At 72.5% G+C, this 54293-nt stretch carries 52 protein-coding genes and 5 pseudogenes (1 of these 57 only partly in view); 34 read left to right on the forward strand and 23 right to left on the reverse strand.

What is annotated here, in order from left to right:
- The 8 genes from AB0I16_RS22810 to AB0I16_RS22845 form a co-directional block, all read left to right on the forward strand.
- Nucleotides 1-990 carry the 3' portion of a hemolysin family protein gene (locus AB0I16_RS22810; RefSeq protein ID WP_363251321.1) on the forward strand. It extends 372 nt beyond the left edge of the window, so the window shows 990 of its 1362 coding nt (coding positions 373-1362); the start codon falls outside the window, past its left edge; its stop codon occupies nucleotides 988-990.
- Nucleotides 987-2009, forward strand: coding sequence for a hemolysin family protein (locus AB0I16_RS22815; RefSeq protein ID WP_363251322.1), 1023 nt, complete (start codon nucleotides 987-989; stop codon nucleotides 2007-2009). The genes AB0I16_RS22810 and AB0I16_RS22815 overlap by 4 nt, the downstream gene beginning before the upstream one ends.
- A 320-nt stretch (nucleotides 2010-2329) precedes the next feature.
- The gene (locus AB0I16_RS22820) at nucleotides 2330-3496 is read left to right on the forward strand and encodes an acyltransferase family protein (RefSeq protein WP_363251323.1); all 1167 of its coding nucleotides are present in this window, start codon (nucleotides 2330-2332) and stop codon (nucleotides 3494-3496) included.
- Complete coding sequence (locus tag AB0I16_RS22825) at nucleotides 3493-3918, forward strand: GNAT family N-acetyltransferase (protein WP_363251324.1); 426 nt, start codon at nucleotides 3493-3495, stop codon at nucleotides 3916-3918. Before AB0I16_RS22820 ends, AB0I16_RS22825 begins: the two co-directional genes overlap by 4 nt.
- A gap of 115 nt (nucleotides 3919-4033) precedes the next feature.
- Nucleotides 4034-4660: a hypothetical protein gene (locus AB0I16_RS22830; RefSeq protein WP_363251379.1), complete on the forward strand. Its 627-nt coding sequence runs from the start codon at nucleotides 4034-4036 to the stop codon at nucleotides 4658-4660.
- A gap of 349 nt (nucleotides 4661-5009) precedes the next feature.
- Nucleotides 5010-6287 (forward strand): fused response regulator/phosphatase, encoded by a 1278-nt coding sequence (locus AB0I16_RS22835; RefSeq protein WP_363251325.1) that lies wholly within the window; start codon nucleotides 5010-5012, stop codon nucleotides 6285-6287.
- A 188-nt stretch (nucleotides 6288-6475) separates the two neighbouring features.
- Entirely contained in the window at nucleotides 6476-8017 is a 1542-nt protein-coding gene (locus AB0I16_RS22840) for a CHASE3 domain-containing protein (RefSeq protein ID WP_363251380.1), read from the forward strand.
- Nucleotides 8014-8463 (forward strand): response regulator, encoded by a 450-nt coding sequence (locus tag AB0I16_RS22845; RefSeq protein ID WP_363251326.1) that lies wholly within the window; start codon nucleotides 8014-8016, stop codon nucleotides 8461-8463. The genes AB0I16_RS22840 and AB0I16_RS22845 overlap by 4 nt, the downstream gene beginning before the upstream one ends.
- A 28-nt stretch (nucleotides 8464-8491) precedes the next feature.
- Here the strand turns inward: AB0I16_RS22845 and AB0I16_RS22850 are convergent, their stop codons facing one another.
- From AB0I16_RS22850 to AB0I16_RS22865, 4 genes are all read right to left on the reverse strand, one after another.
- Nucleotides 8492-10558 (reverse strand): iron ABC transporter permease, encoded by a 2067-nt coding sequence (locus AB0I16_RS22850; protein ID WP_363251327.1) that lies wholly within the window; start codon nucleotides 10556-10558, stop codon nucleotides 8492-8494.
- Nucleotides 10559-10590: 32 nt separating this feature from the next.
- On the reverse strand, nucleotides 10591-11574 hold the full coding sequence (locus AB0I16_RS22855; protein ID WP_363251329.1) for an iron-siderophore ABC transporter substrate-binding protein: 984 nt from the start codon (nucleotides 11572-11574) through the stop codon (nucleotides 10591-10593).
- Nucleotides 11571-12434 (reverse strand): ABC transporter ATP-binding protein, encoded by an 864-nt coding sequence (locus tag AB0I16_RS22860; RefSeq protein ID WP_363251330.1) that lies wholly within the window; start codon nucleotides 12432-12434, stop codon nucleotides 11571-11573. Before AB0I16_RS22860 ends, AB0I16_RS22855 begins: the two co-directional genes overlap by 4 nt.
- 81 nt (nucleotides 12435-12515) lie before the next feature.
- On the reverse strand, nucleotides 12516-14051 hold the full coding sequence (locus AB0I16_RS22865) for a monooxygenase (RefSeq protein ID WP_363251331.1): 1536 nt from the start codon (nucleotides 14049-14051) through the stop codon (nucleotides 12516-12518).
- A 131-nt stretch (nucleotides 14052-14182) separates the two neighbouring features.
- Here AB0I16_RS22865 and AB0I16_RS22870 point away from each other — a divergent pair, with 131 nt between their 5' ends.
- Nucleotides 14183-14845 carry a TetR/AcrR family transcriptional regulator gene (locus AB0I16_RS22870; protein ID WP_363251332.1) on the forward strand — a complete coding sequence of 221 codons (663 nt, stop codon included), beginning with the start codon at nucleotides 14183-14185 and terminating at the stop codon, nucleotides 14843-14845.
- Nucleotides 14846-14890: 45 nt separating this feature from the next.
- Here AB0I16_RS22870 and AB0I16_RS22875 read toward each other — a convergent pair whose 3' ends face one another.
- Entirely contained in the window at nucleotides 14891-15904 is a 1014-nt protein-coding gene (locus AB0I16_RS22875) for a YihY/virulence factor BrkB family protein (protein ID WP_363251333.1), read from the reverse strand.
- Between the two features lie 109 nt (nucleotides 15905-16013).
- Here AB0I16_RS22875 and AB0I16_RS22880 point away from each other — a divergent pair, with 109 nt between their 5' ends.
- Nucleotides 16014-16598: an XRE family transcriptional regulator gene (locus AB0I16_RS22880; protein ID WP_363251334.1), complete on the forward strand. Its 585-nt coding sequence runs from the start codon at nucleotides 16014-16016 to the stop codon at nucleotides 16596-16598.
- 130 nt (nucleotides 16599-16728) lie between these two features.
- The gene (locus tag AB0I16_RS22885) at nucleotides 16729-17646 is read left to right on the forward strand and encodes a class I SAM-dependent methyltransferase (protein WP_363251335.1); all 918 of its coding nucleotides are present in this window, start codon (nucleotides 16729-16731) and stop codon (nucleotides 17644-17646) included.
- Between the two features lie 10 nt (nucleotides 17647-17656).
- On the opposite strand, the gene AB0I16_RS22890 is transcribed toward AB0I16_RS22885, so the two are convergent.
- Both AB0I16_RS22890 and AB0I16_RS22895 read right to left on the reverse strand, forming a co-directional pair.
- Nucleotides 17657-18277, reverse strand: a complete 621-nt coding sequence (locus AB0I16_RS22890) for a class I SAM-dependent methyltransferase (RefSeq protein ID WP_363251336.1) — start codon at nucleotides 18275-18277, stop codon at nucleotides 17657-17659.
- A gap of 91 nt (nucleotides 18278-18368) precedes the next feature.
- A complete protein-coding gene (locus AB0I16_RS22895) occupies nucleotides 18369-18677 on the reverse strand; it encodes a hypothetical protein (RefSeq protein WP_363251337.1) in 309 nt (102 codons plus the stop codon).
- Nucleotides 18678-18965: 288 nt separating this feature from the next.
- On the opposite strand from AB0I16_RS22895, the gene AB0I16_RS22900 reads away from it, so the two are divergent.
- From AB0I16_RS22900 to helR, 4 genes are all read left to right on the forward strand, one after another.
- Nucleotides 18966-19121, forward strand: a complete 156-nt coding sequence (locus AB0I16_RS22900; protein ID WP_363251338.1) for a hypothetical protein — start codon at nucleotides 18966-18968, stop codon at nucleotides 19119-19121.
- Nucleotides 19122-19352: 231 nt separating this feature from the next.
- A complete protein-coding gene (locus AB0I16_RS22905; RefSeq protein WP_363251340.1) occupies nucleotides 19353-20621 on the forward strand; it encodes a cation:proton antiporter in 1269 nt (422 codons plus the stop codon).
- Between the two features lie 62 nt (nucleotides 20622-20683).
- The gene (locus AB0I16_RS22910; protein ID WP_363251341.1) at nucleotides 20684-21739 is read left to right on the forward strand and encodes a helix-turn-helix domain-containing protein; all 1056 of its coding nucleotides are present in this window, start codon (nucleotides 20684-20686) and stop codon (nucleotides 21737-21739) included.
- Nucleotides 21740-21906: 167 nt separating this feature from the next.
- Nucleotides 21907-24120: an RNA polymerase recycling motor ATPase HelR gene (gene helR, locus AB0I16_RS22915; RefSeq protein ID WP_363251342.1), complete on the forward strand. Its 2214-nt coding sequence runs from the start codon at nucleotides 21907-21909 to the stop codon at nucleotides 24118-24120.
- Between the two features lie 45 nt (nucleotides 24121-24165).
- Here helR and AB0I16_RS22920 read toward each other — a convergent pair whose 3' ends face one another.
- From AB0I16_RS22920 to AB0I16_RS22940, 5 genes and pseudogenes are all read right to left on the reverse strand, one after another.
- Nucleotides 24166-24780, reverse strand: coding sequence for a hypothetical protein (locus tag AB0I16_RS22920; protein WP_363251343.1), 615 nt, complete (start codon nucleotides 24778-24780; stop codon nucleotides 24166-24168).
- 424 nt (nucleotides 24781-25204) lie between these two features.
- Nucleotides 25205-26005 carry an SDR family NAD(P)-dependent oxidoreductase gene (locus AB0I16_RS22925; RefSeq protein ID WP_363251344.1) on the reverse strand — a complete coding sequence of 267 codons (801 nt, stop codon included), beginning with the start codon at nucleotides 26003-26005 and terminating at the stop codon, nucleotides 25205-25207.
- 66 nt (nucleotides 26006-26071) lie between these two features.
- Nucleotides 26072-26677, reverse strand: a complete 606-nt coding sequence (locus tag AB0I16_RS22930) for an NAD(P)H-dependent oxidoreductase (RefSeq protein ID WP_363251345.1) — start codon at nucleotides 26675-26677, stop codon at nucleotides 26072-26074.
- 217 nt (nucleotides 26678-26894) lie between these two features.
- Nucleotides 26895-27653 (reverse strand): annotated as a pseudogene (locus AB0I16_RS22935) (cytochrome c oxidase assembly protein); the annotation flags it as partial.
- Nucleotides 27650-28216 (reverse strand): DUF2243 domain-containing protein, encoded by a 567-nt coding sequence (locus AB0I16_RS22940; protein ID WP_363251346.1) that lies wholly within the window; start codon nucleotides 28214-28216, stop codon nucleotides 27650-27652. The gene AB0I16_RS22940 and the pseudogene AB0I16_RS22935, both read right to left, overlap by 4 nt.
- A 326-nt stretch (nucleotides 28217-28542) precedes the next feature.
- Between AB0I16_RS22940 and AB0I16_RS22945 the strand changes: the two genes are divergently transcribed.
- Both AB0I16_RS22945 and AB0I16_RS22950 read left to right on the forward strand, forming a co-directional pair.
- Nucleotides 28543-29430, forward strand: coding sequence for a metalloregulator ArsR/SmtB family transcription factor (locus tag AB0I16_RS22945; RefSeq protein WP_363251347.1), 888 nt, complete (start codon nucleotides 28543-28545; stop codon nucleotides 29428-29430).
- Nucleotides 29427-30029, forward strand: a complete 603-nt coding sequence (locus AB0I16_RS22950; protein ID WP_363251348.1) for a dihydrofolate reductase family protein — start codon at nucleotides 29427-29429, stop codon at nucleotides 30027-30029. The genes AB0I16_RS22945 and AB0I16_RS22950 overlap by 4 nt, the downstream gene beginning before the upstream one ends.
- Before the next feature lie 58 nt (nucleotides 30030-30087).
- Here the strand turns inward: AB0I16_RS22950 and AB0I16_RS22955 are convergent, their stop codons facing one another.
- Together AB0I16_RS22955 and AB0I16_RS22960 are read right to left on the reverse strand one after the other, a co-directional pair.
- Nucleotides 30088-31809, reverse strand: a complete 1722-nt coding sequence (locus tag AB0I16_RS22955; protein ID WP_363251349.1) for an ABC transporter ATP-binding protein — start codon at nucleotides 31807-31809, stop codon at nucleotides 30088-30090.
- Nucleotides 31806-33797 (reverse strand): ABC transporter ATP-binding protein, encoded by a 1992-nt coding sequence (locus AB0I16_RS22960; protein WP_363251350.1) that lies wholly within the window; start codon nucleotides 33795-33797, stop codon nucleotides 31806-31808. Before AB0I16_RS22960 ends, AB0I16_RS22955 begins: the two co-directional genes overlap by 4 nt.
- Before the next feature lie 210 nt (nucleotides 33798-34007).
- Here AB0I16_RS22960 and AB0I16_RS22965 point away from each other — a divergent pair, with 210 nt between their 5' ends.
- The gene (locus AB0I16_RS22965; RefSeq protein WP_363251351.1) at nucleotides 34008-34721 is read left to right on the forward strand and encodes a helix-turn-helix domain-containing protein; all 714 of its coding nucleotides are present in this window, start codon (nucleotides 34008-34010) and stop codon (nucleotides 34719-34721) included.
- Between the two features lie 30 nt (nucleotides 34722-34751).
- On the opposite strand, the gene AB0I16_RS22970 is transcribed toward AB0I16_RS22965, so the two are convergent.
- Nucleotides 34752-34952 (reverse strand): hypothetical protein, encoded by a 201-nt coding sequence (locus AB0I16_RS22970; protein ID WP_363251352.1) that lies wholly within the window; start codon nucleotides 34950-34952, stop codon nucleotides 34752-34754.
- A gap of 170 nt (nucleotides 34953-35122) precedes the next feature.
- Here AB0I16_RS22970 and AB0I16_RS22975 point away from each other — a divergent pair, with 170 nt between their 5' ends.
- Complete coding sequence (locus tag AB0I16_RS22975) at nucleotides 35123-35455, forward strand: DUF6233 domain-containing protein (protein WP_363251353.1); 333 nt, start codon at nucleotides 35123-35125, stop codon at nucleotides 35453-35455.
- A 146-nt stretch (nucleotides 35456-35601) separates the two neighbouring features.
- Here AB0I16_RS22975 and AB0I16_RS22980 read toward each other — a convergent pair whose 3' ends face one another.
- Both AB0I16_RS22980 and AB0I16_RS22985 read right to left on the reverse strand, forming a co-directional pair.
- The gene (locus AB0I16_RS22980; RefSeq protein WP_363251354.1) at nucleotides 35602-36549 is read right to left on the reverse strand and encodes a Ku protein; all 948 of its coding nucleotides are present in this window, start codon (nucleotides 36547-36549) and stop codon (nucleotides 35602-35604) included.
- A gap of 35 nt (nucleotides 36550-36584) precedes the next feature.
- Nucleotides 36585-37709, reverse strand: a complete 1125-nt coding sequence (locus AB0I16_RS22985; RefSeq protein ID WP_363251355.1) for an erythromycin esterase family protein — start codon at nucleotides 37707-37709, stop codon at nucleotides 36585-36587.
- A 69-nt stretch (nucleotides 37710-37778) separates the two neighbouring features.
- On the opposite strand from AB0I16_RS22985, the gene AB0I16_RS22990 reads away from it, so the two are divergent.
- The 4 genes from AB0I16_RS22990 (at nucleotide 37779) to thpR (ending at nucleotide 41346) form a co-directional block, all read left to right on the forward strand.
- Nucleotides 37779-38513: a TioE family transcriptional regulator gene (locus AB0I16_RS22990; protein ID WP_363251356.1), complete on the forward strand. Its 735-nt coding sequence runs from the start codon at nucleotides 37779-37781 to the stop codon at nucleotides 38511-38513.
- A 474-nt stretch (nucleotides 38514-38987) separates the two neighbouring features.
- A complete protein-coding gene (locus AB0I16_RS22995; RefSeq protein ID WP_363251357.1) occupies nucleotides 38988-39515 on the forward strand; it encodes a transglycosylase SLT domain-containing protein in 528 nt (175 codons plus the stop codon).
- Between the two features lie 77 nt (nucleotides 39516-39592).
- Nucleotides 39593-40720, forward strand: a complete 1128-nt coding sequence (locus AB0I16_RS23000; RefSeq protein WP_363251358.1) for an LCP family protein — start codon at nucleotides 39593-39595, stop codon at nucleotides 40718-40720.
- Nucleotides 40721-40728: 8 nt separating this feature from the next.
- On the forward strand, nucleotides 40729-41346 hold the full coding sequence (gene thpR, locus AB0I16_RS23005) for an RNA 2',3'-cyclic phosphodiesterase (RefSeq protein ID WP_363251359.1): 618 nt from the start codon (nucleotides 40729-40731) through the stop codon (nucleotides 41344-41346).
- 11 nt (nucleotides 41347-41357) lie between these two features.
- Here the strand turns inward: thpR and AB0I16_RS23010 are convergent, their stop codons facing one another.
- Nucleotides 41358-42320 (reverse strand): chlorophyllase, encoded by a 963-nt coding sequence (locus AB0I16_RS23010; RefSeq protein WP_363251360.1) that lies wholly within the window; start codon nucleotides 42318-42320, stop codon nucleotides 41358-41360.
- Nucleotides 42321-42562: 242 nt separating this feature from the next.
- Here AB0I16_RS23010 and AB0I16_RS23015 point away from each other — a divergent pair, with 242 nt between their 5' ends.
- Nucleotides 42563-43177, forward strand: a complete 615-nt coding sequence (locus AB0I16_RS23015; RefSeq protein WP_363251361.1) for a TetR/AcrR family transcriptional regulator — start codon at nucleotides 42563-42565, stop codon at nucleotides 43175-43177.
- A 136-nt stretch (nucleotides 43178-43313) separates the two neighbouring features.
- Nucleotides 43314-44273, forward strand: coding sequence for a GNAT family N-acetyltransferase (locus AB0I16_RS23020; protein WP_363251362.1), 960 nt, complete (start codon nucleotides 43314-43316; stop codon nucleotides 44271-44273).
- A gap of 410 nt (nucleotides 44274-44683) precedes the next feature.
- Here AB0I16_RS23020 and AB0I16_RS23025 read toward each other — a convergent pair.
- The 4 genes and pseudogenes from AB0I16_RS23025 to AB0I16_RS23040 all read right to left on the reverse strand — a co-directional run.
- A pseudogene (locus AB0I16_RS23025) lies at nucleotides 44684-44944 on the reverse strand (N-acetyltransferase); the annotation flags it as partial.
- Nucleotides 44945-44949: 5 nt separating this feature from the next.
- Nucleotides 44950-45366, reverse strand: a complete 417-nt coding sequence (locus tag AB0I16_RS23030; RefSeq protein ID WP_363251364.1) for an arsenate reductase ArsC — start codon at nucleotides 45364-45366, stop codon at nucleotides 44950-44952.
- A complete protein-coding gene (gene arsB / locus AB0I16_RS23035) occupies nucleotides 45359-46483 on the reverse strand; it encodes an ACR3 family arsenite efflux transporter (RefSeq protein ID WP_363251366.1) in 1125 nt (374 codons plus the stop codon). Before arsB ends, AB0I16_RS23030 begins: the two co-directional genes overlap by 8 nt.
- A complete protein-coding gene (locus AB0I16_RS23040) occupies nucleotides 46480-46881 on the reverse strand; it encodes a metalloregulator ArsR/SmtB family transcription factor (RefSeq protein ID WP_363251368.1) in 402 nt (133 codons plus the stop codon). The genes arsB and AB0I16_RS23040 overlap by 4 nt, the downstream gene beginning before the upstream one ends.
- Before the next feature lie 80 nt (nucleotides 46882-46961).
- Between AB0I16_RS23040 and AB0I16_RS23045 the strand changes: the two genes are divergently transcribed.
- On the forward strand, nucleotides 46962-47435 hold the full coding sequence (locus AB0I16_RS23045) for an ArsI/CadI family heavy metal resistance metalloenzyme (RefSeq protein ID WP_363251370.1): 474 nt from the start codon (nucleotides 46962-46964) through the stop codon (nucleotides 47433-47435).
- 97 nt (nucleotides 47436-47532) lie between these two features.
- Here AB0I16_RS23045 and AB0I16_RS23050 read toward each other — a convergent pair.
- Nucleotides 47533-47811 (reverse strand): annotated as a pseudogene (locus AB0I16_RS23050) (Tn3 family transposase); the annotation flags it as partial.
- Between the two features lie 327 nt (nucleotides 47812-48138).
- Between AB0I16_RS23050 and AB0I16_RS23055 the strand changes: the two are divergent.
- From AB0I16_RS23055 to AB0I16_RS23090, 8 genes and pseudogenes are all read left to right on the forward strand, one after another.
- Nucleotides 48139-49368 carry an acyl-CoA dehydrogenase family protein gene (locus AB0I16_RS23055; protein ID WP_363251371.1) on the forward strand — a complete coding sequence of 410 codons (1230 nt, stop codon included), beginning with the start codon at nucleotides 48139-48141 and terminating at the stop codon, nucleotides 49366-49368.
- Nucleotides 49350-49880, forward strand: a pseudogene (locus tag AB0I16_RS23060) (zinc-binding dehydrogenase); the annotation flags it as partial. The gene AB0I16_RS23055 and the pseudogene AB0I16_RS23060, both read left to right, overlap by 19 nt.
- Nucleotides 49881-50059: 179 nt before the next feature.
- Nucleotides 50060-50137 (forward strand): putative leader peptide, encoded by a 78-nt coding sequence (locus tag AB0I16_RS23065; RefSeq protein ID WP_363251381.1) that lies wholly within the window; start codon nucleotides 50060-50062, stop codon nucleotides 50135-50137.
- Nucleotides 50138-50234: 97 nt separating this feature from the next.
- Nucleotides 50235-51260 (forward strand): ABC transporter substrate-binding protein, encoded by a 1026-nt coding sequence (locus AB0I16_RS23070; RefSeq protein ID WP_363251372.1) that lies wholly within the window; start codon nucleotides 50235-50237, stop codon nucleotides 51258-51260.
- 3 nt (nucleotides 51261-51263) lie between these two features.
- Nucleotides 51264-52130 (forward strand): ABC transporter ATP-binding protein, encoded by an 867-nt coding sequence (locus tag AB0I16_RS23075; protein ID WP_363251373.1) that lies wholly within the window; start codon nucleotides 51264-51266, stop codon nucleotides 52128-52130.
- On the forward strand, nucleotides 52127-53125 hold the full coding sequence (locus AB0I16_RS23080) for an ABC transporter permease (protein ID WP_363251374.1): 999 nt from the start codon (nucleotides 52127-52129) through the stop codon (nucleotides 53123-53125). Before AB0I16_RS23075 ends, AB0I16_RS23080 begins: the two co-directional genes overlap by 4 nt.
- Nucleotides 53126-53223: 98 nt before the next feature.
- On the forward strand, nucleotides 53224-54126 hold the full coding sequence (locus AB0I16_RS23085) for a TauD/TfdA family dioxygenase (RefSeq protein WP_363251376.1): 903 nt from the start codon (nucleotides 53224-53226) through the stop codon (nucleotides 54124-54126).
- A gap of 54 nt (nucleotides 54127-54180) precedes the next feature.
- A pseudogene (locus AB0I16_RS23090) lies at nucleotides 54181-54293 on the forward strand (transcriptional regulator); the annotation flags it as partial.

The following is a 54293-nucleotide window of genomic DNA, read 5'->3' on the forward strand; positions in this document are numbered from 1 at the left end:
AACTGGGCGATATCGCGCCCGCTGGCCGTGGCGAAGGTGGTCGCGGGACCGCAGCGGGGCTTCACCGCCGTCTTCGCACCCCTCATCCGGCATCTGAACGGCACCGCGAACCGCGCCGTGCGCCGCTTCGGCCTGGAGCCCGCCGAGGAACTGGCCTCCGCGCGCGGCCCCGAGGAGCTCGTGGCGCTGGCCAGGCGGTCCGCCGCCGAGGGCGCCCTGGAGGCCGACTCCGCCGAACTCTTCGTACGCACGCTGCACCTGGGCGAGCTGACCGCGGAGAACGTGATGACGCCGCGCGTCGACGTGCGCGCGCTGGAGGCGCACGCCACGGCCGCCGACGCGGCCAACCTCACGCACGCCACGGGCCTGTCCCGCTTCCCCGTCTACCGCGACAGCCTGGACGAGGTCATCGGCACCGTCCACATCCGCGACGTCCTCGCCCTGGACCCCGGGAAGCGGGCCGGCACGCCGGTCACCGACCTGGTCACCGAGCCCCTCCTGGTCCCCGACAGCCTCACCGCCGACCGCCTCCTGGAGCGGCTGCGCGCCACCCGGACCATGGCGGTGATCATCGACGAGTACGGCGGCACCGCCGGTGTCGCCACCGTCGAGGACATCGTCGAGGAGGTCGTGGGCGAGGTCCGCGACGAGCACGACCCGGTGACCGCACCCGACCTGCTCCTCGCCGCCGTGCCCCGGCAGGGGCGCGCCACCTGGGAGGCGGACGGCGGCGTCCGCATCGACCAGCTCGACGGAATAGGCCTCCGGGCGCCCGAGGGGCCGTACGAAACGGTGGCGGGGCTGCTCGCCACCCGGCTGGCCCGCATACCCGTGCCGGGCGACACCGTCAGCCTCGACGACGGCTGGCGGCTTGAGGTCCTCGCGGTCGAGCACCACCGCGCGAGCCGGGTGCGCATCGCCGAACCGGCCGCGGCCGGCGTTCCGTCGGCCGAGCAGTCGACCGATCCGTTGATGGAGGGTTCCCGATGACCACCGTGCAGCTCGTCATCGGAGCGCTGACCCTGCTGACCAACGCCTTCTTCGTGGGCGCGGAGTTCGCGCTGATCTCCGTGCGCCGGAGCCAGGTCGAGCCGCGTGCCGCCGAGGGTGACCGCCGGGCCCGCACCACGCTCTGGGGCATCGAGCACATCTCCGCGATGATGGCCACCGCCCAACTCGGCATCACCGTCTCGTCGCTGGTGCTCGGCGCGGTAGCGGAGCCGGCCATCGCCCGTCTGATGGAACCCGCGTTCGAGGCCGCGCACGTGCCGCACGGGCTCGTCCACCCGATCGCGTTCGTCATCGCCCTGGCCGTGGCCACGTATCTGCACATGCTGATCGGCGAGATGATCCCCAAGAACGTCGCGCTCGCCGCGCCGGTCCGGACCGCGCTGCTGCTCGGCCCTCCCCTGGTGGCCCTCACCCGGGCCCTGCGGCCCCTGGTCTTCGGGATCAACGCCTTCGCCAACACCTTGCTGAAGCTGATGCGGGTGGAGCCGAAGGACGAGGTCGAGTCCGTCTTCACCGACGACCAGCTCGCCCGCATGGTGCTCGACTCCAGTGCGGCCGGGCTGCTCTCGGCCGCCGACGGGGAGCGGCTGCGCGACGCCCTGGAGCTGGGGACGCGGCCGGTCGGCGAGATACTGGTCCCCGCGGCGCGGATGCGCACCGTCGAGCACACCGTGACCCCGGCGGACCTGGAGCGGGCGGCGGCCGGAGCGGGCTTCTCGCGGTTCCCGGTGACCGGACCGCGGGGCACGCTCCTCGGCTATCTGCACATCAAGGACACCCTCGGGGTCGCCGACCGTGACGCGTCGTTCCCGCCCTCGGCGCTGCACGCCGTCACCCGGGTGCGCATCGACACCCCGCTGGACGACACGCTCACCGCGCTGCGGGCCATGGACAGCCACCTCGCGGCGGTCACCGGGGAGACGGGCACGGTGCTCGGCTTCGTGACCATGGAGGACGTGCTGTCGGAGCTGGTGGGTCCGGCGCCGGCCGCCGTGTAGCGGGCCACTCCCGCTCGGTCCGGCCGGCCCGGTCACGCGGACCGCCCTGCCCGCGCCGGCCACCGGGCGCCCCGCACTGCCGTACGCGGGGCGCCCATCGGCCCCGCACGCCCAACCCCCGCACGCCCAACCCCCGCACGCCCAACCCCCGCACGCCTGGTCCGCTCCCGCCGCGTCCCACCACACCCGTACGCACCACCAGTGAAGTTTTACGTGCGTGTAGAAGTATGGCTAGGGTGCCGGGACGCACTGCCAGGCGCGGAGTCCGCATTCAGGGGAAGACGTGCTTTCGGAGGTCCGGGTTCACTGCGGGAGGCATCTTGAGTGACGCGACACAGTCGACCGGCCGTCGCGCGGCGCCCCTGCCGCCCACGCGTGCGGCTTCCGGGCGCGTGCCGGCCCCGGGCGGCGAGGCCACCGCGAGCGGCCGGGCGGTGCCACCCGCCAAGGGGCGCGACGCCTATTTCGACAACGCCAAGTACCTGGCCATCGTGCTCGTCGCCATGGGCCACGCATGGGAACCGCTGAGGGGCGACAGCAGGGCGGCCGCCGCGCTGTACATCACCGTCTACACCTTCCACATGCCGGCGTTCATCGTCATCTCCGGCTACTTCTCCCGCGGTTTCGACGCGAGCTTCGACCGCGTCAAGCGCCTGGTGACCGGGGTCGCCGTGCCCTACGTGATCTTCGAGGTCGCGTACACGTACTTCAAGCGGTGGGCCGGCGACGACCCGACGTATCCGATCAGCCTGCTCGACCCCTGGTATCTGACCTGGTTCCTTGCCGCGCTGTTCATCTGGCGGCTGACGACCCCGCTGTGGAGGATCGTGCGGTGGCCGCTCCCCGTGGCGCTGGCCGTCGCGGTCCTCGCGTCCGTGTCCCCGGACATCGGGGACGATCTCGACCTGCAGCGCGTGCTGCAGTTCCTGCCCTTCTTCGTCCTCGGTCTCGTCCTGAGGCCCGCGCACTTCCAACTGGTGCGCCGCAGGGAAGTCCGCGTCCTGGCGCTGCCGGTCCTCGCTGCGGCTCTGGCTTTCGCGTACTGGGCCGCGCCGCGGATGAACGCGGCGTGGTTCTACCGGCGCGACAGCGCTCAGGAGCTGGCAGCGCCCGGGTGGACGGGCGGCGTGATGACCCTCGCGATGTTCGGCTGCTCGGTGGTCCTCGTCGTCTGCTTCCTGGCCTGGGTGCCGGGGCGGAAGCTCTGGTTCACGGCCCTCGGCGCGGGCACGCTCTACGGCTACCTGCTGCACGGCTTCCTCGCCAAGGGCTCCCGCTTCTGGGGCTGGTACGAGGCCGACTGGGTGCACCGGCCGCTGGGCGAGATCGCCGTCACGTCGGCCGCCGCCACGGTGATCACCCTTCTGTGTGCTCCCCCGGTCCGGCGCGCCTTCCGCTTCGCCGTGGAACCTGAGCTGAAGTGGGCCTTCAGACAGGACGCGACCGCCCTCGCCAAGGGCCGCGCACGGAATGGAGGCGCCGAGTGAGTGGACCGGCCAGGCCGCCCGACGTCCGCTTCGCGCTCGCAGCGGAGGCGCTGCCCGCGGGCCGGCAGACCCTCGTCATGCTCGACGCCTGCGGCCGGTGCGTCGGCAGCCTCGTCTTCCGGGTCTGCCACCCCTGCGGATACGGCTACATCGACAGTGTCGCCGTCGCCACGCACTGGCAGGGCCAGGGCCTCGGCCGTCATGCCCTGCACACGGCGCTCGACGCGGCCGTGGGCCACACCTGGGCGACGTCACGGCAGTCGGCGGAAGGACGGCGCTTCTTCGCCGCCATGGCGGACGAGACGGAGACCGCCTTCACGCCGGGCGGAGCGCTGTGCCCGCACATGACGCGCGACGCGGGACCACCGGGCCCGTTCGGCACCCGGGCAACGCTGTTACCAAAGGCGGACACAACTGGGTGAACGCGGCCCGCGCATCGGTCATCTGACGGGGTGCAACGAACAGAAGACGCGGATCCACCGCCCGCCGGGGCGGACGGGGACGCCACTGACCGAAGCCCATGGGGGATTACCGATGATGACCACTCGTCGCGCTCGCCGTTCCGTCCGTTCCGCCACTCTGGTGGCCGTCGCCGCCGCCGCGGTCCTCTCCATGACCGCCTGCCAGAGCGCGGGCGGCGACGCCGCCTCCGGCCAGGGGAAGGCGGGCTCCGTCTCCACCGCCCGCCTCGCGGACACGAGCGGCGACCGTTCCACGGCCGAGGTCCAGATCGCCTCGTCCAAGGCGGCCTCGCCCGTGCGCAAGCAGACCCTGGCGGACGGCAGCACGGCCGTGATCCGCAAGATCGGCACGCAGCACTACCGTGCCGAGATCGTCAGCAACGGTGACGTGCTGGCGACGCTGGAGGCGAACGGGAAGGACGCCGGGCTCGACGCCAACGACATGTTCGTCGTGCTGACCCTGGACGGCCAGGTCCACTCCTGGCTGGGCGGCGGGCACAGCGGGCCGGGCACGTTCGAGCTGGCGGGCGGCTGGAAGGCCAAGGTCACCCAGCTCGGTGACCTGCACTACCGCGCGGAGATCCTGGGCCTCGACGGCTCGGTGATGGGCACGCTGGAGGCGGACGAGCAGGACGCCGGCCTCGTCGCCAACGGCATCTACATCGTGCTCAGCGCGGGCGGCGTGATCAGCGCCCACGAGTAGACCGCGGTACGACGGCGCGCACGGCAGTGGCGGTGGAACACCTCCGGGCGGTTCCACCGCCACAGCCATGATCGCATCGCCACAGCCGTGCGGAGACGTACGCCTGTCGCGCCGTGGGCTCCGCCACAGCGGCCGCGGATTCCTGACGCCCCGGGGACAGGGACCGCCCGGACGATTCCCTTGGCATAAACCGGCGACATGTGCCTTACCGCCCCGCTTCTCCGGTATGCATCGTGCACATCCCGCGAAGATCCCGCGAACATCGGGCGGTCCGTGCAGGTAAGCTCACGCTGTTCCGAAGTCCCTGGTCGACCACCGGGGTGGGCTCCTTGACGGGAAAGGCGAGAGCATGGCGGCGGCGTCACAGCCATGGACTTCCGGCGTCCTCGCGGCCGCCGCGGGCGACGTCGCCGCGGGTGACATCGGTTCGGGCGCGCCCGTCACCGGTGACGCCGCCACGGCGGTCCAGCAGTGGCCGCAGCCGTCGGTGCTGCTCATCGAGGACGACGCGGGCGACGCGCTCCTCGTCGAGGAGCTGGTGGCCGACAGCGCGCTCAAGATGCGTCTGCAGTGGGTCCGCTCCATGGCCGAGGCGCGCGAGGCCCTGGCCTTCGAGACGCCCGACTGCGTGCTGCTCGACCTGCACCTGCCGGACGCCCAGGGCCTCGAAGCCGTGTCCATGGTCAAGTCGCGCGCCGACCGGGTCGCGGTCGTCGTCCTCACCGGCCTCGCCGAGGAGGAGACCGGCCTCGCCGCCGTCGCCGCGGGGGCGCAGGACTACCTGGTCAAGGGCCGCGTCGAGCCGGAGCTCTTCGGCCGTGCGGTGCGTTACGCGATCCAGCGCAAGCAGGCCGAGCAGGCCGCGGTGGCGCTGCAGGCCAGCCAGATGCAGGCCCAGGAGAACGCCCGCCTTGAGCGGGGCCTGCTCCCCCGCCCGCTGCTGAGCAGCGAGAACGTGGGCGTCGTGGCCCGCTACCGGCCCGGCCGCGCCCAGGCGCTGCTCGGCGGTGACTTCTACGACATCGTGCAGAGCGCCGACGGCAGCGTGCACGCGCTGATAGGCGACGTCTCCGGGCACGGCCCCGACGAGGCGGCCCTCGGCGTGGCGCTGCGCATCGCCTGGCGCACGCTGGTGCTCAGCGGCGTCACGGGCCCGGAGCAGATCGGACGGCTCGAAGAGATCATGCTGGCCGAGCGGGCCCAGCCGTACGTCTTCGCCACGCTGACCAGCCTCACCGTCCCCGTCGGGGCGCGGCACGTACGGCTGATCCGCGCGGGCCACCCCGGGCTGCTGCTCCGCACCGCGGACGGCAGGGTGGAGTGGGTGGAGACGGCGGGCGGTCCCGCCCTCGGCGTCGTGCCGGGGGTGCTCAACTGGCCGGTGGAGGAGTTTCCGCTGCCCACGGGGTCGGCGCTGGTGCTCTTCACCGACGGGCTCTTCGAGGGCCACGTCGGCAAGGGCCGGGCGCGGCTCGGCGAGGACGGGCTGCTCGGTCTCGCGCGCGAGATGGCCGGCCTCGCCCCCGAGATCTTCGTCGATACGCTGATCCAGCGGGCCGAGGACCTCGCGGAGAGCCAGGGCGGCCTGGCCGACGACGTGGCCGTCGTACACCTTCAGTGGGGGTGACGGCGGAAACGGGGAAGACGGCTGAGGCGGGCGTGGACCGGGGCCCGCGGCACCATCGGCGGGACTGGGGCACGAGAGCCGTGACGAGAGCAGCATCGGAGAAGCAAGGCGTGGGTGTGACGAAGGGCCGGGGGTGGATCGGCCGCCGGCTGACGGTGCAGGGCTGGTTCCATCTGGTCCTGGCGCTGATGGTGCTGCTGGTGGTGGTGGGTACGGTCATCGGCACACGGCTCCTCGGGCAGACCGCCGACGTGAGCGACCGGCTCGTCGGCCAGGTGCAGCCGGCCAGGACCGAGGCGTACCGGCTGCAGGCCGCCCTGGTGAACCAGGAGACCGGGGTGCGCGGCTACGCGATCGCCGCCGACCGCCAGTTCCTCGCCCCGTACACGCAGGGCAAGCGGGACGAGGCGCGTGCCGCGGCCCGGCTGCGGAAGCTCATCGGGGACCAGCCCCGGCTGGCCGCGGACCTCGAAGCGGTGCGGCGGCAGGCCGCGGCGTGGCGGCGCGCCTACGCCGAGCCGCTGGTCGCGGACGTCAGTCCCGGCGAGCCGCGCACCGTCGACGCGGCGACCGCCGCGCGCGGCAAGGAGGTCTTCGACCGCGTCCGCAAGGTGTGGGCGACGCAGAACGCGGACCTCGCCGAGGCCGTCGCCGACGGCAAGGACGAGCTGGCCCGTGCCCGTACGGTCCGTACGGTGGTGCTGAGCGGCATGGTGGCGGTCTTCCTGCTGGCGGGTGTCACCCTGGCGTTCCTGGTGCGGAGGCTGGTCGCCCGCCCCCTTGAGGCGCTGCGCGACTCCTCGCGCCGGGTGGCGCGCGGCGAGTTCGACCACGTGATCACGGTGGACGGGCCGACGGACCTCAGGGCGGTGGCCAAGGACGTCGAGGGCATGCGGCTGCGCATCGTGGACGAGCTCGGCGCCTCCCGCAGCCAGCGGGACGCCCTGACCCGGCAGACGGCGGACCTGGACGCCCAGGCGGTGGAGCTGCGCCGCTCCAACACCGAGCTGGAGCAGTTCGCCTACGTCGCGTCCCACGATCTGCAGGAGCCGCTGCGCAAGGTCGCCTCCTTCTGCCAGCTCCTGGAGAAGCGGTACGCCGACAAGCTGGACGACCGCGGCAAGCAGTACATCGACTTCGCCGTGGACGGCGCCAAGCGCATGCAGGTCCTCATCAACGACCTGCTGACCTTCTCGCGCGTGGGGCGTCACAACGACGCCCGCGTGCCCGTCGGCCTCGGCCAGGCCCTCGACAAGGCGCTGGCCAACCTGGACACCGCCGTACGGGACACGGACGCGCTCATCGAGCGTCCCGACACGCTGCCCGAGATCGTCGGGGACCCGACGCTGCTCACGATGCTCTGGCAGAACCTGGTGGGCAACGCCGTCAAGTTCCGCCATGCCGACCGCGCGCCGCGCATCCGGGTCTCCTGCGAGGAGGACGAGGCGGCGGGCGTGTGGAACCTGAGCGTGACCGACAACGGCATCGGCATCGCCGAGGAGTTCACGGAGAAGGTCTTCGTGATCTTCCAGCGGCTGCACGGCCGTGACTCCTACGGGGGCACCGGCATCGGTCTCGCGCTCTGCAAGAAGATCGTCGAGCACCACGGCGGCCGCATCTGGATCGACACCGGCTACACCGGGGGCACGCGTTTCTGCTTCACTCTGCCGTGCCGCGTCGACACCGCGGAGGACACCGCGTCCCGTACCGAGGAGAAGGCCCTGACATGACCACCCCTGATGCCACACCGGTCGACGTGCTCCTCGTGGAGGACGATCCGGGCGACGAACTGATGACGCGCGAGGCGTTCGAGGACAACAAGATCGGCAACACCCTGCACGTGGTCAGGGACGGCGAGGAGGCGCTCGACTTCCTCTACCGGCGCGGCGAGCACACCGACGCCCCGCGTCCCGACCTCATCCTGCTCGACCTCAACCTGCCCAAGTACGACGGCCGGCAGGTCCTGGAACAGATCAAGTCGGACGCGGAGCTGACCGACATCCCGGTGGTGGTGCTGACGACGTCGGCCGCGGAGGAGGACATCCTGCGGAGCTACAAGCTGCACGCGAACGCGTACGTCACCAAGCCGGTCGACCTGGACCAGTTCATCGCGGCGGTGCGCCAGATCGACGACTTCTTCGTCCAGGTCGTCCGGCTGCCGCGCCGCCTGGGCTGAGAGCCCCCGTCATGACCCCGGCGGCCGGCTAGCGGCGGCTGCGCACCAGCAGGTACAGGAAGTAGGGCGTGCCGATCACGGCCGTCATGAGCCCCGCGCCGAGCTGGGCCGGCGCGATCACGGTGCGGCCCACCAGGTCGGCCGTGCAGACGAGGACGGCGCCGAGGAGTACGGAGACCGGTACGACGCGCGTGTGCTGCCGGCCCACCAGGGCCCTCGCCGCGTGCGGTGCCACCAGGCCGACGAAGCCGATGGTGCCCGCGGCGGCCACCGCGGTGGCGCTCAGCAGGACGCTGAGGACGAGGAAGCCGAAGCGTCCGCGGCCGAGGTTGAGGCCGAGCAGCCGCGGGGTGTCCTCGTCGAGGGAGACCAGGTCGAGTTCGGTGCGCCGCGCGACCGCGACGACCAGACCCACGGCGAGGACGATCGCGAGGGGCACCACGTCGGGCAGGGTCCGCCCGTAGGTGGAGCCGGAGAGCCAGGTCAGGGCCTTGGTCGCGTTGAACGGGTCGGTGAGGATGATCAGCATGCTGACCAGGGCGGCGGCACCGGTCGCCACACCGAACCCGACGAGTACGAGCCGGTTCTGCCGGAAGCCGCCCCGCGCGGCCAGACCGAAGACGATGGCGGCGCTGACCGCGGCGCCCGCGAAGGCACCCGCCGCCACGCCCCACGTCCCGGCCAGCGGCACGGTCGTCACCATCAGGACGGCGCCCGCCGCGGCGCCGTTGGTCACGCCGAGGACACCGGGCTCGGCCAGGGGGTTGCGCGTGACGGCCTGGATGAGCGTCCCGGCGAGCGCGAGGGCCGCGCCCGCGAGCAGGGCGGCGAGGACGCGCGGTATCCGGGTGTCGAGCACGAAGGTGACGGTCTGCCCCGCCCGCCCCTGCGCCCAGTTGACGACGTCGCCGAGGAGCAGCTTGCTGTCGCCGACGAGGACGGCGGCGATGACCAGACCGACGAGGACGACGACGAGGACGGCCGTGGTGGCGAGGAAGACGGCACGGCTGCGGATGCGCAGCCGGTCGACGGCGACGGCTGTACCGGTGTCCTTGGCGCGCGCGGCCATGACGATCAGGAAGAGCGCGCCGACCAGGCTGGTGACGACGCCGGTCGGCACGGCGACCGCGGTGTCCGAGGGCACGACGGCACGGAGCAGTACGTCGGAGCCGAGCACCAGGCCCGCGCCGGTGAGCCCCGCGACCGGCAGGCTCGCCCGCGACTTGGTGAAGCCCCGGAACCTGCGGGCGAGTCCGCGGACGAGCGCGGGGGCGCACAGGCCGACGAAGCCGATGGGTCCCGCGAGGGTGACGGCGGCGGTGGAGAGCAGGGCGGCGAGGACGACGCCGATGACGCGGGTGGAGCGCACGGGTACGCCGACGCCGCGGGCGGCGTCGTCACCGAGCGCGAGGGCGTCGACCCGGCGGGCCAGGAGGAGCAGGCCGACGAGGGCGGCGACGCCGATCGGCGCCATCTGCAGGACGCCGTCGAAGCCGTTCTGCGCGATGCTGCCCTGGTTCCACTTGTAGAGGCCCTCCGTCTCCTCGGGGAACAGCAGGAGCATCCCCTCCGTGACGGCGGTGAGCCCGAGGGTGAGGGCACTGCCCGCGAGGACGAGCCTGACGGTGCCCGCGCCGAGGCCGGAGAGGCCGAGGACGACGGCCGCCGCCGCGAGGCCGCCGACGAACGCGACGCCGGACGAGAGGAACAGCGGCAGCGAGACGCCGGTGGCGGCCACCAGGGTGAGGGCGACGTAGGAGCCCGCGTTGACGGCGAGGGTGTCGGGCGAGGCGAGGACGTTGCGGCTGATGGCCTGGAGGGCGGCGCCCGCCATGCCGAGCACGGCGCCGATGAGCAGCCCCGCGGTCATTCTCGGCAGGCGCGAGGCGATGACGACGGAGGCGTCGGTCTGGTCGGCCCGCCCGGTGAGGGCCTTCCAGACCTCGGGGGCGCCGGCCGAGGCCGTGCCCTGGGTGATGTCGACGACCGCGAGGGCGGCGACGAGGAGGACCAGTGCGGCCGTCACCGCGGCCGCGCCCGTGCGGGAGACGGCTGTCGACGGACGGGGGGCGGTGGTGGTTGCGGTGACGGCCATGGCGTTATTCCCTCAGCGTCTTGCTCAGCGTCCTACTTCTTCAGTGCCTTGACGACGGAGTCGACGTACTGGCTCATCGACGCGGAGCCGCCGAACATCCAGATGCCGTCGGGCAGCCGGTGCACGTGGTCCTTCTTCACGAACGGCAGCGAGGTCCACACCTTGTCCTTGGCCAGGACGCCGGCGAACGGGTTGCTGCTCTTGTCGCCGTCGTTGCCGATGTAGGCGAACCGCACGTCCTCGTCGAGCTTGGTGAGGCCCTCGACGTCGGTGGAGCCGAGGCCGTAGCTCTTGTCGCCCTTGACCGACCAGTCGTTCTTCAGGCCCAGCTTCTCGTTGACCGCGCCGATCAGCGAACCGCTGGTGAAGGGCCGGATCGAGGTCTGGTTGCCGGTGACGTAGCCGTCGGCGAAGGCGTACTTGGCGCCGGCGAGACCGGCGGCGGCGAGCTTCTTCCTGCCCTCGGCGAGCTTCGCCTCGAAGTCCTTCTTGAGCTGCGTGGACTTCTCGGTGGTGCCGGTGGCCTCGGCGATGAGGTCGAGGTTCTCGGTCATCTGCCCGATGGGGTCGGAGGCGTCGGCGGGGCGCAGGTTCAGCACCGGCGCGATCTTCCGCATCTGCTTGACGGCGGCGGCCGGCAGGTCGGTCGTCGCGATGATGAGGTCGGGCTTCAGGGACGCGATGGTGTCCATGCTCGGCTCGCCGCGCGTGCCGACGTCCTTGGGGTCGTTCTTCAGCGGGGCTGCCGTGTCCCAGGTCTTGTAGCCCTTGACGTCGGCGACGCCCGTCGGCTCGACGCCGAGGGAGATGAGGCTCTCCACGGCGTTCCACTCGGTGCCGACGACCTTCTCGGCCGGGCCGTCGAGCTTCACCTTCGTGCCGGTGCCGTCGGTGAGAGTGATGGCCTTGCCGCCGGTCTTGGCGTCGTCGTCGGCGGCGGGCTCGGTGGTTCCGCATGCGGACAGGGTGAGGGCCGCGGCGGTGGCCGCCGCCGCGGTGATCAGGAGGCGTCTCATGAGGTGGTACTGAGCCTTTCGCTTCGCGAGTGGTGGCGGCCGATGGCGCGCGTGCGCAGCCGGCCGGTGAGTGGGTCGTTCTCGACCTCGATGCGGATTCCGTAGGTGTCGGTCAGCCGCTGGGGTGTCAGGACGTCTTCGGGGCCGCCGTGCGCGATGACGCGGCCCTTGTCGAGCAGGAAGATGCGGTCGGCTATGGCCGCGGCCTGGTCCAGGTCGTGCAGGACGGCGCCCACGGCGATGCCGTGATCGTCCGCCAGGTCCCGCATGAGGTCGAGGAGTTCGACCTGGTAGCGCAGGTCCAGGTAGGTCGTCGGCTCGTCGAGCAGGAGCACGCCCGTCTCCTGGGCGAGGCAGCTCGCGAGCCAGACGCGCTGGAGCTGTCCTCCGGAGAGGTGTTCGGCCCCGCGCTCGCCGAGTTCGGCGACGCCGGTCATGGCGAGCGCGCGGTCCACCGCGGCCCGCCCGTCCGGGTCGGACCTGCCCCATCGGCCCCGGTAGGGGTAGCGGCCGAATTCGACGACGTCGCGTACGGTCAGGCCGCCCGGTGTGGGGCGTGCCTGGGTGAGCAGGGCGACGTGGCGGGAGAAGTCACGGGGGCTCAGGGCGAGGCCGTCGGTGTCGCCGTCGATGACGAGTTCGGCGCTGCGGGGCCGCTGGAGCCGCGCGAGCGTGCGCAGCAGTGTCGACTTGCCACTGCCGTTCGGTCCCACGAGCACGGTCACTTCGCCCGGCCGCAGGGTCATGGAGGCGTCATGGACGACGTCGACGCCCTCATAGGCCACGGTGACGCCCGTGGCGAAGAGTTCATGACCCTGGGGGCGGCGCGCGGCCGCTGCGGTCTCTTCACCTTCTTGCACGAGGTGGAGGTTAGCCTAACCTTACCGAAGTGCGAAATAGGGCCTCCACTTCTCCACAAGGGGAAATCCGGCCAGGCTGCGTCAGGCGGGTTCTCCCGCCCAGGCCGTCAGCGCGGCGCACCGCTCCTCGCCGCGCGTGCGCGCGTCCGGATCGCGCGTGGCCCAGGCGACATGGCCGTCGGGGCGTACGAGGACTTCGCGCACCCCCACCAGCTCCGCGTGGGCGTCGTACCGGGTGACGGCGGTGGCGGTCACGCGCCGGCCCCACCGGGCGGTGACGGCCGCGGCGGCGTCCGCGTCGCCCGTGAGGTGTAGGTGCGTGAACCGGCCCTCGTGCAGCAGGCCGTAGACCCTGCCCGCCGCCGAACCGGCCGCGCGCAACGCGATGTCGGGCATCCGCGCGCCCACCAGAGGGTCGGCTCCCGGAGCCGTGGCGGGGTAGGCGGTGCCGAGCGCGGACACCTGCGCGGCGAGCGTGCGGTTGACCTCCTCCATCCGCAGGAACCCGTCGAGGAGCCTCCGCAGGGCCGCCGCCGGGCGTCGGTACCGCTCCATGAGCGCCAGCTCCGCGAGGAGCGTCTGCACCTCGGTGTTCTCGGTGACCGCGCGGCCTACCGGGCGGCGCTCGGCCTCGTAGCTGTCGAGGAGCCCGGCCGGGGCCCAGCCGTTGACCTCGGCGGCCAGCTTCCAGCCGAGGTTCACGGCGTCCTGCAGCCCGGTGTTGAGGCCCTGGCCCGCCGCGGGGAAGTGGATGTGGGCGGCGTCGCCCGCCAGCAGGACGCGCCCCGCGCGGTAACGCTCCGCGAGCCGCGTCGCGTTGCCGAAGCGGGAGAGCCAGCGGGGGCCGGCGACACCGAGGTCGGAGCCGCAGAGTCGGGTCAGCGAGGCGCGGAACTCTTCCAGGGTCACCGGCTCCGCCGCGGGCACCCGCATCCGCTCCGGGTCCAGGAACACGAGGCGGGTGACTCCGTCCTCCAGCGGCGCCACCAGAACGCCGTTCTCGCGGGCGGCGGCCAGGGCCGCGGGGCCGGTGTCCATGGCCGCGACGTCGCCCAGCACACCGGTGAGGGTCTCGTCGGTGCCGGGGAAGCCGATGCCCGCGGCCCGGCGCACCGCGCTGCGCCCGCCGTCGCAGCCGACCGCGTACCGCGCGCGCACGGTCTCGGCGCCCGCGGGCCCGCGCACGTCGACCTCGACCCCGCAGGCGTCCTGGGTCAGCCCGGCCACCTCGCGTCCGCGCAGGATCTCCACGCCCAGCTCGCGCGCCCGCTCGGCGAGCAGCGCCTCGGTGCGGGCCTGGGCGAGGAACAGCGTGTAGTTGTGCCGCGAGTCGAGCGCGGAGAAGTCCAGTCGGGTGGGGAGCTGCGCGAAGTGCCAGCCGGGCACGGTCCGGCCGAGCGGCAGGAACCGGTCGAGCAGCCCGCGCTGGTCCATCAGCTCCACGCTGCGCGGGTGCAGGCTCAGCGCCCGGGAGTCCCGCTGCGGACTCGCCCTGCGTTCGAGCACCCGGGTCCGCACACCGGCCAGCGCCAGTTCGCAGCCCAGCATGAGGCCCGTAGGCCCCGCCCCCACGACGACCACGTCGACGTCGGCATTGGCATCGGCACCGGCATTCATCGGAAGTCACCCACCCCTGATCGGTGCATAGAACCGGTGCACGGGACCGATGAACGGAACCGGCGCGCGGAACTGGCGCACAAAATTAGTGAACAGCGTTCACGTGAACGCTGTTCACTATAATGAGGCGCATGACCTCCACGTCAACCCCGGCCCGGGGCCGCCCGCCCCGCCTCAGCCGTGACCGCGCCCTGCACACCGCCCTCGACCTGCTGGACCGGTCGGGTCTCGACGCGCTGACCATGCGGCGGCTCGCCGACGCACTCGACGTACGGGCAGGCGCGCTCTACCGCTACTTCGCGACCAAGCAGGACCTGCTCACGGCCATGGCGGAGCGGATGATGGAGGGCGTCGCGGAAGAAGCCGCCGAGGGCGGCGAAGACGACTGGGGCGAGCGGCTCACCGCCCTCGCACGGGCCATGCGCACGGCCCTGCTCGCACACCGCGACGGTGCGCGCGTGTTCGCGGGCACCCACGCGACGGGGGCGAACATCCTCGGCTACGCGGACACCGTCGTGGGGCTCCTGCGCGAGGCGGGCTTCGCGGACGACGACGCGGCACGGGCGCTCTACACGGTGGCCAACTTCACCGTGGGCCACACCCTGGAGGAACAGGCCGCCCTGCACCCCGGCGAGGACCGGTCACCCGATCCGGAGCTGCTGCGGGACGCGGTGGAGGCGGGCGGCTACCCCCATCTCGGCGCCACGCTGCCCGCACTCACCAGCGGGGACTTCGACCACCTCTTCGCGTTCGGACTGGGGCTGCTCGTGGAGGGGCTGCGGGCGCGCCGCTGACCGGGCGGCGAGTGTGCCGGGGGCGGCGCGTTCCGCAGGGCCGGGTCACCGCTCGGCGCCGGCCTCCCGGCGGTCCTCCTCGTCCCAGGCCCGTGTGTCGCGCGGCTCGACGAACAGCCCGTCGTCGCCGTGGCCCGCGGCGGCGACCCGCTCACGGACCATCTCGGCGTTGAACTCAAGCCCCAGCAGGATCGCCAGGTTCGTGATCCACAGCCAGACCAGGAAGATCACCACACCGGCGATGGCCCCGTAGGTCTTGTTGTACGAACCGAAGTTGGCGACGAAGAAGGCGAAGCCCGCGGACGCCGCCATCCAGATCAGCAGCGCGAGGACACTGCCGGGAACGATCCAGGTCAGGCCCTTGACCTTGGCGTTGGGAGCCGCCCAGAACAGCAGTGTCACCATCAGCGTGACCAGGACGAGCAGCACCGGCCACTTGACGACCGCCCAGACGGTCAGCGCGGCGTCGCTCATGCCCAGCGCGCCGCCCACCTGGGCGGCGATGCCGCCGGTGAACACCACGATGACCGCGCTGGCGCAGACGAGCAGCATCAGCGCGACGGTCACCGCGAGCCGCAGCGGCAGGATCTTCCACACCGGCCGGCCCTCCGGCACCTCGAACACCGCGTTCGAGGTGCGGATGAACGCCGCCACGTAGCCGGACGCCGACCACAGGGCTCCGGCGAGACCGACGATCGCGAGGACCGATCCCGTGCCGCTGCTGGACTGCAGGCGCTCCACCGACTGCGTCATGATGTCGCGCGCGGCGCCGGGCGCGAGCTTCTCCAGGTTCTCCACCACCTGCTTGGTGGCCGACTCCCCCGCGACGCCGAGCAGGGAGACCAGGACGAGCAGCGCGGGGAAGAGCGACAGGATGCCGTAGTAGGTCAGCGCCGCCGCCCGGTCGGGCAGTTCGTCGTTGAGGAACTGCTTGACGGTCCCTCGCAGCACCGCCCACCAGGAGCGCCGGTCGAGGCCGGTCGGGTCGTCGGGGGCGGTGCGCTCGACCGACGCCCGTGGGCCGAGCTCGTGGGGATGTGTGCCGCGGTCAGAAGCCATGCGTTCCGCTTGACCCGATACCGCCGAGCCACACGTGGCGGACGCGGGCGAACTTCGCCGGGACAGCCGCGGCGAGTGCGGGTTGCGCCATCGGCATACGATGTTGCCCATGACGCATGGCGATGGTGATCTTGACGGCCTGGTGCGCGCGAGGATTCGCGCACTGAGGGTGGCGCAGGGCTGGTCCCTGGAGGAGCTGGCGTCCCGCGCGAACGTCAGCCAGTCCACGCTCTCCCGGATCGAGAACGGTCAGCGCCGTCTGGCCCTCGACCAGCTCGTCACGCTCGCGCGCGCCCTGGACACCTCGCTCGACCAGCTCGTGGAGACCGCCACCGACGACGTCGTCAGCAGCCCGGTGATCGACGGGGCGCACGGGCTGATGCGCTGGCCCATCAAGGCGGAGCCCGGCCTGACCGTCGTACGGCAGCGCATGACCGAACCGCCGCCCGCGAACCCCGCTCGGATGCGCGCGCACCCCGGCCGCGAGTGGCTGGTGGTGCTCTCCGGCACGGCGGTCCTGCTCCTGGGGAACCGGCGGCTCCGCGTGGAGACCAACCAGGCCGCCGAGTTCCCCACGATGCTGCCGCACGCCATCGGCGCCGAGGGCGGGCCATGCGAGATCCTCGGCATCTTCGACCGCGACGCCCGCCGCAGCCACCAGGAACGTTCGCCGGCCCCGGACGCCGCTGTCTGACCCGCCCGGCCCCTCGCCGGACCACGCGGGCCGAAGGGATTCTTGCGCGTACCGCACCTCAGGGCGTCATCGTCTTGCGCATCCGGGGAGGAGCCGCCGTCCCGGCGCGCCGCCGACCTAGCGTGGCGCCATGACCCACACCTCCCCGCACACACATCCGCACCCGCACGCCGCTCACGGCCACACGTCCGCCCACGGCCATGTCCCGCCCGCCGGACCCGGGGCCGGCGACGTGGGTGACCAGGCCGGGCTGCTCGATCTGGAGGCGGACGTCTTCGCCGAGCACATCGCGTCCGTCACCGCGTGGCTTCCGGTGGGGTCCGCCCCGCGGCACATCGTCGACCTGGGCTGCGGGACCGGAGCCGGCACCTTCGCCCTGCTCGCCCGCTGGCCCGAGGCCCGGATCACCGCCGTGGACGCGTCGGCCGAGCATCTGCGCCGCCTGCGGGAGAAGGCGTGCGAGCGGGGTCTTGAGGACCGCGTACACACCGTACGGGCCGACCTCGACGCGCCGTGGCCGGACCTCGGCACGCCGGATCTGGTGTGGGCATCGGCGTCCCTGCACCACATGGCGGAGCCCGACCGGACGCTGCGCCGGGTCCATGAACTGCTGGCCCCTGGCGGCCTCTTCGCCGTCGTCGAGCTGGCCGGCTTCCCCCGCTTCCTGCCCGGCACCGCGCCGGAGACCCGGCCCGGCGTCGAGGAGCGCTGCCACGCCGCCCTCGCGCACCGGCACGCCGAGCACGTGCCGCACCGCGGCGCCGACTGGGGCCCGAGGCTCACCGGGGCCGGGTTCACCGTCGAAGGCGAACGCACCGACACCCTCCACGTCGACGGCACCGGCAACGAGGCGGTCGGCCGCTACGCCGTCGACGCCCTGCGCCGCCTGCGCGGCAGCGCCGCCGACGCGCTCCCCGCGGAGGACCTGGACGCGCTCGACCGGCTCCTCGACACCGCGGGACCGCACAGCGTCCTGCGCAGGGCCGACCTGGCGGCCCGCACGGAGCGCACCGTGTGGGCCGCGCGCCGCGGCGAGGTGAGCGGCTGACGGGGCCGGCTCACTCACCCGCCCGCATCAGCAGGTGCCCCCTGCGAAACCGCTCGCCCTCGCCAGGGTCCCGGAGCATGCGCCCGACCTCGGTGAAGCCGGTGTCGCGCGCCAGCGCCGCCATGCGGTCGATGGGCCACCGGTAGGCGGTGGTCACCTTGTGGTCGAACGCGGTGAGCGGGTCGCCGTCCGATTCGAAGAAGGCGAGCACGAGGTGACCGCCGGGTGCGAGCACCCGGCGGAACTCCTCGAAGTAGCCGCGGACGTCGTCGGCCGGGGCGTGGATCACCGAGTACCAGGACACGACACCGCTCAGTGACCCGTCGGCCAGGTCGAGGGCGTCCATGGAGCCGACCTCGAACCGCAGCTCCGGATGGGTCCTCCTGGCGATGTCGACCATCACGGGCGACAGGTCGATCCCGAAGACGTCGAGGCCCAGTTTCCGCAGGTGCGCGGTGACGGGACCCGGGCCGCAGCCGAGTTCGGCGACCGGTCCGGGTCCCGCGATCCGCGCGAGTTCGGCGAACGCGGCGAGCACCGCGCGGTCCACCGAGGGGGCGTCGATGTCGTCGCGGTCGAGCCCGGCGTAGACGTCGGCGAGGGCGTCGTAGGCGGCGGCAGTCGTCTTCAAGTGCGAAAGCGTCGGCGCGGGCGTGGGCGAAGGAACGGGCGAAGGGGTCTCAGTCACGAGCGACGACCCTAGGCCCTGTCGTCGGCGCCCCTCAGAGATCACTGTCGATTCCGGTCACCGCCGGTGGCCCCAGCGGGCACTCGTCCGGCGTGAGCCCCGCCTCGCCGAGGGCGTCCGACACGATCCGCACGGCGTCCAGTTCGGCCTCGTACCGGTCCGCGGCGTCGACTTCGAGGCGTACGGAGAACGTGTCGTCCTCGTTGACGGTGAGCAGGTCGAGTCCCTCGCTCTCGCTCAGCTCTCCGTGACACGTGGCCAGTTCTCGCCGCAGTCCCTCCCGCGCGGCATCGGTGACACCGCCGACGAACGTCCCGGGAACGGTGATGACGAAGACAGTCATACGTACTCCTCTGCGTCGGTCCTACGGGCCTTCGGTCCGTACGGGTTCCCCCTCGCCTGCCCCGCCGCACCCCACGGCAACACTCGCTCACCCAGCGACCTCTCCCGTGACCGCTTTGCCGGATATGCAGGGCAGTGCACCCTGGACACCATTTGTCGTACGGTAAACTAACAAACCGAGCTGGGCGCTCTGTTGAGCGTCAGTCAGCTCATTCTTGAAGCAGGCGTCGATGTCACCGGTCACCGAGTGACGTCGGCCGCCGGGGCCGAAGCGACCGGGGGGCAGGAAATGGATCACGGCATCCACGCCACCGTCGCGAAGACCTCCGCTCCGCAGACCTGCGCCCCGAAGACGTGCGCCCCGAGGGCCGAGCGCGTCGACAACTCCGCGCGCGACAGCGTTCCCGATACCGGCCGCACCCTCGCGGGCAGCCCGCGCCGCTGACACGCGGCCCCCTCGGGCGCGCCGCCCCGGCCCGCCCGCTCCACCACCGCGCCGGCCCCGACACCACACGGCCGCCCCGCCATGTCCGACGCGGGTGACCTCCCGCCCCCACGCACCGTGCCGCCATGCCGCACGCCTCGCCCCCCCTGCGCCATCGGCGCCCGGCCCGCCACGGCCGACGCCCGAAGGAGCACTGACGCCATCGCCGAGCCACACCCGGAGGAGACGCCCGTGCACCACACCACCGCCCTGCTCATCGAGCTCGGGGCCATCATCCTGGCCCTCGGCCTCCTCGGCCGCTTCGCCGGAAGGGTGGGTTTCTCACCCATCCCCCTCTACCTCGTCGCCGGACTCGCCTTCGGCCACGGCGGCATCCTGTCGCTCGGCGCCAGCGAGGAGTTCATCGCCACCGGCGCCGAGATCGGCGTCATCCTCCTGCTGCTCCTGCTCGGCCTGGAGTACAGCGCGGGAGAACTCGTCACCAACCTCAAGACCCAACTCCCGTCAGGGTTCGTCGACTTCGCACTCAACGCCCTGCCGGGAGCGGTGGCCGCGCTGCTCCTCGGCTGGGGCCCCGTCGCCGCCGTCGCCCTCGCCGGCGTCACCTGGGTCTCCTCGTCGGGCGTCATCGCGAAGGTCCTCGGCGACCTGGGCCGCCTCGGCAACCGCGAGACACCCGTCGTCCTCGGCGTCCTGGTCATCGAGGACCTCGCCATGGCCCTCTACCTGCCGCTCCTCACCGCGCTGCTCGCCGGGGCGGGCCTGGCCGGCACCGGCCTCACCCTGCTCATCTCCCTGGGCACCGTCGGCGCCGTGCTGTACGTCGCCCTGCGCCACGGACGCCTGCTCAGCCGTGCCGTCTCCTCCAGCAACCCGGAGATGCTCCTCCTCGTCGTCCTCGGACTCACCCTCCTGGTGGCCGGTCTCGCCCAGCAGCTCCACGTGTCCGCCGCCGTGGGCGCGTTCCTCGTCGGCATCGCGCTGTCCGGGAAGACCGCCGAGGGCGCGGGCGTACTGCTCTCACCCCTGCGGGACCTGTTCGCCGCGGTGTTCTTCGTCTTCTTCGGCCTGTCCACCGACCCCGCCGACATCCCGGCCGTACTGGTCCCCGCCCTGCTCCTTGCCGTCGTCACCGCGGGCACCAAGATCGCCACCGGCTGGTACGCGGCCGGGCGCGCCGGGGTGCGGCCCGCCGGCCGGTGGCGGGCCGCGGGCGCGCTGGTGGCCCGCGGGGAGTTCTCCGTCGTCATCGCCGGGCTCGCGGTCGGCACCGAGCCCCGCATCGGCCCGCTGGCCACCGCGTACGTCCTCATCATGGTCGTGACCGGCCCGGTCGCCGCCCGCTTCACCGAGCCCGTCGCCCGTCGCCTCACCCGCCGCACCCCCACTGCCGCGGCCGTCTCCGCACGGACCTCCGCGCCCACCGCCGGCACCGGGCCGCACGTCGGCGGACCTGTCGACGCCGAGCCACGCGACGCGGAAGCCGTACCCACCCACTGACCCCCGCGCCCGGCCGGGAGCGCCGGGCGCGCACCGACCGTCGACCGAACGAGGGAGACCGGATGACCACCCAGGCCGTACCCGGGCGGCTGCTCGACGGCTACGCCGACATCCTGACCGAGGCCACCGCGACCGGCCGCCGCCTGACCCGTGAGGAGCTGACCTCACGCCGGGCACTCGGCGCGCAGGCAGCCGAGGCCGGGTTCGCCTGGCGGGCCCTCGTACGCGAACACCTCACCGCGACCCGCGTCCACGGCGGCGCCACCCGCGACCCCGAGCACCTGCTCGCGACGGCGGCGCAGGCCATCGACGCCTTCGCGGAGGGGTACGAGCGGGCGCAGCGGCTGATCGTCCGCCAGGAAGGCTTCGCACGGCGGGAGTTCATCGACGACCTGCTGCACGGGCGCGCGGGCGCGGGTGACCTGGCCGCGCGTGCCGAGCGGTTCGGTCTCCGCCTCTCCCACGCGCACGCCGTGGCGGTGACCGAGGGCCCGGCGCCCTACGACGACACCGACGCCGTACCGAGGAGCCTGGAGGATGAACTGCTCGGCCGCTTCGGCGACCGCGACATCCTGTTCAGCACCAAGGACGGACGCCTGGTGTGCGTCGCTCCCGCGCACCAGGGCGACATCCTGACCCACTTCGCCAAGCTGTCGCACGCGGCGACCGGCGGCGGCCGTGTGGCCCTGGGCAGACCACGGCCGGGCCCCACGGGCATCGCCCGCAGCTACGAGGAGTCCCTCAACACCCTGGAGCTCGCCGAGCGCATGGGTTTCGACGAGCCCGTACTGCACGCCGCCGATCTCCTGGTCTTCCCCGTCCTCACCCGCGACCGGCAGGCCCTGGTCGACCTCGTGCTCACCACCCTCGGCCCGCTGGAACAGGCGCGCGGCGGTGCCGGGCCCCTGCTGGACACGCTCCACGCCTACTTCGCGACGGGGTGTGTGACCGCCCGGGCCGCGCGGCGGCTGTCCCTGAGCATCCGCGCCCTGTCGTACCGCCTGGACCGCGTCCACACCCTCACCGGTTCGGACCCGGCGGACCCGAGGGACCGCTACACCCTCCAGACGGCGGCGATCGGCGCCCGTCTCCTCGGCTGGCCGGACACTCCGCTCTGAGCCGAGGGCACAAAAGGCTGTGGGCAAAAAAGAGAGCAAGAGGGGGATGCCCACCTCTTGCCACTCTCAACTTATAGCGCAGTGGGGGGCTTGCGGCAAGGCCCCCACCGTCCCGCACAATCGCTCACCTCACCCCGCGACCTGCGAAAACGGGAGACCCACTGCGTATGCCCCCACTGACCACCCGTGCCTTCGACCTCGCCGGCACCCTCTCCGCCAAGGCCGACCCGCGGCTCATCGCCGACGACGAGCGGCACTTCGAGGCCATCGCGCGGAGCCTGGAGCAGGCCATCGGCGAACTGTCCGACCGCCTCGACGCGGAACGCAGGGCGCCCGGCGGCCTGGGCCGCGAGGCCCTGGAGCGGGACCTGGAGATCCACCGGCTGACCAGCCGGCTGCGCGCCCTGCGCCGCTTCGGGCTCGACCTGTGCCTCGGCCGGATCGTCGGCGCGGACGGCTCCGAGCCCGTGTACATCGGGCGTCTCGGCCTCACCGACAGCACGGGCCGCCGGCTGCTGCTCGACTGGCGCTCCCCCGCGGCCGAGCCCTTCTTCGCCGCCACCCACGCCCGCCCGATGGGGCTGGCGAGCCGCCGCAGGTACCGCTGGACCGCCGGCAGGATCAGCGACTACTGGGACGAGGTGTTCACCGCCGACGGCCTCGAAGGGCACGCCGCGCTCGACGACCAGTCGGCCTTCATCGCCGGCCTCGGCGCCAACCGCTCGGCCCGGATGCGGGACGTGCTGTCCACGATCCAGGCCGACCAGGACGCCATCGTCCGCGCGGGTTCCCGCGGGGCCCTCGTGGTCGACGGCGGTCCCGGTACGGGCAAGACGGTCGTGGCCCTGCACCGCGCCGCCTATCTGCTGTACTCCGACCCCCGGCTCGCGGGCCACCGCCGGGGCGGCGTGCTGTTCGTCGGCCCGCACCGGCCCTACCTCGCGTACGTCTCCGACGTCCTGCCCAGCCTCGGCGAGGAGGGCGTGCGGACCTGCACCCTGCGCGACCTGGTCCCCGAGGGGGCGGACGCGGCGGTCGAGAGCGACCCCGAAGTGGCCCGTCTCAAGTCGTCCGCGGACATGGTCGGGGCCATCGAGAAGGCCGTCGGGTTCTACGAGGACCCGCCCACCGAGGGCATGTCGGTCACGACGCCCTGGTCCGACGTCTGGCTGAGCGCCGGCGACTGGGCCGAGGCGTTCGCGGCGGCGGAGCCGGGCACCCCGCACAACGAGGCGCGCGATCAGATCTGGGAGGAGCTGGTCACCATCCTGCTCGACAAGCACGATCTGGACGACGACGCGTACGACGACTTCGCCGACGAGCACGGCGGCCACCCCGAAGGGCGCGGCGGTGGCGCCTCGGCCGAGCTGCTCCGCGGGTCCTTCCGGCACAACAGGGAGCTGGTGACGGCCCTCTGTCGCGCGTGGCCGCTGCTCGAAGCGACCGACCTGGTCGGCGACCTGTGGTCCGTACCCGCGTATCTGCGCATGTGCGCGCCCTGGCTGAGCCCCGATGAGGTGCGCAAGCTGCGGCGGGCGGACGCCCGGGCCTGGACGGTGTCCGACCTGCCGCTCATCGACGCGGCACGGCAGCGGCTCGGCGATCCGGAGGCCGCGCTGCGCGGGCGCAGGCGCGAGGCGTCGGCCGCCGCCGAACGCGAGCGCATGGCCGCGGTCATCGACGACATGGTCGCCGCCGACGCCGACGGCGAGGGCGCTGTCACCATGCTGCGCGGGCGGGACCTGCAGGACAGCCTGATCGACGAGAGCGCGCTGCCCACCGCGGACCCGGAGCCCCTCGCGGGCCCCTTCGCGCACGTCGTCGTCGACGAGGCGCAGGAACTGACCGACGCGGAGTGGCAGATGCTGCTGCTCCGCTGCCCGTCCCGCAGCTTCACGATCGTCGGGGACCGCGCCCAGGCGAGGCACGGGTTCACGGAGTCCTGGCGGGAACGGCTCGAACGGGTCGGCATCGACCGGGTCGAGGTGGCGTCCCTGAGCGTCAACTACCGTACGCCCGAGGAGGTCATGGCAGTGGCCGAGCCGGTCATCCGTGGCGCGCTCCCCGACGCGAACGTGCCGGTCTCCATCCGCGGCAGCGGCCTCCCCGTCGTCCACGGGTCCGTCGCCGAACGGGACGCGGTCCTCGACTCGTGGCTCGCCTCGCACGCGGAGGGGATCGCCTGCGTCATCGGCGATCCCACGTTCCGCGCCACGTCACGCGTCAGGTCGCTGACGCCTGAACTGGCGAAGGGGCTCGAATTCGACCTGGTCGTGCTCGTCGACCCCGACGCGTTCGGCGACGGCGTCGAAGGGGCGGTCGACCGCTATGTCGCGATGACGCGGGCGACCCAGCGACTCGTCATCCTCACGAGCCCCTGACCGGGGCTCGGTTTCAGGTGGTTCGGCTCCAGGTGGTTTTCGGCTTCACGTGGCTTCGCCGAGCGCCGTCAGGCCGTCCAGCGCGGCCTGGCCGTCGCCGCAGCACACCCCGCAGACCAGCCGCGGCCGCAGCGGTGCGCCGTCGGCGTCGTACGCGAGGCGCTGCGTCGCCCCGCGGGTCCGCAGGTCGAAGCCGCAGCGGGCGCACAGCAGGCCCATCAGCTCGGCCTGTCTCACCGTCCAGGCCGGCCACTCGGCGGCGAGGGAGGACAGGTTCATCATCACCGGGCCGGTGGGCCGCGTCTGGCAGTAGGCGAAGGTGAAGCCGGGCGAGTCGGCGGGGAGTTCGTCGAGCAACTGCTGGAGCAGGGGCACCCAGCGCACGAGGCTGGCCAGTTCGGGGAAGGGGACACGGACCTCCTGGCCCTTGCGGCGTCCCGCCTCGCGGCCCCGGGGCGGGCGGAAGGCGACGACGATCCGGTGCGGCACCTTGAGGGTGTCCAGATCGCGCGACAGCTCCGCGGCCGAGGTCTCCCGGTCCACGGCGGGATGGTCGCGCCACATCGCGAGGCCTCCCCCCGTCAGGACGCTGGAGGTCCGTACGATCCCGCCGACGCGACGCTGCGCCGCCTGCTCGTCATCGGTCACCACTCGGGCCATGGACTTGCCTCCTTCGACGTGGGCACGGCCGCGCGGACGATCCCCGCACACCCGCTGAACAGCACTGGTCCTCACCGGCCCGGGACGTGTGGGCGTCACCGCGACCGAGGGAATGGCGTAGCCACCGAGACCGAGGAATGGCGTACGGGCCGAGACGAACCCGATCGGTCCGGCAGGAGCGTCAGGTCGAGGCGGCCGGCACCGTCAGCCGGAGGGTCACGTTCCGCTGCCATGCTCGCGCGTCGGGTCTCACCGTTGCCTCCGGGGTCCGGGGAAGCCGGGCGTCGACTGCGCCCACACCCCTCATTCTTGCCCATCCCGACCGAAGGTCAGACATGGCAGACGGGGTGTCTTCTACGGGCGGCGGCCACGCATCGCTTTGGTTTCACAGGGAGCACACCGGTCTGACAGTGCGTTCAACCGGTCACGCCTGCTCGCCGGAGCCGGGTTCGGCCATCTTGCGGTGGAGCTCGCCCTTGAGCCCGTCGGGGAGCACCTTGCCGGCAAGACCCTGCGCCTTGGTCCTGGCGGAGCCCGCGACCAGCTTGTCCTTGCCCGCGAAGAGCGCGTCGATGCCCTGCCGGGCGACCTGGGCGGGGTCGTCCTTGTCCTGCCGGCCGATGCGGGTGTCGTCCATGTCGGCACGGTGGAAGAAGTCGGTCTCGGTGGGTCCCGGCATCAGCGAGGTCAGGGTGACTCCGGTGTCCTTGAGTTCGTTCTGCAGCGCCTGGACGAAGGACTGCAGGAACGACTTCGAGGCGTTGTACACGGCCTGGAACGAGCCGGGCATCATCGACGCGACGGAGGACGTGACCAGGACGCGCCCCTCATCGCGGATGGCCATGTCCCTGACGACGAGCTTGGCGAGGTGCACGGTCGAGCGGACGTTGAGGTCGATGACCTCCAGTTCGTCCGCGAGGTCGGTCTCCACGAAGGCGCCGCCACGTCCCACGCCCGCGTTGAGGACCGCGACGTCCAGGGGGCGGCCCGTCGCGAGGACGGCCGCGTAGAGGGCCTCGGTCCCCGCGGGGTCCCGCAGGTCCGCCCGTACCGTCGCCACGGTGGCTCCCGCCGCGCGGACGCGCTCGGCGGCTCGCCGGAGCCGTGTGTCGTCCTCGGCGTTGACGACCAGGTCGTGGCCGCGTTCGGCGAGCAGCACGGCCAGTTCGAGGCCGATACCGCTGGACGCGCCCGTGACGAGGGCGAGGGGTTTGGCGTCGTTCATGGCGGGGTCACTTCCGTGGCGGTGTCCGTGGCCGCGGTCTCCGGGGCCGCGGAGGCGGGGGCGGGTTCAGGAGGGCGGGGCGGGCAGCGGCATCGCTTCGAGGGCGCGTGCCGCGTGGACGAGGTTGGAGGCCATGGCCCGGCCCGTGGAGGCCGCCCAGTCGTGGCCGCGCCGGTCGTCCAGGTAGTCGGGGCCGGGGCCGGGGCCGAGGTGCCAGTAGGTCCACGACTGGCCGGGCACGGTGAATCCGATGTCGACGAGCGCGCCGCTGATCTCGCTGATGACGTGGTGGGCGCCGTCCTCGTTGCCGGTGACCAGGACTCCCGCCACCCGGTTGTAGGCCACGGGCCGCTCCTGGTCGTCCGTCTCGCCGAGCATCGCGTCGAGGCGTTCGAGGACGCGCTGCGCCACCGACGACGGGCGGCCGAGCCAGGTGGGCGAGGCCATGACCAGGATCTGCGACCCGAGCACCTTCTCGTGGACGCCCGGCCAGTCGTCGCCCTCACCCATGTCGGTCTCCACCCCCGGCTTGATGTCGAGGTCCACGGCCCGTACGACGTCCACCCGTACCCCGTGTCCCTTGAGCGCGGTGATGACGGTGTCGGCGAGGGCCTCCGTGTTGGACGGCTGCGGGGAGGGCTTGAGGGTGCAGTTGATGACGAGTGCGCGCATGGGACCCACTGTTCCCCTCCTGCCGCGCCGTGAACGGTGGGGCGCCCGACGTTTCACCCGCCATACCAGAACTGGGGGAAGGCGCCAGCCGCGCGCCCGTCACGGGCGGCCATACGGGGTCCGCCGCGGCCCTGCCGGGGCCGGCCGTGCTCCCGGCGGGGCGGCCGGTGCTCCCGGCGGGGCGGCCGGTCCTGCCCCTGGTGGGGCGCCACGTGGTCACCAGTGCTGCGGCGAGCAGGAGTTCGGCGATGTCACCGCCGTAGTACATCGCCTCCGCACCGGCCCGGACCTGCGCCACGGGCGCGTGGATGTCGATGAGGAGCCCGGCGTACATCGCCTGTGAGAGGGTCGCGTGGACGGCGATGGCCACGCCGAGGACCACCAGCCGGGCCCGGACGCCGGGACGCGTGGGCGCGGGGTCGGGGCCCGCGATCACCCAGACGAACAGGCACCCCGACAGCAGGAAGTGCAGATGCAGCAGCCAGTGCAGCGCCTCGTCACCCGTGGAGGCGTTGTACAGCGGGGTGAAGTACAGCACCGGCAGCGTCCCCACGCTCAGGAGCAGCGCGGTGACCGGGTTGGCGACCAGATGGGCGGGGCGGCTGCGCAGCACTCGGGTGAGCCCACGCGCGCGTGTCACCGGCAGGGTGCGCAGCAGCAGCGTGACCGGTGCGCCCAGCATCAGCCCGAGCGGGGCGTACATGCCGATCAGCAGGTGTTGCAGCATGTGCCCGCGGAAGTCGCCGTGCGCGGCGGTGCCGAGGGGTGGCAGCAGGGCGACGGCGAGCAGGGCCGTGCCGGTCAGGAAGAGGCCGGTGCGCCGGGGTGACCAGCCCGCCCGCGGGTTCGCGCGCCGCGCCCGGACCGCGAGGACCACGTAGCCGACCGCCACCGCCAGGAGTACCAGCGAGATGAGTACGGGCTCCCAGGGCGGCGCGGACCCCTGGTGGTGCTCGTGCGGCCCGTGACCGGTCATGACGGCCCGGCGCCCGGGACGGTACCGCCGGTCTCGGGGTCGAAGGCACGGGCGCGGTTCTGGACCATCCAGCCGGCCGCCACGAGTACGGCGCCGAGCAGCAGGAAGCCCAGGTCCCACCAGACCTGGTGAGGACCGGCGTAGACGTGGTGGATGCCCAGGACGTGGTGGTCCAGGACGCCCTCGACGAGGTTGAACAGGCCCCAGCCGACCAGGATCCAGCCCCACAGCTTGCCCGAGGCCCACACCCGGCGTCGGCCGCGCGTCACGCGCGCGTACAGCGAAGCCAGGCCGAGCAGGACGGCCAGCCAGCACACGGCGTGGAAGATCCCGTCCCACAGCGTGTTCATCTGCAGGCCCTCAACGGTGTTGGCCGGGTAGTACTTCACGCCGATCCGGTCGGTGTCGGTGCTGGTCAGCATGTGGTGCCAGCGCAGGAGCTGGTGCAGCAGGATTCCGTCGACGAAGCCGCCGAGCCCCACGCCGAGGAGCAGCCCCGGCAGTCGCAGGGAGCCCAGGTCCGTGCGCGGCCCGCCGCGGGCCGTCCGTGTGGTGGTAGCCATCGCTCACTCCTCGTCCGAGCCGACCCCGTCTGTGGCGCGCTCACGCATGTGTCCGCGCTGCTTCACGTTCCGTGCTCGCGACAAGTACCGCGCGCGTGCGGTCGGAAACCGAAGATCTCTGACCCCAGCATGTCCTCGGGGCCGCGGCTGCGCCCGGGGGCGGCGCACTCGTCGGGGGCGGCGCACCCGCCCGGGACGCCTTCGCCGGGGGTCAGGGGCCGAAGCCGGGCACCGCCGCCTCGCCCCGGCGTGGCCGACGCGGCGACGAAAGGCACCTCTCAAATATTCCTTGACACGAATATTCTCGATGGCGAATACTGGTCGGCATGGACGCACTTCTCTCCGCACTAGCCGATCCGGTCCGCTGGCGGCTCGTGAGCCTGCTGGCCGAGCGGCCCCGCCCGGTCGGCGTCCTCGCGCAGCTCGCCGAGGCGCGCCAACCGCAGACGACCAAGCATCTGCAGACCCTCCAGCGCGCGGGCGTCGTCACCTCGCAGCGCACCGGCCAGCGCAACATCTACGCGCTCAGGCCCGGGGTGCTGCGCGACCTGGCGGCCGCGCTGACCCTGATCGCCGACACGGCCGAACGGGTGGGCGGACCGCAGGCGACCTTCGACCGCCATGGGTCCGGTCTCCAGGTGGAGTGGCAGGCGGCGGGCGCACCGGGGTGGGCCGACGACCGTTCGTTCACGTTCCACCGTTCACTGGCGGGGCGGCCCGAGCTGGTGTGGCGGCACCTGACCGAGACCTCTCTGCTCGGCCGCTGGTGGGCGCCGGACGATCTCCGCGTCTCCGAGCTGGTCTTCGACGCGCGGCCGGGCGGGCGGATCGTCCTGGAGTACCGCGACGCCGATGACACCGACGGCTGCGATGCGGTCGCCGGGCGCGCGGAGGGTGTCGTGGAGGAGGTGCGCCCCGGTGAGTACCTGGCCTACCGGCTCTCTCCGGCCCTCCCCGACGGGGGCCCCGCGTTCACCTCCCACATCGACATGAGCCTCCGGCCGACCGGCCCTGGCGGCGACACCGGCACCGACCTGGACGTGCGCTACCGGGTCACCGACAGTGCCGTCGCCGCCGCGGACTTCGTCGCCGGCATCGAGATCGGCTTCGGCCAGAGCCTCGACAAACTCGCGGCGACCCTCGCCCCGGATTCCCCGACCCCCGAGAAGACCCACCACCACGACCGACCCACCGATACGAGGAGCACGCCATGACCGAGCAGTTCACCGGCCGCAGGGTCGTCACCAATATGAGCCTCTCCCTCGACGGCCGCTACGCCAGGCCGGACAACCCACTGGACATGAGCTGGGTCCTGCCGTACGCCCAGACCGACGTCGCCCGCGACCACCTGACCGGCCTCTGGGAACCGGCCACCACGGCGCTGCTCGGACGGGTCAACGCCGAGGGGTTCCTGGGCTTCTGGCCCACCGTCATCGGCATGGAGGGGGCCGACCCACGCGACGAGGGCTTCGCGAAGTGGCTCGTCGACGCCGACAAGGTGGTGCTCTCCTCCACCCTCGGCGCGGCGCCCTGGGAGCGCACCACGGTCGTCGACAGACCGACCGCCGAGGCCATAGCCGATCTCAGAGCCGCCGAGGGCGGTGACATCCTCGTGCTCTCCAGCGCGAGCGTCATCAAGGCGCTGCTGGCGGCCGACGAGGTCGACCGCCTCGCGCTCACTGTCTTCCCGGTCTTCCTCGGCGGCGGACCGCGCCTCTTCGAGGACGGCCTGCCCGAGGGGAAGTGGACGCTCACCGCCCAGGCGGCGGGCGAGCACGGCACGCTCTCCCTCGTCTACGACCGCGTCCGCTGAGCCGCATCGGGAGACAGCCGTGGGAGCCAGGAGAGCGGGCAGCATGTCAGCGGCCCGGTCAGTGGCCGTCGGCGGCTGCCGGTGTCAGAGCGATGTGCCAGAAGTCGGCGTAGCGGCCACCGTGGCGCAGCAGTTCGTCGTGCGTCCCCTCCTCCGCGACGCGTCCGCCCTCCAGGAAGACGACGCGGTCGGCGCGGCGGACTGTGCGCATCCGGTGCGCGACCATCACCACCGTCCGGCCCGCCATGAGGCGTTCGATGCCTTCGTGGACGGCGGCCTCGTTCACCGGGTCCAGCGCGGAGGTCACCTCGTCGAGGAGGACGATGGGCGCGTCCTTCAGGAGCGCCCGCGCGATCGAGACGCGCTGGCGTTCGCCGCCGGAGAGCAGTGCGCCGCCCTCGCCGACGTTCGCGGCCCAGCCGCCGGGCAACCGCTCGACCACCTCGTCGAGGCGCGCTGCGGCGGCGGCCGCCCGTACGTCGGCGTCCGAGGCGTCGGGGCGGCCGAGGCGTACGTTCTCCTCGATCGTGCCGTCGAAGAGGTAGACGTCCTGGAAGACGATGGCGATCCGCGCCATCAACTCTCCGGTGTCCATCTGCCGTACGTCCACGCCGCCGACGCGCACCGCGCCCCCGTCGACGTCGTAGAACCGGGAGATCAGGTGCAGCAGGGTGCTCTTGCCGGCGCCCGAAGGACCGACGACGGCCAGCCGCTGCCCGTGCGGCACGGACAGCGAGGCGCCGTCGAGCACCGTGCGGTCGCCGTGCCGGAAAGTGACGGATTCGAACCGCAGGTCATGGCGGTCCGGACTGACGGGCTCCGCGGGTTCCGGCAGCGGTTCGGTGCGCAGCACCGCGTCGAGCCTGCCGAGGACGGACCGCGCGCCCCGGAGCTTGCCGCCGATGTCCGACAGCGAGAGCAGCGGGTCCGCGCAGCGCGCCGCGAGGACCAGGACCGCGAGGAGTTCCGCCGCACCGACGTCACCGTCGAGCGCGAGGAAGGCTCCCAGGACCAGGAGGCCGGTGAACACCGTCTGCACCAGGAGCGTCAGGCCGACCACGCCGGGCAACGCCGACAGTGTGGCGCGGCGGGAGGCACGCTCGACGTGCCGAAGCGAGTCGTCGAGCAGTCGGAAGCGTTCGGCGGTCCGGCCGCCGGCCCGCAGTACGGGCTGTGCCCTGAGGTACTCGATGACCCGTCCGGTGGCCTCGTCGTCGCGTTCGGCCCGCTCCGCGTCGGCCGCGGCCATGGAGCGGCCGGTGCGGATCTGGATGACCGCGACGAGCGGGGCGGCGGCCAGCGCGGCGAGGCCCAGCTGCCAGTTGTACGCGAGCATCACGGCAACGATCGTCAGCGGCGTCACGGCGGCGGAGATGAACGGTGCGAGCAGGTGCGCGATCACGCTCATCGCCTGCAGCACGCCGCGCCCCGCCAGGACGGACACCTCCCCTGCGCGGCCGGCCCCGTACCAGCCGATGGGCAGTTCGGCGAGGTGGTCGCCGAGCCGGTGGTACATGCCGCGCAGCAGCGAGCTGCCGACGTGGAAGCCGGAGAGGTCGCTGAGGTAGCGCAGCACCGCGTAGAGCGCGAAGGCGCCCGCGAACGCGGTCAGCCAGGGCCAGGCGTCCTCGGGCTCCGGGCCGAACAGGGCGCGCAGGACGGGCACGAGGAGGGCGTAGGACAGGCCCTCGGCCACGGCCGTGGCCGTCATGAGGGCCACGGTGCGGCGCAGCGGGCGGGCGTACTCCCGGCCGAGGACCCGCAGCAGTGTTCCGATCATCGGGGGTCGTCTCCTTGCGGGGTGCCACTGGGGTCACCGGGATCACTGATGCTGTTGGGGCCGCTGGGGTCGCTGAGGGATGTCGCGGTGGCGTGGTCGGCCGACCGGCCCGACCGGTCCGTCCGGTCCGTCCGGTCCGGCGGGGTGGCTTCCGTGTCCGCCGACCGCTGGGAGCGCCAGAATTCGGCGAACCTGCCGCCACGTTGGAGGAGTTCGGCGGGAGCGCCCCGTTCGACGACCACCCCGTCGTCCAGCATGACGACGGTGTCGGCGTCCCTGATCGTCTCCAGGCGGTGGGCGATGACCAGGATCGTCCGGTCGTCCCCCAGGGTCGCCAGGGCCCGGCGCACGGCCTGTTCGGTCTGCGGGTCGGCGAAGGCGGTCGCCTCGTCGAGCACGAGCACGGGAGTATCGGCCAGGAGCGCGCGGGCCAGCGAGATCCGCTGCGCCTCGCCGCCCGAGAGGCCGGCGTCCTCGCCGATCACCGATGCGTATCCGCGGGGCAGTTCGAGGATGCGGTCATGGATGTGCGCGAGGCGGGCGGCGCGTTCCACGGCGTCGCGGTCGGCGTGCGGCACCGCCAGGGCGATGTTGTCCGCGACCGACGCGCGCAGCAGCCGTACGTCCTGGAAGACGAAGGAGACCGTCTCGTGCAGGCGCCTGCCGTCGAGGTCGCGCAGGTCGGAGCCGCCGATGGTGATCGAGCCCTCCGTGGGGTCGAAGAAGCGGGGCAGCAACTGGACCAGCGTGGACTTTCCGCTGCCCGACGGGCCGACGAGCGCGGTGACCGTGCCTGGTTCGAGCGTCAGGTCGATGCCGCGGAGCACCTCGCGGCCGGTCTCGTACCCGAAGCGGACGCCGCGCAGTTCGACCCGGTGTCCTTGGGGCGCGCGGGGCTGGGCGGGTTCCGGCAGCGGCGGGACCTTGAGCACGTCCCGTACGCGGCCGAGGGCGCGTCCCGCGGCCTGCATCTCGTCGAAGCCATGGCCCAGGGCGGCCACCGGAGCGGTCAGGCCGAGGCCGAGCAGCAGGAAGGGCAGCAGATCGGCCGGGGCCAGGGTGCCGTCGGTGATCAGAACCGTGCCGCCGGTCAACACGACGAGCAGGACGAACGGCGGCGACAGCACGAGCTGCATCCCCGCGGCGGGCTTGGACAGGCCGTGCACCCAGCGGTGGAAGGTGTCGACGAACTCGTCCGCGGCCGTGCGGAACCTGCGGTGGGCACGCCCGGACCCGCCGAACGCCTTGACCACCGCGATGCCCTGCACGAATTCGACGACCGATCCGGCGATCCGGCCCATGGCCGCGTCGAACTCCTCCTGCTCGCGCAGCCGGGTCGGCGTCATCATCAGAGGGACCAGCGCCACGGCGAGGACCACCGGTATCAGCGTGACCAGTGTGAGCCGCCAGTCGATGGTGAACAGGTAGACGAGCGATGCCAGCGGCACCACGAACGCGGAGACGAGCTCGCCCGGAGCGTGGGCGATGAACGGGTGTACGGCGCTCACGTCCTCCCCCACCACCTTGGCCAGCTCGCCGGTACCACGCCGGGAGAACCAGCCGAGCGGTACGCGGCCGAGGCGTGCCGCCAACTGCCTGCGCAGCGTGAGCTGTACTCGCCCGTCGACCAGATGCCCGATGCCGGACGACGCGGCGGTGAGCAGCAGCCTGACGAACAGCCCGGCCGCGCCCGCCAGTACGGCGATCCAGACGTGGCGGTGGTCGGCGGGCCCCGGTGCCAGCAGGGCGCGGCCGAGTTCGACGACCGTGAGCAGCGGCGCCAGGCCCGCGAGGGCCCCGACGACCTGGAGGATCACTACGGCGGCGAAGCTCCAGGCGTGCGGCCGTAGCAGTCGCGCCATGTCCACCGCGGCCGAGTCCGCCGCCGCGTCGGGGGTCGCCGGGGCCGCGGCCGGTGGCCGGTCGGCGTCGCCGTGGGGTGGCGGGACCGACCGCTCCCCCGGCTCGGCGAGGTCAGTAGGGGTCATCGTCCTCGTTCTCCGTTCGGTCAGGTCTTGGTCGGCGGCCTGCGGGAGCTGTGCCGGCAGAGCGGCAGGCACTTTCGGAACACGTTCCGAAAGTACCATCGAAGGGAGCGCGGTGGTGAACAGACCGGCGAAACAGGGTGGTTGGCGTTTCCGATGCGACCGTTGGCCGCCCTGGCCTGCCCGGCGGGGTGGGCGCGGCATGATGGGACGATGCCCAAGACCTCCGCATCGTCCGCGTCACCCGCCCCGCACGGCCGCACCGGCAGGCCGCCGCTGACCTCCCGCGCGCAGATCTTGGAAGCGGCGCGCCGGCTCATCGACCGGGACGGCTGGGAGAAGCTGACCATCCGGCGCCTCGCCGCCGAGACGGGCATCGGCGCGACGACCCTGTACCACCACATGCGCGGCAAGGACGACCTGCTCGTCCTCCTGCTCAACCAGTACCTGGGCCAGGTCGAGCGGCCCGAGCCGCCGAGCGACCCGCGGGACCGCATCGTCTCCGCCGCCCTGGCGGGCCACGACGCCCTCGCAGCCTGGCCGTGGGCGGCGGAAACCCTCACGGCCGACGGGTTCATCGCCCTTCTGGAAGAGTCGGCGCTCTGGATGGTGGAGGAGATCATCTCCGGGGCACACGACTACGGCTGCACGCCCGAGCAGTCCGTGCACATCTTCCGCAGCGTCTGGTACTACACCGTCGGCGAGATCCTGGTGCGCGCCCGCTCCCCGCACCGGCCCGCCGACCGCGAACTGCCCCTCTTCCGCGAGTCCATCGACGCGGACCGGGTGCCCCACCTGGCCGCCGTCAGCGACTGCTGGGCGGAGGTCGCCGCGCGGGACACGTACCCGAGGGGGCTGCGTACGTTCGTCGACGGACTGCTCGCGGAGACCAGGGCCACGGACCCCGGCGAGGCCGGGCGAGCGTGACCGCCACCGCCGCCGAGACACACCCGCCGGTCAGGACCGGCCGTCGTCAGGGTGGGCCTGGGCCTTGATCGTCCAGTACTCGCCCGAGCAGTTCGACGGCAGCGGCGGGAAGCGGTGCCCCTTCACGTCGGTGCTCCAGTGGTGCTCGCCACCGCAGACGCACTCGTAGATTCCGCTGTCGGGCACGATCTCGCCCGGGTGCCACGACGTCTTGCCCTCGCTCTCGCTCATGACTCCAGGTCTACGACGACGCCGGGCACTCCGCGACCCGAACGCGGGCGGCCCCGGGGTACTCACGGGGACACCGCGTCCGGCCTCGTGGTGGGCACGACGGACGACTGGCTCCTTAAATCGAACACGTGATCTACTGAGGGCATGCTGTCCGTCGCCGACGCGGTCCGATGACCGAGATCCGCCGCATCGAGGTCCTGCGGTTCCTGGAGCGCGTCCAGGAGCGTGACCTGGCGCGCACCCGGCGGTGGATCGCCGACGAGGAGCGGCGTGAGGCCGAGCGGGCGCGCGGCGAGCGGGCCCGGCCACCGGCTCCGGACTGGCTGCTCGAACAGGGCCTCGACGGGCGTTCACCGCCGGTCTACGTCCATGCCGGCTCCTGCCACATGGCGGGCAAGCGGTGCCGGGGCGTGAGCCGGGAGCAGGCCAGGCAGGCGCTGTACGAACAGGTCGAGGCCTGCCCGCACTGCCGCCCCGGCGCCGGCCTCGGCGTACTGGAGTAGCCCGCGCGACGTTGCCGGACCACGCCTGCCCGGCGGGGCCGGGCCGCGTCTCCCTGACGCTGCCGGGCCACACCTCCCTGACGTTTCCCGGCCGCGCCTCCCCGAAGCCGCCGGGCCACACCTTCCTGGAGTATCCGGGCGAGCCCTCAGGCACCGCGCTTCTTGGCCGTCGTCTTCTTGGCCGCGGTCGTCCGCTTCGACGTCGGCTTCTTGGCCGCCGTCTGCTTCTTCGCGGCCTGTTTCTCGGCACCGCGCTTGCTCGGCATCTCGTGGACGGTCGCGTCCCCGCCGTCCCCGCCGTCCTCTCCGCGGGATGCCTGCGCCTGCTGTACGGACTGCTTGAGCGCGGCCATGAGGTCCACGACCTTGCCCTCGGGCTCGTCCTTCTCCGCCGCCGCGGGCGGCTGCTTCCCGCCCGCCTTCGCCGCGATGACCTCCTCCAGGGCGGCGGTGTAGCGGTCGGTGGCCCACTCCTGGCCCTCGATGCCGTCGGCGGTCATCGAGTCGACGAGGAGCACGGCCCGCTCGATCTCGGCCTCGTCGAGTTCGACCTCCTTGGGTGCCAGGGTCTCCGGGCTGCGCACCTCGTCGTCCCACTTCATGGCATGCAGGACGATCACCTCGTCCTGCACGCGGAGCAGCCCGAGCCGTTCCCTGCCGTGCCAGGCGAACTTCGCGACCGCGGCCTTGCTGCTGCGTTCGAGCGCCTTGCGCAGCAGGGTGTACGGCTTGGCGGCCACCTGGCCGTCGCCCTGCAAGTAGTAGCCCTCGCCGATCCTGACCGGGTCGATGGACTCGTAGGGCACGAACGCGGTGATCTCGATCGCCTTGGCGGTGGGCAGCGGCATGTCGTCGAGTTCCTCGTCGCTGATCTCGACGACGGTGTCCCTGTCGACCTCGAAACCCTTGCCGATCTCGGCGTTCGCGACCTCCTGGCCGTCCAGCTCGCAGATCTTCTTCGTGCGCACCCGCGCCATGTCCGCCAGGTGGTACTGGTGGAAGCGGATACTGTGCTTCTCGGTCGCGGGCAGCACCTTGATCGGGATGGTCACCAGACCGAAGCTGATCGCGCCGGACCAGACGGGGCGGGGCATAGGGGTACCTCCGTGACGGCCCCGAGGCCTCCAGGCTAGGCAAGGCCGCCCGGTCGGGCACGCCGAAGGCCGTCGGCGCGGCCGGCTGCCCTCCCCCCGCCGAGGCGGGCGCCCACCATCACCCCCGCGCTCCACCACGCGAGGGGCAGGTCGCTCATCCGCATCGCGCCCCTCCCCCGCTGGAGCGGGCGGTTGCGGGCGTACACCAGCGCGGGGCCGCGTTCGGCCAGGGCGATGAGGTCGGCGGCCGTCATCTGGTCCCGCAGGCCCACCAGCCGCGTCGCGCGGTCGGGCGAGGTGTCGGCCATCCAGTAGTGGCGGCGCAGCAAGCCGGTGGCAGTGCGCGCGTAGAGCCGCGCCCGGTCCCGGCCGTCCCGCGCATCCGGCCCGGAGTGGCCGTGGCCGTCCCACGCACCCGGACCGGTGCGACCGTCCAGCGCGCCCCGCCCGATGCGACCGTCCCACGCACCCGGCGTGCCGAGCGGCGTCCACTCGTCGAGCAGCGCCTCCATGTCATCGGCGAGCAGCCGCAGCTCCATGGCGTCGGCCGACTGCCCGACGGACCGTGCGGGGTCCGTCAGGGCGGCCGGTTCGGTCCATCGCTCGTCGGCGCCGAGGAGAAGGTCGAGCCGTGCCGCCGTACAGGGGAGCCGGTCCGCCTCCATGCGGGCCGCGAGGTGACCGTGGAGGGCGGTGAGCGCCTGGCGGGGGCTCGCGGGGCCGTGGCTCTCCAGCGGACCGCCGATGCCCGCGAAGCGCAGCCGTTCACCGGCCGGACGGCCTTCGTTGTGGGCGCGCATCCAGCGCACGAGCGCGCGGCCGCCACCAGGAGCGCCCGAGCCGTGGCCGGACGGCCCGTACCGTCCGGCCACGGTCGCCCGCATAGTCTCCATCGCCCGCACCGCCTCGTCGAGGGTGCCCCTGCCCCACCTGACGTAGTCGTCGACGACTGTCGCCCGTACGCCGTCACCCTCGATGGCGATCGTGCGGTGGCCCTCCCGCTCGGCGAGGCGCCGGAAGAGGTCGTCGCGGAGTTCGGGCGAGGTGGTGTCGGCGTGGGCGGGTCCGCGCACCGTGATCAGTCGTGGCGGGTGCGGGAGCAGCTTCATGACGGTCGCTGCGGCGCGGGCGTGCGGGACGGCTTCGATGTCGGTGGCCATGCCTCTCAACGGTATCGCTGACCCAGCGGTTGAGGCTTCCGGAACCGATCACGCGATATCGTCGGCCCCGTGGCCAAGAACCCTCAACGCTCCGTCCGGCTCCGACCGATCGACCTGGCGCGTGAGCACGGCCTGTCCACCCAGGCGGTCAGGAACTACGAGGAGTCCGGCATCCTCCCGGCGGCCGACCGCACGGAGCACGGTTACCGCACCTACACCCCGCTGCACGCGCGGGCCCTCGACGCGTTCCTCGCCATGGTGCCCGGCCACGGCCACCACACGGCGGCGTCGGTCCTGCGGGCCGTGAACCGCGGCGAGGCGGACAAGGCGTTCCGCCTCATCGACGAGAGCCACGCCCAGCTCCTCGACGACCGGCGCACGCTCCTCGCCGTGGAGCGCGCCCTCAGCGATCTCGCTCCCGGCACGGCCGACGAGCCGGACGTGCCGGGGCCGCGCCCGCGGGGGACGTTCATCGGGCCGCTCGCGGAAAGGCTCCGCCTCCAGCCCGCGACACTGCGGAAGTGGGAACGCGCGGGTCTCGTGCGGCCCCGCCGCGATCCCCTGACCGGCTACCGGGTCTACGACGACGCCGCCGTACGGGACGCCCTCCTCACCCACCAGCTCCGGCGCGGCGGCTACCTCCTGGAGCAGATCGCCCCGCTGATCACCCAGGTGCGCGCGGCCGGCGGCCTGGAGCCCCTGGAGGCCATGCTGAGCGACTGGCGCGGCCGGCTCTCCACACGCGGGCGGGCCATGCTGACGGGCGCGGCGAAGCTGGAGGCGTACCTGCGCGAGCGGGGCTGAGGAGTCGGGGCTGAGGAGGGTTGAGGAGTCGGGGCCGAGGAATCGCTCCGAAGGGGCCCGGGAGGTGACCCGGAGAAGCGAACGCCCACGCCATGTAACGGACTTGGGCGCCGTGCGGGGCCGATCCGGCCGCCGCCCGCATCGCTCGCAGCCATGGCTGCCCCTCAGGAGAGGCCCGAAAACGGGGCCCTGGCTGTGAGCCCACCCATAGGGGCTACGTCACATGCTAAGGACGGTAGTAGCCGGGGCGCGCGGGGCGCCGGGCCTGGGGCCGTCCGTCCCGCTCCGGGGCGAGAAGCTCTGCGTAACGGGGTAGTACGTCACATCCTTGCGCACCCCCCGGAGCGCCGCTAACTCTTGCTGAAGTTCCGGGGCAGCGGGACACACCAGGGCGAATCCGCCCGAGACCCGCACCGGGTGAGACCGCCCGAGTCACCACGCCCCACCCACGTAGCACTGAGGAGTAGCACTCGTATGGCCACCACCGTCACGCCGACCCGCAACGCCCGACTCCGCAAGTTCTCCGTCACGGGCATCGCCACCGCCGGCGCCGCGGCCGCGGCTCTCACGCTGATCCCCACCTCCGCCCACGCCGCCGAGCCGGCCAAGGCGAGCGCGTCGACGACGCAGGCCAAGGCCGCCGAGGTGACCAAGGCCGTCAAGGCCGCCAAGAAGGACCACCCCGACAACCTCGACGGCTGGATCCGTGAGGCCCTCGACATCATGAAGGACAAGGGCATCCCCGGCTCCTACGAGGGTCTGCACCGCAACATCATGCGCGAGTCCTCGGGCAACCCGAACGCCGAGAACGGCTGGGACGTCAACGCGCAGAACGGCACCCCGTCCAAGGGCCTGCTGCAGGTCATCCAGCCCACCTTCGACGCCTACCACGTCGAGGGCACCGCGAACAGCCTGACCGACCCGGTCGCCAACATCACGGCCGCCGCGAACTACGCCGCCGACAAGTACGGCTCGATCGACAACGTCGACTCCGCGTACTGAGCCGCCGTTCCGCAGCAAGGTCCGCAGAAGACAGCTGGTCCCCAGAGGACGGCTGGGCCACAGAAGAGGGACAGCGCATGCCGCACGAGAGGCACGGGAGCGGGAACGAGGACCACGACGGGCCCCCAGTGGCCGACCACGGGCCCCCGCGGGTACGCCGCTCCCGACGCAAGCCCCGCAAGAAGGTCCTGCGCTACGTCGCGTGGGGCGCCCTGGGGGCGGTCGTCGCCGGTGGCGGTGGCGTGGCCTACGCCTGGCACCACCTCGACGGCAACATCCGGGGCACGGACGTCGACGCGGCCCTCGGGCACGACCGGCCCGCGCAGCAGCGGGACGGGTCGATGAACATCCTCCTGCTGGGCTCCGACTCGCGCGCGGGCACCCACGGCCAGTACGGCCGCGGCGTCAGCGGCGCCCGGGCCGACACGGCGATGGTCCTGCACGTCGACAAGACCCACAAGAAGGCCTCGGTCGTCAGCATCCCGCGCGACACGATGGTCGAGCGGCCCCAGTGCGCGCAGCCGCACGGCGGCACCGCGCCCGGCGCGCGGCAGGCCATGTTCAACTCGTCCTACCAGGTGGGCGGCCCCGCGTGCACCGTGAAGACGGTCGAGAAGATGTCGGGCGTCCGCATGGACCACTACCTCGAAGTCGACTTCAAGGGCTTCCAGAAGCTCATCGACGAGCTCGGCGGCGTGGACATCACCACCCGCAGGGCCATCCACGACCACAACAGCGGCCTGTCCCTGACCGCCGGCAAGCACACGCTGAAGGGCAAGCAGGCCCTGGCGCTCGTGCGCACCCGGCACGGTGTGGGGGACGGCAGTGACCTGGGCCGCATCCAGCTCCAGCAGGCGTTCGTCAAGGCGCTGATCCACCGCGCCGAGACGCTCGACCCGCTGAGCGACCCCACGAAGTCGTACTCCCTGGCGGACACCGCGACCAAGACCATCAGCGCCGACTCCGACCTGGCCTCCGCCGACAAGCTGCTCGGCCTCGCCGAGGAACTGCGGGGCATCAGCCCCGAGCACATGGACATGGTGACGATGCCGGTCACCTACGACCCCCGGGACCCCGGGCGCGTCGAGCCGCTGGAGAAGGCGTCGAAGCAGGTCTGGTCGGCGCTGCGCCAGGACCGGGCCATACCGGAGTCGGCCACGGACGGTTCGGTGGGCGACAGGACGGACTCACCGGTTTCGGCCTGAGGTCGCCGATGCGGTACGAAGTCCAGGTGAACGAAGAGACTCCGCCCCCGACCGCGCGCGTGTTCATCGCCCTGGCGCCGCCCGACGAGGCGAAGCAGGAGCTGGTGGGGGAACTCGGTCCCGCCTACGCCGCGCATCCGCGCATGCGGTGGAACCGCGTCGAGGACTGGCACATCACGCTGGCGTTCCTCGGCGCGGTCCCCGTCGACGTGATCCCGCTCCTGCGTCCGCCCCTCGCGGACCTGGCGGCCACCCGTCCGCCCCTGACCCTGGCGCTGCGCGGCGGCGGCCACTTCGACGAGCGGGTGCTGTGGGCCGGAATCGCCGGGGAACTCGACGCCCTCCACGAACTGGCCGCCGATGTGCGCGCCACGGTCACGGAGTGCGGCGTCGCTCTCCCCGACCGCCGGTTCCGCCCCCACCTGACCCTGGCCCGCGCCCGCCGCGACACCCCGTCCTGCGCCACCCGCGCGGCCACCGGCCTCGCCGATTTCTCCGGCCGGCCCTGGCAGACCCGCCACCTGCACCTGGTGGCGGGGCCCGTCGGGCACGGCCCGGGTCCCATCCGCTACCGGGACGTCGCGGCATGGGCTTTCGGAGGCGTGCGCGAGGTGGCCGGCGAGTAGCCGGGCGCGGCCTACTTGTTCTCGACCCGGCCCAGCGCCCCCGGGCCGGTCAGGAGTGCGTCGCACGCCGCCCGCCACGCGCCGTCCCCGGGGTGGAACAGGCCGCGGAGGTAGGCCCAGGTGAGCCGTTGGACCGCGGATACCCGCTCGGGGTTCTCGTCCGTCGTCTCGGCGACGTCGTATCCGGATACCCCGCCGAGACCGTGCCCCGCGTCGAACAGGGTGATCAGGGTCTTCGGGCCCGGCGCGAGCGCATAGGGGTCGGTGTGCCACTCCGGGCCGCGGTTCGTCAGATGCGTGGAGTCGTCCTTGTCGCCGGCGACCACGAGGGTGGGTGTCGCCATCCGCGAGAACTCCGGGGTGGTGAGGAAGGGGAACATCTCGGCCACGGACTCGTTGATCGCGTCGCCGCCACGGCCGGGCGCGGCGAGCAGGATGCCCGCCGTGACGCGGGGGTCGGCCAGGCTCACCTCGGTGCCGTCGTCGGGGTCGGTGAGCGTGGCGCCGAGCAGCAGGCCCGCGGTGTGGCCGCCCATCGAGTGCCCGGCCACGGCGATCCTGCCGCGGTCCAGGCGTCCGCGGAGGTGCGGCACCACGGCCTCGATCTCGTCGAAGCGGTCGATGATGTGCCGCATGTCCTCGGCCCTGGACCGCCAGAACATGGGCGCTCCTGGCGTGGCCGGGTCCAGGTCCAGCGTCCGCGAGCTCAGGTGGGTGGGCTGGATGACGACGAAGCCGTGCGCCGCCCAGAAGTGGGCCAGGGGTGCGTAGCCGTTGAGCGAGGAGAGGTGGTTGGAGGGGCCCTGGCCGTGCGAGAGGAGGACGACCGGCAGGTCGTCGCCGGTGACGGGGGCCGATATCCGCATCTCCAGATCCACCGGGCGGCCGGGGACCGGCAGCGTCACCGGGGCGATGGAGAGGACGGGGGCGGGCGAGGTGAGGGGGGCGTCGGTCGTGTGGGGTGATGCGCTCATGATGCGTACGTCCATTCGATGGCCTCGGCGTCGACCGGTGCGGTCGACGGGCATGGGAGGCAGCGAGGAGCGCCCGGGTTCGGCTAAGCTCTGAACCGGAGCGTCGTTCCACTTACGTCCCCGACGATACGGAGCAGTGTTCCGCTTTGTCAACGGGCCCGGCCCGACCGGCCGCTCCGGTGAACGCGGCCCCGGCACCGAGGCTGAAACGACGACCGCACCGACAACGAAAGGAGCGCGTGGTGACCCCAGCCCCCGCCGCCCCCTCGGACGAGCCCCGGCCCGCCCGGAGCAAGCGCGCCGACGCCCAGCGCAACCAGCAGACCCTGCTCAAGGCCGCCGCCGCGGTGTTCGTCACGTCCGGCGTCGACGCCCCGATCCGGCAGATCGCCGCCGAAGCGGGTGTCGGGATGGGCACGATCTACCGCCACTTCCCGACCAGGGCGGACCTCGTCGTCGCCGTCTACCGCCACCAGGTCGAGGCGTGCGCCGAGGCCGGACCACGGCTGCTGGCCGACGCGGACTCCCCCTTCGCGGCGCTCCGCGACTGGGTCGACCTCTTCGTCGACTTCCTGGTCACCAAGCACGGCCTGGCCAACGCGATGCAGTCGGACAGCGGCGGCTTCGACGCGCTGCACAGCTACTTCCTGGACCGCCTGGTACCCGTCTGCGCACAGCTGCTCGACGCCGCGGCGGACGCAGACGAGATCACTCCCGGCACGCAGGCGCTTGAACTGATGCGCGGCATCGGCAACCTCTGCGTCGGCCGCGACGGCGACCCCGACTACGACCCCCGCCGGATGGTCGCACTGCTCCTCCGAGGGCTACGCCGGAACGAGGCGTCACCCGGCACCTGACAGGCATGCGCGCCCGGAGGCGGCCGGGTGCGGCCGGACGCGCACCGCAGCGGGCCGGAGTCCCGCCCCCCGCACCCACCGCCGTGCGCGCCGAATGCGTTTGCCCGACGGGGAGCCGGAGGTGGACCGTGCCGCCATGACTCCCACCACTCCGCACGGGTACGAGCCGACCATCCGCCCGCTCACCGGCCCCGAAGAGCTTCCGCTCTTCACCCGCCTCTCCTACTCCCTCGACCGGGAGCTGGCCGACGACCTCGCGGACGGCCGCCGCCGGCCGGAGTGGATGTGGGTCGCCCTGCGCGGCGACCGGCTGCTCGCCAGAGCCGCCTGGTGGGCCCGGAGCGCGGGCGACGCACCGCTCCTGCTCGACGTGTTCGACATCGACGACGACGCCCCGGCCGCCGACCGCACGGACGCGGGCGTACGGCTGCTGCGCACCGCCATGGCCGCCCTGTTCCCCTCGGCGGACCACCCGCCCGCGTACTGCCGGTTCGTGCCGTCCGACTGGCGTGAGAGCGAGACCGAGAGGCGCGTCGTCGAGGACCGCATGAGCATCCTCGAACGCACCGGTGCCCGGCTCCTCGTGGAACGGCTGCGACTGGAGTGGCGGCAGGGGACGCCGGTGCCGCGGCCCGGCACCCGCCTGGCGTTCAGGGCGGTGCGTGACCCGGAGGAGCTGGTCGGCCTGATGACATCGGCCCTCGAAGGGACCCTGGACGCGCACAGCCGTGCCGCCCTGCGGCACCGGCCGGGACCCGACGTCGCCCGCCGGCACTTCGAGGACGAACTCGCGCGGTACGCCGGCCCGCGCGACTGGTGGCGCGTCGCGACGCTCCCCGACGGCGAGCCGGTGGGCTTCGTCGTCCCCGCCCGCAACGACCGCAACGCGATCATCGCCTACCTGGCGGTCCTCCCCGCGCACCGCGGCAAGGGCTACGTCGACGACATCCTCGCCGAGGGCACCCGCATCCTCGCCGAGTGCGGCGTCCCGCGCGTCCGCGCCGCCACGGACGTGGGGAACACCCCCATGGCAGCCGCCTTCCGGCGGGCCGGGTACGTGGACTTCGAGCGCGACATCGACATGACGTGGATCTGATGCCCCGCTACCTGCCGCGCCTCCCCGGGCGCCGTTCCGGGCCTGTGCGAGCAGCTGTGCCACCAGGTCGCCGGAGCCGCCTTCGGCCTGGCGGGCCAGGTCGTCCAGCACGGTGTCTCCGTCGAGGACTTGCTCGGTGAGCCGTTCCATCGACGCTGGGTCGGTGCCGCCGCCGGGCCCGGTGATGCGGGCGCGGACCGGACGGCGGGGGCCGATGAGCTGTGCCTCGTCGGACCCGGCGGTGTCTTCGTCCTCGGCGAGCGCCCGGTACAGCGAGGCGACCGAGGGGTGCTTGCCGGCGTTCTTGCCGGTCTTGATGGTGAGCTTGCCCGCGATCTCGGGGACGGGGACGCCGCGGTCCTTCAGCGCGCGGGCGAGCAGCAGCGAGTCGTCGTCGATGACCTTGGGCCGACGGAGTGCTCGACGACGCCGGCGTACGCGCACCGGTCGGAGACCGGCACGACGGCGGCCCAGCCCAGCACTCGGTCGCTGTCGAGGGCGACCAGGCGGTGGTCGGGCAGCTTGGCCTTGTCGAACGCCTCCCAGGTCGGGGCGGTGGTCTCGAAGGTGGCATTCCCTTCGTCGATGCCCAGCTGGTAGATCGCCAGGACCTGCTCGGCATGCTCCGGCCGCAAGGGTGCGATGCGCACGCCGGTCTCGGTGGCCGTCACGCCCGTCACGCCGCGGGCTCAATGCCGAGTTCGGCGAGCAGGCCGCGGATACGGCGCTCGATCTCGTCGCGGATCGGCCGGACGGCCGCGACGCCCTGTCCGGCCGGATCGTCGAGCTGCCAGTCCAGGTACCGCTTGCCGGGGAAATAGGGACAGGCGTCACCGCAGCCCATGGTGATCACGACGTCGGATGCCTGCACCGCCTCGGTGGTGAGGACTTTCGGCGCCTCGGCCGAGATGTCGATGCCCGACTCCCGCATCGCCTCGACCACGGCCGGGTTCACCGTGTTCGCGGGGGCGGACCCGGCCGAGCGGACCTGGACCCGGTCTGTACCGAGGTGGGTGAGGAAGGCGGCGGCCATCTGAGAGCGGCCCGCGTTGTGGACGCACACGAACAGCACGGACGGCTTGGTCTCACACACGGGCGGAACCTTCCGGGGAGACGACCGGTCCGGCCGCCGGGGCGGTGTGGGGGAAGAAGCGTCGGGCGGCGAGGGCGACGTGGACGAGGCCGATGAGGACGGGGACCTCGATGAGGGGGCCGACGACTCCGGCGAGGGCTTGGCCGGAGGTAGCGCCGAAGGTGGCGATGGCGACCGCGATGGCCAGCTCGAAGTTGTTGCCCGCGGCCGTGAACGCCAGCGTGGTGGCCTTCGGGTAGTCCAGTCCGACCACGCGCCCGGCGGCCATGGACCCGGCCCACATGAGGGCGAAGTACACCAGCAGCGGCAGCGCGATCCGGACGACGTCGAGCGGCTGGGAGGTGATGGCGTCGCCCTGGAGGGCGAACAGCACCACGATCGTGAACAGCAGGCCGTACAGGGCGAACGGGCCGATGCGGGGGATCAGCTTCGTCTCGTACCAGGTGCGGCCCTTGGCCTTCTCGCCGAGGCGGCGGGTGAGGAACCCGGCCAGCAGCGGGACGCCGAGGAAGATCAGCACACTGCGGGCGATCTCCCAGACGGACACGTCGAGCGCGGTCTGCTCCAGGCCGAGCCAGCCGGGCAGGACGGAGAGGTAGAACCAGCCCAGCAGGCTGAACGCGAGCACCTGGAAGACGGAGTTCAGGGCGACCAGGACGGCGGCGGCTTCGCGGTCGCCGCAGGCGAGGTCGTTCCAGATGATGACCATGGCGATGCAGCGGGCGAGGCCGACGATGATCAGGCCCGTGCGGTACTCGGGCAGGTCCGGCAGGAAGATCCAGGCCAGGGCGAACATCAGGGCCGGGCCGACGACCCAGTTCAGGAGCAGGGACGGGATCAGCAGGCGCCGGTCGCGGGTGACGGTTCCGAGGCGGTCGTATCGGACCTTGGCGAGCACCGGGTACATCATCACGAGCAGGCCGAGCGCGATCGGCAGCGAGACGCCGGTGACGGTGACCTTCGCGAGCGCGTCCCCGAGACCGGGCACGAGGCGGCCCAGGCCGAGGCCGGCCGCCATCGCGATCAGAATCCACACGGCGAGGAACCGGTCCAGGAACGACAGCCGCCCGGCAACCGGCCCCGCGGGTACCACCGTGGTGGTCGCTTCGCCGCTCACGAGGCGGCCCCGGCAGACGCGGTCTCGGTCAGGGGCTGTCCGGCGGGGCGGGTGAGGATCGCCGCGAGGCGGTCGGTCATCTGCGGCAGCAGTCGGTAGTACACCCAGGTTCCGCGCCGCTCGGAGTCGATGAGTCCGGCCTGCTTCAGCAGTTTGAGGTGGTGGGAGATCGTCGGCTGTGACAGGTCGAAGGCCGGGGTGAGGTCGCAGACGCAGACCTCTCCGCCCGCGCGTGAGGCGATCATCGACAGCAGGCGCAGCCGGACCGGGTCGCCCAGGGCCTTGAACACCTTCGCCAGCGTCTCGGCCTGGTCCTCGTCCAGCGGGGCGCTCAGCAGGGCGGGGCAGCAGCCCTCGGCGCCGTCCTGCCCGAGCACCACAAGCTCTTGTTTCGACATGCTTCTATGTTGACGTTTTTCGATCCAAGGCGCAAGGTTGCATCGACAGGCATCGATACAACCGAACCGGGGAGACCGCCATGTCCCGTGCCCAGCTCGCGCTCAACGTCGCCGACCTCGAAGCGTCGGTGACCTTCTACTCCAAGCTGTTCGGCGTCGAGCCCGCCAAGCGCCGTCCCGGCTACGCGAACTTCGCGATCACGACCCCGCCGCTCAAGCTCGTCCTCATCGAGGGCGAGCCGGGACAGGAAACCCGCCTGGACCACCTCGGCGTCGAGGTGGAGACCACCGACGAGGTCACCGCGGCCACCGACCGCCTCAAGGAGGCGGGGCTCGCCACGTTCGAGGAGAACGACACCTCCTGCTGCTACGCCGTCCAGGACAAGGTCTGGGTGACCGGCCCCGGCAAGGAGCCGTGGGAGGTCTACGTCGTCAAGGCAGACGCCGACCAGATGGGCAAGAGCCCCGTCGCCGGCGGGGACGCCTGCTGCTCCGGCCAGGAGGAGAGCACCGAGCCCGTGCCGGCGGCTTCGGGCTGCGCCTGCGGCAGCTGAACGGCGACGCTCACCCTTCTTCCGGCTCCTCCTCCCGCGCGGCCTCGGGATCGCGCAGGGGGCACAGCCCCTGGCCGGGGCCGCTGGCCTGGCAAGCCTGGCGGATCTGGCCCCGGCCGCCGTGGCAGATCGCGCGGGCGAGCCGGTGGCGGGACTCCTGCACGGTCAGCTGCCGGTTCATCAGCCGGCGGTAGGTGTCGTCGACCGGGTCGACCAGGGCGAGCAGGTGCATGGTCTTGTCGATCCGCCCGTACTCGGCGAACGCCGCCCCCAGCGGGGTCGGGTGGCCCTCGCGGCCGAACATCCGCAGCAGGTCGTACGCCCGCACCTGATGGGTGATGAGCGATCCCGCGACCCGGAGCATGTCGGGCCAGTGCCTCATCAGTCAGAAACCCCACCGGCACGAAACGGACCGTAGCCAGCACCAACGACCGCCCGACCATCTTTCCGTGCACCCCAGCGGACCCTCCAGCCGACGTGCCGGCCGACCATGATCGTTCTCACCGGGATTCCCTGGACCTCAACTACTCACACCCGCTTCCGCACCTTCTCCACCTTCCCTACTGTTTTACTAGGAAAGTATTGACGCCTGCTCGCCGCGTGCGGAGGATGAGGAACGTGCCCCGTACACACCGTTGGGGCACACCGGCAGCCGGACCGCCCAACGCCGTGTATCGGGACCGAACTTGAGGAGACCTCCGCCATGGGCGTCGCCACCGCACCGGCCGTTCCCGCTCCGGACTCCGAGCGGGACGGGCCCGGCCGTGAGCACTGGCTGCGCGTGGCCCGTGAGGCGGCGGACGACCTGGCCACCGACGCGTCCGCGCGGGACCAGGCGGGGAAGACGCCGTTCGACGAGGTGTCCCGGCTGCGCGAGGCCGGTCTCCTGACGCTGCTCGTACCGGCCGAGGCGGGCGGGGGCGGCGCGGACTGGCCCACCGCCTACGCCGTGGTCAGGGAGATCGCCGCCGCGGACAGCTCGATCGCCCAACTCCTCGGCTCGCACTACTTCCTGTCCAGCGGCGCCCGCTTCTTCGGTGAGCCGCCGCTCGCCGACCGCGTCGAGCGGCGTACCGCGGCGGAGCAGTCGTGCTGGGGCGGCGGCTTCGCCCACCGCGAGCCGCCCCTGACACTCACCAGGTGGGGCGAGGGTTACACGGTGAGCGGACGGCAGAGTCACACCACCGGCGTCCTCGTCGCCGACCGCGTCGCCGTGCGGGCCATGCGGGGGGACACCGGCGAACCCCTGGCCGTCGTCGTCGACGCCTCCCACCCCGGGGTGCGGATCGACGACGACGCCGACACCTTCGGCCAGCGCCTCGCCGCGGGCGGCACGGTGGAGTTCGACGCCGTGCGGGTGTCCGGCGACGACGTGCTCGGCTCGCTCTCCGCCGACGAGGACATCCTGTCGCCGCCCGCCGCCCTGGCCTCCCCCGTCGGGCGCCTCCTCGCCGTCCAGCTCCGCCTGGGGATCGCCGAGGGGGTGCTCGCCGAGGCCCGCGAGTACAGCAGGGCGGGGCACTCGGCCCGGCAGCCGGCGTGGCCCGTCGAAGCCCCGCGGGACCCGCACGCGCTCACCGTGCACGGAGAGCTGACGGTCCTGACCCGCTCCGCGTCCGCGCTCGGCACGCAGGCCCTGGACGCCGTCGGCGAAGGGCTCGCGCGGGGCGCGAAGCTCTCGTACGACGAGTACGCGGAGATCTCGGTCCTCGTGGCGATGGCCGAAGCCGCCGCGGCCGACGCCGTGCGGGAGACCACCACTCGCGCACTCGACATCATCGGCGCCACCTCCGCCTCCGCCCGGCTCGGCTTCGACCGCTTCTGGCGCAACGCCCGGACCCACGCCCTGCACGCGCCGGGCGCCCACCGGCTCCGCGACGTCGGCGACTTCGTCCTCAACGGCGCGCACCCGCCGTTCGTCCTGCCCGCCTGACCCTTCACGGCATCACGGCGGTTCAGCTCGCGGCAGGGCGGGGCGCGAACGCGGTGGCGGTCACCACCTCGACGCCCGAACGCGGCGCCCGCCTGCGCGACCCCGGTGCGACCCACGTCCTCGACCGCACCGGCGAGGGCGGCGCCGACGCGCCCGCGGGCTTCGACGTGGTGCTCGACATGGTGGGCGGCCCCCAGCTCCCCCACTTCCCGGACCGGTTGCGGGACAACGGGCGGTATCTGGCCGTCGGTGTGGCCGGCGGGCTGCCTCCGGCGGACTTCGGCATGCGGCCCATGGACGCCTTCCGCAGGTCGTTGTCGTTCGCCACGTTCAGCGCGGACACCGTGCCCGGCCCCTACCGGCAGGCCGTACGCTCCGCCCAGTTCGCCGATGCCGCGCACGGGGACCTGCGCACGGTCGTACACGAGACGCTCCCCCTGTCCCAGGCGGCCAGGGCCCACCGCGCGATGGACGCCGGGGAGGTGTTCGGCAGGGCCGTGCTGGTGCCCTGATCCCCGGGCGGATGCGGTACGGCGGCGTCCGCGGTTGAGCCCAGCAATGCGCCGGTCCTCCGGGGCCGGCTCATTGTGAACGCCGTACTTCACCGGGGTTTCCTGCGTTGCGGGCGACATAAGCCCTCCCTCACGGCGTTGACCCGGCCGATCTCCGCTGGGACGCTCTCGGTGTGAGCATGCACGAGGAATTCACCGCGCGCCTGCACGTCGATCTGCGACGTCAGGCCAGCGCCATCTGTGCCGCCGGACAGTAAGTCCGCCGCCGGGCACCGCTTTTCCACGCGCCCCTTTTCCTCCTGCCCGCGCGGTTCGTTTCCCCTTTTCCTCGCGCATTTCGAACAGGACGCATACATGGCCGCCAAGGCATCGACCCGACGTCAGTTCCTCTCCCTGCTCGCTCTCTCCGCGGCGGCCGTGAGCTGTGGCGCATCGGCGACCGCCACGTCCGGCGGGGGCCGGACCAAGACGCTCCGCTACCAGGGCTGGGCGGGGCAGGTCACCTTGCCCGAACTCGCCGCCGACCTGGGCTATCTGAAGGACGTGAAGCTGAAGTGGGTCGGCAACACCATCAGCGGGCCCCAGGACATCCAGTCCGCGGCCACGGGCCAGACGGACTTCGGCGGCGCCTTCAACGGCGCGGTCGTCAAACTCGCCGCGAACAACGCCCCGATCAAGGCGGTCATCAGTTACTACGGCGCCGACAAGGACGCCTACAACGGCTTCTACGTCCTTGAGGACAGCCCGATCCGCTCCCCCCGTGACCTGATCGGCGCGAAGGTCGGGATGAACACCCTCGGTGCCCATTCCGAGGCCATGCTCGACATCTACCTGCAACGGGGCGGGCTGTCCCGCAAGGACAGGGACAAGGTCGAGCCGCTGGTGGTGCCGCCGGTCAACACCGAGCAGTCCCTGCGGCAGAAACAGATAGAAGTGGCCGTGCTCGGCGGCGTCCTGCGGGACAAGGCACTCGCGGCCGGCGGAATCCGTCCGCTGTTCACCGACCATGAACTCCTCGGTGATTTCAGCGCGGGCACTTTCGTGATGACGGACCGTTTCCTGAAGGCCAATCCCGACACGGCCCGTACGTTCGTCACCGCTGTCGGACGGGCCATCGAATGGTCCCGTTCCACACCGCGCGCAGAGGTCATCGACCGGATGACGAGAATCATGGAGAAGCGCGGACGCAACGAGGACACCGCTCCCCTCAAGTACTGGAAGTCCTACGGGGTCGCCGAGAAGGGCGGCCTGATCACCGGCAAGGAACTCCAGCTCTGGATCGACTGGCTGGCCGAGCGCGGCGACATCGAAAAGGGCCGGGTCGACCGGGCCGACCTCTACACCAACGAGTACAACGCCTCTGGCGAGAGCGGGAACTGACCCATGCCGGAACCCACCACCCCCGTAACCACCACCCCCGTACCCACCGCGCCGAAGATCGTCTTCGAGGGTGTGCGCAAGGAGTTCGCCGCCAAGGGCCGCGCGGGCACCCGGCGGTCCGGGCCCGTCACCGCCCTGGACGGCATCGACCTGGAGATAGCGGACGGGGAGTTCTTCGTCCTGGTCGGACCCAGCGGTTGCGGGAAGTCGACGCTGCTGGACCTCCTCGGCGGTCTGGCCCGGCCCACCACCGGGCGCATCCTGGTGGACGGCACGCCCGTGACCGGCCCCGGCCTCGACCGCGGCATCGTGTTCCAGCAGTACGCGCTGCTGCCGTGGCGCACCGCCCAGGGCAACGTCGAGTTCGGCCTGGAGGCCACCGGCGTACCGCGTCGGCGACGCGCGGCACGGGCCCGGGAGTTCCTGGACCTCGTGGGCCTCAGGGGATTCGAGGACCGCCATCCGCAGGAGCTGTCCGGCGGGATGCGGCAGCGCGTGGCCATCGCCCGCAGTCTCGCCTACGACCCCGGCGTCCTGCTGATGGACGAGCCGTTCGCCGCGCTCGACGCCCAGACCCGGGAGTCGCTCCAGGACGAACTGCTGCGCATCTGGCAGCGCACGGGGAAGACCGTCGTCTTCATCACCCACGGCATCGACGAGGCCGTCCGCCTCGGGCAGCGCGTCGCCGTCATGTCGTCGAGGCCGGGGCGGATCAAACGGATCGTGCCGATCGCCTTCGAGGCCCGATCGGGCACGGACGACGTCCGCTCCAGCCCGGAGTTCGCGCGGCACCGGCACGAGATCTGGTCGCTCCTGCGCGACGAGGTGGCGAGGGCGCAGGAGCTGGAGAAGGAAGAGGTTGCCTCATGAGTCCGACGACCCGCGCCGCCGCTCCCGAGGGGCCGGCCACCGCCGCCCCCGAGCAGTCCACCGGGGCCCCGCCCGGTAGCTCCGTACCCGAGAAGGTGAGGCTGCGAAAGACACCCCCGCGGACGCCCTCACCACCGTCCTCGAAGGCCACGCCGCCGGAAGTGGCGCCACCGGGGCCCCGGTCGGCCGCGGCCCCCGCGGCGCTCGGCCGCCGGGTGGCGCACCGGCTGCCGCGGCTGCTGCTCAACGCGGTGACCAGGTCCGCGGCCGTCGCGGCGCTCCTGCTGCTGTGGGAGACCGCGCCCCGCCTCGGTCTCGTCGACCGGACCTTCCTGCCGCCGTTCAGCGAGGTCACCGACGCCTGGTGGGGCCTGGCCGCCGACGGGCAGCTCGCCGACAACGCACGGGCCAGCCTGGTGCGCTCCTTCAGCGGCTTCGGCATCGCCGTGGCCCTCGCCGTACCGCTCGGGCTGCTGATCGGCTGGTACCGGCCCGTCGCGGACCTCCTCGGGCCGCTCCTGGAAGTCTTCCGCAACACCGCCGCGCTCGCCCTGCTGCCGGTGTTCGTGCTGCTGCTCGGCATCGGCGAGACCTCGAAGATCTCCATCGTCGTGTACGCCTGCACGTGGCCGATCCTGCTCAACACCATCAGCGCGGTGCGCAACGTCGACCCGACCCTGCTCAAACTGGCCAGGTCGATGGACCTGCCGGCGCCCCGGCTGTTCCAGAAGGTGATCCTGCCGGCCTCCGTACCGGTGATGTTCACCGGCATCCGGCTGGCGGGAGCGGTGTCCATCCTGGTCCTCGTGGCCGCCGAGATGATCGGCGCCAAGGCCGGCCTGGGGTATCTGATCAACGCCTCGCAGTACAACTTCGCGATCCCGCAGATGTACGCGGGCATCATCACGATCTCCGCCATCGGCGTGGCCTTCAACCAGCTCCTGGTCGCCGCGGAGCGACGGCTCAGCTCCTGGCGCGTCCCCACGGCCGGGTGACCCGCGCGCACACCGGCCGCGACCGTCCAGAGCCCCCCTCGCCCTCTGTCCTCACCCACCCCATGCCCTCATCCGCCCCCGTGAAAGGAAACCCGCACATGAGCACCACCGGCACAGGATTCGACATCCGCAGGATCGGCGGTCGTATCGGCGCCGAGATCCACGGTGTGGACCTCTCCGCGGAACTCGACCCCGCCATCGTCGCGGAGATCAACTCCGCGCTCCTCGAACACAAGGCACTCGTCTTCCGCGACCAGGGCCTCGACGACGCGGGCCAGCTCCGCTTCGCCTCGCTCTTCGGTGAACTGACCGCCGCGCACCCGACGGTCCCCTCGGTCGACGGCCGGCCCGAGATCCTGCCCGTCGACGGCGGCGAGGGAATCCGTGCCAACCACTGGCACACGGACGTCACCTTCGTCCGCACGCCCCCGAAGGCGTCCACGCTGCGCAGCATCGTGGTCCCGCCGTACGGCGGCAACACGCTCATCGCCAACTCGGCCGCCGCGTACCGGGATCTGCCGGACGCGCTCCGCGATCTCGCGGACCGGCTGTGGGCCGTGCACACCAACGACTACGACTACGCGGCCCCGAAGACCGAGAAGGCCGCCGAGCACCGCAGGCGGTTCGTCTCCCGCAAGTACCGCACCGCGCACCCGGTCGTGCGCGTCCACCCCGAGACCGGGGAGCGCGGTCTCTTCATCGGCGGCTTCGCCCAGAGCATCATCGGGCTCAGTCCCTCCGAGTCCCGCGATCTGCTGCGCATCTTCCAGGCGTACGTCACGCGTCCCGAGAACATCGTGCGCGTGGTCTGGTCGCCGGGCGACCTCGTCCTGTTCGACAACCGCATCACCCAGCACTACGCCCCCGACGACTACGGCGACCTGCCGCGCCTGCTGCACCGGGTGACCGTCGCGGGCGACGCCCCCGTCGGTGTCGACGGCACGCCCAGCCGTGTCGTCGAGGGAGACGAGGCCGCCCATTACACGCCTTCGGCGGCCTGACCCCGTTGGCCGCCTCGGCGGTCACCGGTCCGCTCCGTACCGGATAATGCCCGTATGCGGATCTCAGCCAGGGCGGACTACGCGGTACGTGCCGCACTGCAACTCGCCGCGTCACGCGATGACGGGCCACTGAAGGCCGAGGCCATCGCCGACGCCCAGGACATCCC

Source organism: Streptomyces sp. NPDC050703, assembly GCF_040654435.1.
Lineage (GTDB): Bacteria > Actinomycetota > Actinomycetes > Streptomycetales > Streptomycetaceae > Streptomyces.

Excerpts from the sequence above, each read along its gene's own strand:
- AB0I16_RS22840 (WP_363251380.1), top strand. The coding sequence starts at position 6,476 with ATGGTGCTGCTGGTGGTGGTGGGTACGGTCATCGGCACACGGCTCCTC.
- AB0I16_RS23010 (WP_363251360.1), bottom strand. The coding sequence starts at position 42,320 with ATGAGCGCATCACCCCACACGACCGACGCCCCCCTCACCTCGCCCGCC.
- AB0I16_RS23070 (WP_363251372.1), top strand. The coding sequence starts at position 50,235 with ATGGCCGCCAAGGCATCGACCCGACGTCAGTTCCTCTCCCTGCTCGCT.
- AB0I16_RS22835 (WP_363251325.1), top strand. The coding sequence starts at position 5,010 with ATGGCGGCGGCGTCACAGCCATGGACTTCCGGCGTCCTCGCGGCCGCC.
- AB0I16_RS22850 (WP_363251327.1), bottom strand. The coding sequence starts at position 10,558 with ATGGCCGTCACCGCAACCACCACCGCCCCCCGTCCGTCGACAGCCGTC.
- AB0I16_RS23065 (WP_363251381.1), top strand. The coding sequence starts at position 50,060 with ATGCACGAGGAATTCACCGCGCGCCTGCACGTCGATCTGCGACGTCAG.
- AB0I16_RS22950 (WP_363251348.1), top strand. The coding sequence starts at position 29,427 with ATGACCGAGCAGTTCACCGGCCGCAGGGTCGTCACCAATATGAGCCTC.
- AB0I16_RS22970 (WP_363251352.1), bottom strand. The coding sequence starts at position 34,952 with ATGAGCGAGAGCGAGGGCAAGACGTCGTGGCACCCGGGCGAGATCGTG.
- AB0I16_RS22945 (WP_363251347.1), top strand. The coding sequence starts at position 28,543 with ATGGACGCACTTCTCTCCGCACTAGCCGATCCGGTCCGCTGGCGGCTC.
- AB0I16_RS22815 (WP_363251322.1), top strand. The coding sequence starts at position 987 with ATGACCACCGTGCAGCTCGTCATCGGAGCGCTGACCCTGCTGACCAAC.
- AB0I16_RS22960 (WP_363251350.1), bottom strand. The coding sequence starts at position 33,797 with ATGACCCCTACTGACCTCGCCGAGCCGGGGGAGCGGTCGGTCCCGCCA.
- AB0I16_RS23040 (WP_363251368.1), bottom strand. The coding sequence starts at position 46,881 with ATGTCGAAACAAGAGCTTGTGGTGCTCGGGCAGGACGGCGCCGAGGGC.
- AB0I16_RS22900 (WP_363251338.1), top strand. The coding sequence starts at position 18,966 with ATGGATCACGGCATCCACGCCACCGTCGCGAAGACCTCCGCTCCGCAG.
- AB0I16_RS22995 (WP_363251357.1), top strand. The coding sequence starts at position 38,988 with ATGGCCACCACCGTCACGCCGACCCGCAACGCCCGACTCCGCAAGTTC.
- AB0I16_RS22845 (WP_363251326.1), top strand. The coding sequence starts at position 8,014 with ATGACCACCCCTGATGCCACACCGGTCGACGTGCTCCTCGTGGAGGAC.
- AB0I16_RS22985 (WP_363251355.1), bottom strand. The coding sequence starts at position 37,709 with ATGGCCACCGACATCGAAGCCGTCCCGCACGCCCGCGCCGCAGCGACC.
- AB0I16_RS23075 (WP_363251373.1), top strand. The coding sequence starts at position 51,264 with ATGCCGGAACCCACCACCCCCGTAACCACCACCCCCGTACCCACCGCG.
- AB0I16_RS22980 (WP_363251354.1), bottom strand. The coding sequence starts at position 36,549 with ATGCCCCGCCCCGTCTGGTCCGGCGCGATCAGCTTCGGTCTGGTGACC.
- AB0I16_RS22885 (WP_363251335.1), top strand. The coding sequence starts at position 16,729 with ATGACCCACACCTCCCCGCACACACATCCGCACCCGCACGCCGCTCAC.
- AB0I16_RS22930 (WP_363251345.1), bottom strand. The coding sequence starts at position 26,677 with ATGCGCGCACTCGTCATCAACTGCACCCTCAAGCCCTCCCCGCAGCCG.
- AB0I16_RS23000 (WP_363251358.1), top strand. The coding sequence starts at position 39,593 with ATGCCGCACGAGAGGCACGGGAGCGGGAACGAGGACCACGACGGGCCC.
- AB0I16_RS22880 (WP_363251334.1), top strand. The coding sequence starts at position 16,014 with ATGACGCATGGCGATGGTGATCTTGACGGCCTGGTGCGCGCGAGGATT.
- AB0I16_RS22875 (WP_363251333.1), bottom strand. The coding sequence starts at position 15,904 with ATGGCTTCTGACCGCGGCACACATCCCCACGAGCTCGGCCCACGGGCG.
- AB0I16_RS23045 (WP_363251370.1), top strand. The coding sequence starts at position 46,962 with ATGTCCCGTGCCCAGCTCGCGCTCAACGTCGCCGACCTCGAAGCGTCG.
- AB0I16_RS22830 (WP_363251379.1), top strand. The coding sequence starts at position 4,034 with ATGACCACTCGTCGCGCTCGCCGTTCCGTCCGTTCCGCCACTCTGGTG.
- AB0I16_RS22895 (WP_363251337.1), bottom strand. The coding sequence starts at position 18,677 with ATGACTGTCTTCGTCATCACCGTTCCCGGGACGTTCGTCGGCGGTGTC.
- AB0I16_RS22865 (WP_363251331.1), bottom strand. The coding sequence starts at position 14,051 with ATGAATGCCGGTGCCGATGCCAATGCCGACGTCGACGTGGTCGTCGTG.
- AB0I16_RS22965 (WP_363251351.1), top strand. The coding sequence starts at position 34,008 with ATGCCCAAGACCTCCGCATCGTCCGCGTCACCCGCCCCGCACGGCCGC.
- AB0I16_RS22975 (WP_363251353.1), top strand. The coding sequence starts at position 35,123 with ATGACCGAGATCCGCCGCATCGAGGTCCTGCGGTTCCTGGAGCGCGTC.
- AB0I16_RS22910 (WP_363251341.1), top strand. The coding sequence starts at position 20,684 with ATGACCACCCAGGCCGTACCCGGGCGGCTGCTCGACGGCTACGCCGAC.
- thpR (WP_363251359.1), top strand. The coding sequence starts at position 40,729 with ATGCGGTACGAAGTCCAGGTGAACGAAGAGACTCCGCCCCCGACCGCG.
- AB0I16_RS22955 (WP_363251349.1), bottom strand. The coding sequence starts at position 31,809 with ATGATCGGAACACTGCTGCGGGTCCTCGGCCGGGAGTACGCCCGCCCG.
- AB0I16_RS22940 (WP_363251346.1), bottom strand. The coding sequence starts at position 28,216 with ATGGCTACCACCACACGGACGGCCCGCGGCGGGCCGCGCACGGACCTG.
- AB0I16_RS23080 (WP_363251374.1), top strand. The coding sequence starts at position 52,127 with ATGAGTCCGACGACCCGCGCCGCCGCTCCCGAGGGGCCGGCCACCGCC.
- helR (WP_363251342.1), top strand. The coding sequence starts at position 21,907 with ATGCCCCCACTGACCACCCGTGCCTTCGACCTCGCCGGCACCCTCTCC.
- AB0I16_RS22925 (WP_363251344.1), bottom strand. The coding sequence starts at position 26,005 with ATGAACGACGCCAAACCCCTCGCCCTCGTCACGGGCGCGTCCAGCGGT.
- AB0I16_RS22855 (WP_363251329.1), bottom strand. The coding sequence starts at position 11,574 with ATGAGACGCCTCCTGATCACCGCGGCGGCGGCCACCGCCGCGGCCCTC.
- AB0I16_RS23085 (WP_363251376.1), top strand. The coding sequence starts at position 53,224 with ATGAGCACCACCGGCACAGGATTCGACATCCGCAGGATCGGCGGTCGT.
- AB0I16_RS22870 (WP_363251332.1), top strand. The coding sequence starts at position 14,183 with ATGACCTCCACGTCAACCCCGGCCCGGGGCCGCCCGCCCCGCCTCAGC.
- AB0I16_RS22920 (WP_363251343.1), bottom strand. The coding sequence starts at position 24,780 with ATGGCCCGAGTGGTGACCGATGACGAGCAGGCGGCGCAGCGTCGCGTC.
- AB0I16_RS23055 (WP_363251371.1), top strand. The coding sequence starts at position 48,139 with ATGGGCGTCGCCACCGCACCGGCCGTTCCCGCTCCGGACTCCGAGCGG.
- AB0I16_RS23020 (WP_363251362.1), top strand. The coding sequence starts at position 43,314 with ATGACTCCCACCACTCCGCACGGGTACGAGCCGACCATCCGCCCGCTC.